Annotated in this window: 53 protein-coding genes, 1 tRNA gene, 1 pseudogene and 2 other annotated features; of the genes and pseudogenes, 50 read left to right on the top strand and 5 right to left on the bottom strand. The window is 39.0% G+C overall.

The annotated features are described in order from the left end of the window. Positions 1-30: 30 nt before the first annotated feature. From V7083_RS02670 to yihA, 11 genes and pseudogenes are all read left to right on the top strand, one after another. A pseudogene (locus tag V7083_RS02670) lies at positions 31-915 on the top strand (GerMN domain-containing protein); the annotation flags it as partial. Between the two features lie 109 nt (positions 916-1,024). Next, positions 1,025-1,780 (top strand): ribonuclease PH, encoded by a 756-nt coding sequence (gene rph, locus V7083_RS02665; protein WP_335475088.1) that lies wholly within the window; start codon positions 1,025-1,027, stop codon positions 1,778-1,780. Between the two features lie 12 nt (positions 1,781-1,792). Next, positions 1,793-2,404 (top strand): XTP/dITP diphosphatase, encoded by a 612-nt coding sequence (locus tag V7083_RS02660; protein WP_335475086.1) that lies wholly within the window; start codon positions 1,793-1,795, stop codon positions 2,402-2,404. Then, complete coding sequence (locus V7083_RS02655) at positions 2,401-2,910, top strand: metallophosphoesterase family protein (protein ID WP_335475084.1); 510 nt, start codon at positions 2,401-2,403, stop codon at positions 2,908-2,910. The genes V7083_RS02660 and V7083_RS02655 overlap by 4 nt, the downstream gene beginning before the upstream one ends. Before the next feature lie 298 nt (positions 2,911-3,208). Beyond that, positions 3,209-3,285 (top strand) — tRNA-Arg (locus V7083_RS02650). 101 nt (positions 3,286-3,386) lie between these two features. Continuing rightward, positions 3,387-4,415 (top strand): tetratricopeptide repeat protein, encoded by a 1,029-nt coding sequence (locus tag V7083_RS02645; protein ID WP_335475082.1) that lies wholly within the window; start codon positions 3,387-3,389, stop codon positions 4,413-4,415. Positions 4,416-4,567: 152 nt separating this feature from the next. Then, positions 4,568-5,854, top strand: coding sequence for a trigger factor (gene tig / locus V7083_RS02640; protein WP_335475080.1), 1,287 nt, complete (start codon positions 4,568-4,570; stop codon positions 5,852-5,854). 409 nt (positions 5,855-6,263) lie between these two features. Further along, positions 6,264-7,523, top strand: coding sequence for an ATP-dependent protease ATP-binding subunit ClpX (gene clpX, locus V7083_RS02635; protein WP_335475078.1), 1,260 nt, complete (start codon positions 6,264-6,266; stop codon positions 7,521-7,523). Positions 7,524-7,677: 154 nt separating this feature from the next. Beyond that, entirely contained in the window at positions 7,678-9,345 is a 1,668-nt protein-coding gene (gene lonB, locus V7083_RS02630) for an ATP-dependent protease LonB (RefSeq protein WP_335475076.1), read from the top strand. A 213-nt stretch (positions 9,346-9,558) separates the two neighbouring features. Next, complete coding sequence (gene lon / locus V7083_RS02625) at positions 9,559-11,886, top strand: endopeptidase La (RefSeq protein WP_335475074.1); 2,328 nt, start codon at positions 9,559-9,561, stop codon at positions 11,884-11,886. Then, positions 11,883-12,464 (top strand): ribosome biogenesis GTP-binding protein YihA/YsxC, encoded by a 582-nt coding sequence (yihA, locus tag V7083_RS02620; RefSeq protein ID WP_335475072.1) that lies wholly within the window; start codon positions 11,883-11,885, stop codon positions 12,462-12,464. Before lon ends, yihA begins: the two co-directional genes overlap by 4 nt. 38 nt (positions 12,465-12,502) lie before the next feature. Here the strand turns inward: yihA and V7083_RS02615 are convergent, their stop codons facing one another. Beyond that, positions 12,503-12,991, bottom strand: coding sequence for a LiaI-LiaF-like domain-containing protein (locus V7083_RS02615; protein WP_335475070.1), 489 nt, complete (start codon positions 12,989-12,991; stop codon positions 12,503-12,505). 252 nt (positions 12,992-13,243) lie between these two features. Between V7083_RS02615 and hemA the strand changes: the two genes are divergently transcribed. From hemA to ysxE, 8 genes are all read left to right on the top strand, one after another. Continuing rightward, positions 13,244-14,587, top strand: coding sequence for a glutamyl-tRNA reductase (gene hemA, locus V7083_RS02610; protein ID WP_335475068.1), 1,344 nt, complete (start codon positions 13,244-13,246; stop codon positions 14,585-14,587). A gap of 11 nt (positions 14,588-14,598) precedes the next feature. Continuing rightward, a complete protein-coding gene (locus V7083_RS02605; RefSeq protein WP_335475066.1) occupies positions 14,599-15,432 on the top strand; it encodes a cytochrome C assembly family protein in 834 nt (277 codons plus the stop codon). Positions 15,433-15,446: 14 nt separating this feature from the next. Then, positions 15,447-16,385 (top strand): hydroxymethylbilane synthase, encoded by a 939-nt coding sequence (gene hemC, locus V7083_RS02600; protein ID WP_335475065.1) that lies wholly within the window; start codon positions 15,447-15,449, stop codon positions 16,383-16,385. After that, on the top strand, positions 16,379-17,158 hold the full coding sequence (locus V7083_RS02595; RefSeq protein WP_335475063.1) for a uroporphyrinogen-III synthase: 780 nt from the start codon (positions 16,379-16,381) through the stop codon (positions 17,156-17,158). Before hemC ends, V7083_RS02595 begins: the two co-directional genes overlap by 7 nt. Before the next feature lie 16 nt (positions 17,159-17,174). After that, positions 17,175-18,155 carry a porphobilinogen synthase gene (gene hemB / locus V7083_RS02590; protein ID WP_335475061.1) on the top strand — a complete coding sequence of 327 codons (981 nt, stop codon included), beginning with the start codon at positions 17,175-17,177 and terminating at the stop codon, positions 18,153-18,155. Positions 18,156-18,180: 25 nt separating this feature from the next. Further along, positions 18,181-19,470, top strand: a complete 1,290-nt coding sequence (gene hemL, locus V7083_RS02585; RefSeq protein ID WP_335475059.1) for a glutamate-1-semialdehyde 2,1-aminomutase — start codon at positions 18,181-18,183, stop codon at positions 19,468-19,470. 143 nt (positions 19,471-19,613) lie between these two features. Then, positions 19,614-20,744: a stage VI sporulation protein D gene (spoVID, locus tag V7083_RS02580; protein ID WP_335475057.1), complete on the top strand. Its 1,131-nt coding sequence runs from the start codon at positions 19,614-19,616 to the stop codon at positions 20,742-20,744. Between the two features lie 68 nt (positions 20,745-20,812). Then, entirely contained in the window at positions 20,813-21,862 is a 1,050-nt protein-coding gene (gene ysxE / locus V7083_RS02575; RefSeq protein WP_335475055.1) for a spore coat protein YsxE, read from the top strand. A gap of 20 nt (positions 21,863-21,882) precedes the next feature. On the opposite strand, the gene V7083_RS02570 is transcribed toward ysxE, so the two are convergent. Continuing rightward, positions 21,883-22,071: a hypothetical protein gene (locus tag V7083_RS02570; protein WP_335475053.1), complete on the bottom strand. Its 189-nt coding sequence runs from the start codon at positions 22,069-22,071 to the stop codon at positions 21,883-21,885. Between the two features lie 164 nt (positions 22,072-22,235). Continuing rightward, positions 22,236-22,469: a binding site (T-box leader), on the top strand. A gap of 56 nt (positions 22,470-22,525) precedes the next feature. On the opposite strand from V7083_RS02570, the gene V7083_RS02565 reads away from it, so the two are divergent. The 3 genes from V7083_RS02565 to V7083_RS02555 all read left to right on the top strand — a co-directional run bounded on the left by V7083_RS02565 (position 22,526) and on the right by V7083_RS02555 (position 28,339). Continuing rightward, complete coding sequence (locus V7083_RS02565; protein WP_335475051.1) at positions 22,526-25,168, top strand: valine--tRNA ligase; 2,643 nt, start codon at positions 22,526-22,528, stop codon at positions 25,166-25,168. A 68-nt stretch (positions 25,169-25,236) separates the two neighbouring features. Next, positions 25,237-26,556, top strand: coding sequence for a bifunctional folylpolyglutamate synthase/dihydrofolate synthase (locus tag V7083_RS02560; protein ID WP_335475049.1), 1,320 nt, complete (start codon positions 25,237-25,239; stop codon positions 26,554-26,556). 70 nt (positions 26,557-26,626) lie between these two features. Continuing rightward, positions 26,627-28,339, top strand: coding sequence for a sensor domain-containing diguanylate cyclase (locus V7083_RS02555; protein ID WP_335475047.1), 1,713 nt, complete (start codon positions 26,627-26,629; stop codon positions 28,337-28,339). Between the two features lie 47 nt (positions 28,340-28,386). Here V7083_RS02555 and V7083_RS02550 read toward each other — a convergent pair whose 3' ends face one another. From V7083_RS02550 to V7083_RS02540, 3 genes are read right to left on the bottom strand one after another with little or no spacing between them, the layout of a single operon-like run. Further along, complete coding sequence (locus V7083_RS02550; protein WP_335475045.1) at positions 28,387-29,268, bottom strand: hypothetical protein; 882 nt, start codon at positions 29,266-29,268, stop codon at positions 28,387-28,389. Between the two features lie 12 nt (positions 29,269-29,280). Continuing rightward, positions 29,281-29,733 (bottom strand): prepilin-type N-terminal cleavage/methylation domain-containing protein, encoded by a 453-nt coding sequence (locus tag V7083_RS02545; protein ID WP_335475043.1) that lies wholly within the window; start codon positions 29,731-29,733, stop codon positions 29,281-29,283. Between the two features lie 3 nt (positions 29,734-29,736). Next, entirely contained in the window at positions 29,737-30,174 is a 438-nt protein-coding gene (locus V7083_RS02540) for a prepilin-type N-terminal cleavage/methylation domain-containing protein (protein ID WP_335475041.1), read from the bottom strand. Positions 30,175-30,341: 167 nt separating this feature from the next. Between V7083_RS02540 and V7083_RS02535 the strand changes: the two genes are divergently transcribed. The 28 genes from V7083_RS02535 to pheA all read left to right on the top strand — a co-directional run bounded on the left by V7083_RS02535 (position 30,342) and on the right by pheA (position 55,264). Further along, a complete protein-coding gene (locus V7083_RS02535; RefSeq protein ID WP_335475039.1) occupies positions 30,342-31,064 on the top strand; it encodes a hypothetical protein in 723 nt (240 codons plus the stop codon). Positions 31,065-31,096: 32 nt separating this feature from the next. Continuing rightward, positions 31,097-32,404: a G5 domain-containing protein gene (locus V7083_RS02530; RefSeq protein WP_335475037.1), complete on the top strand. Its 1,308-nt coding sequence runs from the start codon at positions 31,097-31,099 to the stop codon at positions 32,402-32,404. A gap of 15 nt (positions 32,405-32,419) precedes the next feature. After that, positions 32,420-34,087, top strand: a complete 1,668-nt coding sequence (locus V7083_RS02525) for a GspE/PulE family protein (RefSeq protein WP_335475036.1) — start codon at positions 32,420-32,422, stop codon at positions 34,085-34,087. Between the two features lie 12 nt (positions 34,088-34,099). After that, entirely contained in the window at positions 34,100-35,149 is a 1,050-nt protein-coding gene (locus V7083_RS02520) for a type IV pilus twitching motility protein PilT (protein ID WP_335475034.1), read from the top strand. Beyond that, positions 35,142-36,356 (top strand): type II secretion system F family protein, encoded by a 1,215-nt coding sequence (locus V7083_RS02515; protein ID WP_335475032.1) that lies wholly within the window; start codon positions 35,142-35,144, stop codon positions 36,354-36,356. Before V7083_RS02520 ends, V7083_RS02515 begins: the two co-directional genes overlap by 8 nt. 134 nt (positions 36,357-36,490) lie before the next feature. After that, the gene (locus V7083_RS02510) at positions 36,491-36,958 is read left to right on the top strand and encodes a type II secretion system protein (protein WP_335475030.1); all 468 of its coding nucleotides are present in this window, start codon (positions 36,491-36,493) and stop codon (positions 36,956-36,958) included. Then, the gene (locus tag V7083_RS02505; protein ID WP_335475028.1) at positions 36,958-37,716 is read left to right on the top strand and encodes a prepilin peptidase; all 759 of its coding nucleotides are present in this window, start codon (positions 36,958-36,960) and stop codon (positions 37,714-37,716) included. The genes V7083_RS02510 and V7083_RS02505 overlap by 1 nt, the downstream gene beginning before the upstream one ends. Positions 37,717-37,731: 15 nt before the next feature. After that, positions 37,732-38,727, top strand: a complete 996-nt coding sequence (gene pilM / locus V7083_RS02500) for a type IV pilus biogenesis protein PilM (protein ID WP_335475026.1) — start codon at positions 37,732-37,734, stop codon at positions 38,725-38,727. After that, positions 38,728-39,624 (top strand): PilN domain-containing protein, encoded by an 897-nt coding sequence (locus V7083_RS02495; protein WP_335475023.1) that lies wholly within the window; start codon positions 38,728-38,730, stop codon positions 39,622-39,624. After that, positions 39,621-40,412, top strand: a complete 792-nt coding sequence (locus V7083_RS02490) for a hypothetical protein (RefSeq protein ID WP_335475021.1) — start codon at positions 39,621-39,623, stop codon at positions 40,410-40,412. The genes V7083_RS02495 and V7083_RS02490 overlap by 4 nt, the downstream gene beginning before the upstream one ends. Before the next feature lie 134 nt (positions 40,413-40,546). Further along, on the top strand, positions 40,547-41,653 hold the full coding sequence (locus tag V7083_RS02485; RefSeq protein ID WP_335475019.1) for an SPOR domain-containing protein: 1,107 nt from the start codon (positions 40,547-40,549) through the stop codon (positions 41,651-41,653). Positions 41,654-41,891: 238 nt separating this feature from the next. Then, a complete protein-coding gene (locus V7083_RS02480) occupies positions 41,892-42,464 on the top strand; it encodes a Maf family protein (RefSeq protein ID WP_335475017.1) in 573 nt (190 codons plus the stop codon). Between the two features lie 62 nt (positions 42,465-42,526). Next, positions 42,527-43,198, top strand: a complete 672-nt coding sequence (gene radC / locus V7083_RS02475) for a RadC family protein (RefSeq protein ID WP_438823686.1) — start codon at positions 42,527-42,529, stop codon at positions 43,196-43,198. Positions 43,199-43,336: 138 nt separating this feature from the next. After that, entirely contained in the window at positions 43,337-44,353 is a 1,017-nt protein-coding gene (locus V7083_RS02470) for a rod shape-determining protein (RefSeq protein WP_335475013.1), read from the top strand. A 66-nt stretch (positions 44,354-44,419) separates the two neighbouring features. After that, complete coding sequence (mreC, locus tag V7083_RS02465; RefSeq protein ID WP_335475011.1) at positions 44,420-45,301, top strand: rod shape-determining protein MreC; 882 nt, start codon at positions 44,420-44,422, stop codon at positions 45,299-45,301. Then, positions 45,298-45,816, top strand: a complete 519-nt coding sequence (gene mreD, locus V7083_RS02460; RefSeq protein ID WP_335475009.1) for a rod shape-determining protein MreD — start codon at positions 45,298-45,300, stop codon at positions 45,814-45,816. The genes mreC and mreD overlap by 4 nt, the downstream gene beginning before the upstream one ends. Positions 45,817-45,931: 115 nt before the next feature. Continuing rightward, positions 45,932-46,612: a septum site-determining protein MinC gene (gene minC / locus V7083_RS02455; protein WP_335475007.1), complete on the top strand. Its 681-nt coding sequence runs from the start codon at positions 45,932-45,934 to the stop codon at positions 46,610-46,612. Position 46,613: 1 nt separating this feature from the next. Continuing rightward, complete coding sequence (minD, locus tag V7083_RS02450; protein ID WP_335475005.1) at positions 46,614-47,417, top strand: septum site-determining protein MinD; 804 nt, start codon at positions 46,614-46,616, stop codon at positions 47,415-47,417. A 100-nt stretch (positions 47,418-47,517) separates the two neighbouring features. Beyond that, positions 47,518-48,306, top strand: coding sequence for a M23 family metallopeptidase (locus tag V7083_RS02445; protein ID WP_335475003.1), 789 nt, complete (start codon positions 47,518-47,520; stop codon positions 48,304-48,306). Further along, positions 48,299-49,165 (top strand): M50 family metallopeptidase, encoded by an 867-nt coding sequence (locus tag V7083_RS02440; RefSeq protein WP_335475001.1) that lies wholly within the window; start codon positions 48,299-48,301, stop codon positions 49,163-49,165. The genes V7083_RS02445 and V7083_RS02440 overlap by 8 nt, the downstream gene beginning before the upstream one ends. 50 nt (positions 49,166-49,215) lie before the next feature. Next, a complete protein-coding gene (locus V7083_RS02435; protein ID WP_335475090.1) occupies positions 49,216-50,673 on the top strand; it encodes an Rne/Rng family ribonuclease in 1,458 nt (485 codons plus the stop codon). A 47-nt stretch (positions 50,674-50,720) separates the two neighbouring features. Next, positions 50,721-50,801 (top strand) — a sequence feature (ribosomal protein L21 leader region). A 12-nt stretch (positions 50,802-50,813) separates the two neighbouring features. Then, a complete protein-coding gene (rplU, locus tag V7083_RS02430) occupies positions 50,814-51,122 on the top strand; it encodes a 50S ribosomal protein L21 (RefSeq protein WP_335474999.1) in 309 nt (102 codons plus the stop codon). 14 nt (positions 51,123-51,136) lie between these two features. Further along, entirely contained in the window at positions 51,137-51,478 is a 342-nt protein-coding gene (locus V7083_RS02425; RefSeq protein ID WP_335474997.1) for a ribosomal-processing cysteine protease Prp, read from the top strand. After that, positions 51,479-51,772 (top strand): 50S ribosomal protein L27, encoded by a 294-nt coding sequence (gene rpmA / locus V7083_RS02420; RefSeq protein WP_335474995.1) that lies wholly within the window; start codon positions 51,479-51,481, stop codon positions 51,770-51,772. It begins immediately after the preceding gene. Positions 51,773-51,981: 209 nt separating this feature from the next. Continuing rightward, positions 51,982-52,521, top strand: a complete 540-nt coding sequence (locus V7083_RS02415; protein ID WP_335474993.1) for a Spo0B C-terminal domain-containing protein — start codon at positions 51,982-51,984, stop codon at positions 52,519-52,521. 61 nt (positions 52,522-52,582) lie between these two features. Next, entirely contained in the window at positions 52,583-53,872 is a 1,290-nt protein-coding gene (obgE, locus tag V7083_RS02410; RefSeq protein ID WP_335474991.1) for a GTPase ObgE, read from the top strand. A 30-nt stretch (positions 53,873-53,902) separates the two neighbouring features. After that, the gene (locus tag V7083_RS02405; protein ID WP_335474989.1) at positions 53,903-54,352 is read left to right on the top strand and encodes an ACT domain-containing protein; all 450 of its coding nucleotides are present in this window, start codon (positions 53,903-53,905) and stop codon (positions 54,350-54,352) included. A gap of 57 nt (positions 54,353-54,409) precedes the next feature. Further along, on the top strand, positions 54,410-55,264 hold the full coding sequence (pheA, locus tag V7083_RS02400) for a prephenate dehydratase (protein WP_335474986.1): 855 nt from the start codon (positions 54,410-54,412) through the stop codon (positions 55,262-55,264). Positions 55,265-55,444: the final 180 nt, after the last annotated feature.

The raw sequence follows: 55,444 nt of genomic DNA, 5'->3' as shown, positions 1-55,444 counted from the left end.
AAAGGAATCAGCAAATAATCGAAGAAAAATAAAGAAACTGCAGAAAATGCTGTTAAAACAGAGCTTTACCTTATTGATAAAAATGGATATGTCGTTCCGCAAACCATGAACCTACCAAAAACAACTTCTGTTGCAAAACAAGCACTGGAATACCTAGTCGTAAATGGCCCAGTGACGGATATGCTCCCAAATGATTTTAGAGCAGTATTACCTGAAGATACCGAGGCCTCCGTTGATATAAAAGACAGCGTAGCTACTGTTAATTTTTCAAAAGAATTTAAAAACTATCAACCTGCTGATGAAATGAAGATTTTGCAATCCGTGACTTGGACCATGACTCAATTTGATGGTGTTAAAACAGTAAAGCTTAAAATGAATGGGCATGAATTAACGGAGATGCCGGTAAATGGCACACCGATTAGCCAAAATCTTTCAAGGGCGTCCGGAATAAACATAGATACCGACGATGTTGTTGATATTTCGAATACAAAACCTATCACTGTTTATTACATTGGCGGAGAAGAAGGATCTTATTACTATGTTCCAGTAACAAAGCGGATTAGCGCGAGTGAAAAGGATCCAGTTGTGGCCGCAGTTAATGAATTAATTAAAGGGCCAAGTGAAAAATCAAATCTAGTATCTGAATTCATGTCAGATGTAAAACTGAAAAGTGCCCCAAAGTATCAAAATGGTACTGTGACGTTAAACTTTAATAAAAATATATATGGCAGCTTCGGAGAAAATGTAATTTCTCAACATCTATTAGATACTCTCGTTCTATCTTTAACTGAGCAAAAGGGTGTAGATAAAGTAGCTGTAGAGGTCAACGGCAAAGCAAATTTAAAGAACGACCAGGGTAAAAAACTAACTGAGCCAGTAACTCGTCCAGAAAAAGTCAATACAGGTAGTTTTTAAAAAAGGATTTTTGTTATACTATATAGTGACACTTAAAAGGGGTTGGCTTAAAGGCCGCCTCTTTCTTATTTGAGAAAAGCCATCGTTGCATTTAGAAGGAGGATTCATCGTGCGTATTGATAAAAGAGAGCCATTGCAATTAAGACCTATACATATTGAAACCAATTACTTAATGCATCCGGAAGGTTCTGTATTAATTTCAGTAGGGAATACAAAAGTAATTTGTACAGCAAGTATCGAGGATAAGGTCCCGCCATTTATGAGAGGGGAAGGAAAAGGGTGGATCACCGCTGAATATTCGATGCTCCCAAGAGCAACAACAACAAGAAATATTCGAGAATCATCAAAAGGAAAAGTTACCGGTCGGACAATGGAAATTCAACGATTGATTGGTCGTGCCTTACGTGCGATCGTTGACCTAAGCGCCATTGGTGAGCGGACGGTTTGGATTGATTGTGATGTCATCCAGGCAGACGGAGGCACACGAACCGCTTCAATCACTGGGGCGTTTGTAGCATTGGCTATCGCTATTAATCGACTGGTTGAGAAAAAATCAATAGCGAAATTTCCAATTACAGACTATCTCGCTGCAACCAGCGTAGGGATTCTTCAGGATGGGCAAACCGTACTTGATTTGAATTACGATGAAGATTCCAAAGCCAATGTCGATATGAATGTTGTTATGACTGGTAGCGGTGAATTTGTCGAACTGCAAGGAACCGGGGAAGAAGCAACCTTTTCATATGACCAGCTCCATGGATTATTGAACGCAGCACAAGGTGGATTAATGGAACTATTTGAGCATCAAAAGGCTGCACTAGGCGAAGAAATTTCGAAAAAAATTGACGCTAGAAGAAATAAATAAGAGGAGATCGGTATGAAGGAAGTCATTATTGCTACAAAAAACCGTGGGAAGGCAAAGGAGTTTGAAGAAATTTTTGCATCAAGAGGAATGCGAGTGCTAACATTATTGGACTTTCCGGAAATTCCGGAAGTAGAAGAAACGGGCACTACATTTGAAGAAAATGCAACGTTAAAGGCCGAGGCAGTTTCAACAGTTTTAAACAAAATGGTCATTGGTGATGACTCCGGACTAATGGTCGACGCATTGGAAGGAAGACCAGGCATCTACTCCGCCCGCTATGCCGGAGAAATGAAAAATGACCAAAGTAATCTTCTAAAGGTGCTGGCCGAACTAAACGGGGTGCCAGAAGAGAAAAGAACAGCACGATTCTATTGTGCTTTGGCGGTGGCTATTCCGGGGCAAGATACCTTTACGGTGTCAGGTACCTGCGAAGGCAGAATTTTGGACGAGCCAAGAGGAACAAATGGTTTCGGTTATGACCCAATCTTCTTTGTTCCCGATAAAGGGGTGGCCATGGCTGAGCTGACATCTGACGAAAAGAACAAAATCAGCCACCGTGCCAATGCCTTAAAAAAATTGAATTCCTCATTGGATTCTATTTTGGAAAGAGCTGGGCAGTCATGAGCAAAATATTAGTTGTAAGTGACAGTCACGGTTTGACCAAGGAACTGGAGGAAATAAGAGAAAGACATCTTGGTGAAGTAGATGTGATGATCCATTGCGGCGACTCCCAATTGATGCCCAAGAATAAAGCAATTTCAGGTTATTTTACTGTAGCTGGAAATTGTGACTTTGGGGGGTTTCCAGATGAATTAATGACCAGTGTTGCTGGCAGAAAGATTTTTATCACCCACGGCCACCACTATTCCGTAAAGTCCTCATTAATGAATCTCAAATACAAAGCAGAAGAAGTAGGTGCACAAATTGTCTGCTTCGGACATTCTCATGAATTAGGAACTGAGGTTTTGAATGGAACACTTTTCCTGAATCCTGGTAGCATCAGACTGCCACGAGGAAGAATGGAAAAGACCTATGTCGTGTTGGATTTACAGGAAGATACTATTAAGATGAGTATTTTTGAACTGAATGGCAGGGAAATTGCTGGTCTGGCTAGGGAATTTGCAGTTTGAATATAATTTTGGGGGAGCAAATTCCCCCTTTTGTTTTTTTAAATAGGAGTTATTTGGGGTTCTATGATCCTGGAAATATGAGGGTATGGAAAAAGGTCACATAGAGAGGTTCTATGTTCCCAAAATCATGTAGGAATAAAAAATTCAGTGATATAGAAGGTATCTATCTAAAATAATCAATATTACATTCACCATCACTTAAAATGCTCTAAATAACCAAAATAAAAAAATATAAAATAATCTGTTGACTTTCTGATATTAGGATAATATAATAAACATTGTCCTTGAAACTTAATATGTCCCAGTAGCTCAGCAGGATAGAGCAACGGCCTTCTAAGCCGTGTGTCGGGGGTTCGAATCCCTCCTGGGACGCCATACTACATACCAAATATTACTCACCTTTTCAGGGTGAGTTTTTTTTATCCCCAAATTATGCTACACTATGTTTCAACTACAATCCGAAGGCGGTATTTTTTATGAAAAAGCGGGAGCGGATTAAGCGAAAAGACAATGTGATTTTCTTTCCCGGTGTTGAAGAAAGATTGAAAGATAAGGGTTTGGAAAGTCTTCAAAATAAAAAATATAACGAGGCCATTTCCTTCTTGGAGGAGGCAAGAGAACTTGACCCAGATCATGACGATATCTTAATTGGACTGGTACTGGCTTACTTTGAAGCGAGTGCTTTTGAACAAGCCAAGATTCTAGCAAAGGAACTGCTTCATAAAGGTATCGGTGATTATTTTCAGATGGTCGATCTCTATCTAACCGTTTTGATTCAACTCCATGAATATCAGGAGATAGTCTCGACCATTGAGGCACTTTTTGATGAAAAGGAAATACCATCAGATCAATACGACCATTTTTTAACTATCCTGCAATTTAGTAAAAAGATGGCTGATCAACGTAACCCTATGATGGAGGAAGATGTTGAACAGGTGGAGGAAGCGCCTCTAAGATTAAATTTATTTTCTATTACGGATTTAAATGAACAAATGTTGCTTATTTCCAGTTTAAGCGACAAGAATATTCGGACCTACATAGAAGAAATAGAGGAATATCTTGAGTCAGAATCAGGAAACCCCTTTCTTAAGACCATCCTGTTAACCATTTTAAAAGAACAAGAAATCAATAAAGAAATCACTCTCAAGAAAATGTCAATTCAAAAAATAGTGAATCCGGCACAACTTCCTGAAGTTAGGGAACAGCCAAAAGAAAAGAAAATACTTGAGGAGTTGGCAAAGAATTTAGAAAGCCATGATCCAATGCTGTTGGAGAATATTACAGCTCTAGTAAAAAGAATATTTTTTATCAGCTATCCGTTCGAATTAGACCCTGAAAACGAAACGGCTTGGGCAGCAGCCTTTCACCAATTGGGACAACAATACCTTGGAATGGAAACGGAAGTCCGCCAACTGGCTGAACTTTACCATGCATTACCACTTGAAATTGAAGCCGCAACTGAACAAATTGAACAAATTGAGAAAATTTCTTATCCTAATATATAGGGATAACTGTTGAAACGCAGGAATCCTGTGGTATAATGTAGGGGTTGCATTGTGTAAAAAAACTATTTTACATTAAAACGGATATTGTTGGACAAGATCCTAAGCTAATTCGTAACAAATGAAATGAGAATAGATGTTGGAGGGAAATAAGAATGACAGCTAAATGGGAAAAGTTAGAAGGAAACCGCGGTGTCCTTACCATTGATGTACCGGCAGAAAAGGTAAACGAAGGTTTAGACGCAGCATTCAAAAAAGTAGTTAAACAAATTAATGTGCCTGGCTTCCGTAAAGGTAAAATGCCTCGTTCATTATTTGAAAAGCGCTTTGGTGTAGAAGCTCTTTATCAAGATGCTTTAGATTTCATTTTTCCAAATGCATACATGAGTGCAATTGATGAAATTGGAATCGAGCCAATTGCTCAGCCTGAAGATGTTGACTTTGATCTTGAGCAAATGGGCAAGGACAAAGACTTCACTTTCAAAGCTACAGTACAAGTTAAGCCTGAAGTAAAATTAGGTGAATACAAAGGTATTGAAGTTGAAGCATTAGATACAAATGTAACTGATGAAGATGTTCAAAAAGAACTTGAAGCACTTCAAAGCCGCCATGCAGAACTTGTTGTAAAAGAAGAAGGAACTGCTGAAAACGGTGATACTGTTGTGATTGATTTCGAAGGCTTTGTAGATGGCGAAGCATTTGAAGGCGGCAAAGCTGAAAATTACTCTCTTGAATTAGGAACAGGCTCTTTCATTCCTGGTTTTGAAGAGCAATTAGTAGGTGTGGCAACTGGTGAATCAAAGGATGTTGAAGTGACATTCCCTGAAGAATATCATGCTGCAGAGCTTGCAGGCAAACCAGCTGTTTTCAAAGTAACTGTTCACGAAATCAAAGGTAAAGAACTTCCTGCATTAGATGATGAGTTTGCAAAAGATGCTGATGATGAAGTTGAAACATTAGAAGCTTTAAAAGAAAAAATCAAAACCCGCTTAGAAGACAGCAAAAAGCATGAGGCTGAGCATCATGTCCGTGATTCTGTAGTTGAAAAAGCGGCTGAAAATGCAGAAGTAGAAATTCCAGAAGTTATGGTTGAAAGCGAAGTAAACCGCATGCTTCAAGAATTTGAACAACGCCTGCAAATGCAAGGTATGAATCTTGAATTATACTTCCAATTCTCTGGCCAAGACGAAGCAGCACTTCGTGAGCAAATGAAAGAAGAAGCAGAGAAGCGAGTGAAAGTTAACTTAACATTAGAAGCAATTGCTAAAGCAGAAAATCTTGAAGCAACAGAAGAAGATGTTAATGCAGAGCTTGCTAAAATGGCTGAAATGTATAACATGTCAGTTGAAAACATCAAAAAAGCTCTTGGCGGCGTAGAAGGTATTAAAGATGATCTTCAGCTTAAAAAAGCTGTAGACTTCCTTGTAGAAAACAAAAAATAATAGTCATTTTACAAGGCACGATTTGGATCGTGCCTTGCTTTTAACTAAAAGGGAAGTATAAATTTCTTCTGAATTTATACTTCCCTTTGTAGTAATGCTCCTTATTTTTATACAATTTTTCAATTACATATTATAATAAGTAGAGGGTAACCTTTTTATAAACGGACGAACTCCAAGATTTATTTTCATTAAATTTGGAAATGATGTAGGAGTACATAAGTTTTGCTTGAATAATCCAAACAAAATAAAAAACATATATGGAATAAAGCGTTTTATTTCCAGTCCGTTTAGCAAATGTGTTACAATGCAAAATACATACATTAAATAAGGAATGAAAATTCAGATTTTTGTTTGGATGATTCTTGAGATTCCGAATACAGTTTTATAGATGTTTTAAGGGGTGATAAGGTTGTTTAAATTTAATGATGAAAAAGGACAGTTAAAGTGTTCATTCTGTGGTAAGACTCAGGATCAAGTGCGCAAGCTGGTAGCCGGACCGGGAGTTTATATTTGTGACGAATGTATCGAGCTTTGCACAGAAATTGTTGAGGAAGAATTAGGAACCGAAGAAGAAGTAGAATTTAAAGATGTTCCGAAACCAAAGGAAATTTGTGAAATTTTAGACGAATATGTAATCGGTCAAGACAAAGCGAAGAAGGCGTTATCCGTTGCCGTGTATAACCACTATAAGCGGATTAATTCCAATAGCAAAATTGATGATGTTGAGCTTTCTAAAAGTAATATTTGTATGATTGGACCTACAGGAAGTGGTAAAACACTCCTAGCGCAAACATTGGCGCGAATCTTAAATGTACCTTTTGCGATTGCGGATGCTACATCACTTACAGAAGCTGGTTATGTTGGTGAAGATGTTGAAAACATTTTATTAAAATTAATCCAAGCAGCAGATTATGATGTAGAAAAGGCAGAAAAAGGCATTATCTATATCGATGAAATTGATAAAATTGCCCGTAAATCAGAGAATCCTTCCATTACAAGAGATGTCTCTGGGGAAGGTGTTCAGCAAGCATTATTAAAAATTCTTGAAGGTACCGTGGCCAGCGTTCCTCCACAGGGTGGAAGAAAGCATCCACATCAAGAATTTATTCAAATTGATACGACTAATATCTTATTTATTTGTGGTGGTGCTTTTGACGGAATCGAGCCAATCATTAAGCGTCGCTTAGGTCAAAAGGTCATTGGTTTCGGTGCAGACCAAAAACAACAGGACATCAGCCAAAAAGAGCTTCTTTCGAAGGTACTTCCAGAGGACCTGTTAAGATTTGGACTCATTCCGGAATTTATCGGTCGTTTACCAGTTATTGCTAGCCTTGAGCAATTAGATGAAGATGCATTGATTGAAATTTTAACGAAGCCAAAAAATGCTCTCGTAAAGCAGTATCAAAAAATGCTTGAAATTGATAATGTTGAATTAGAATTTGAACCAGATGCCTTATCTGAAATTGCCAAAAAAGCAATTGAACGGAAAACAGGTGCCCGTGGTTTGCGTTCCATTATCGAAGGAATTATGTTAGATGTTATGTTTGATCTTCCATCACGTGATGATATTTCGAAATGTATCATTACCAAGGAAACGGTGATTAGTAATAGTGTTCCTAAACTTGTCCTTGAGGATGGAACCATTGTAAAAGAAGAAAAATCTGCATAAAACATGTTAGACCCGGAATCAACCGGGTCTTTTGTTTTTTAGAAAAGAAGTAACCTCTGGTATAGCAGTTTCAAACATTTTGTGTTTATTCTCCCTTCACGCAGGAAATACTTATTAATATCTTAATAGTTATTTTGGTGCAGGAGGGAAAAAAATGAGTTGGACGGGGATTGCTTTATTTATACAGTTATTCTTTGGGATTATCATTGGTCTATATTTTTGGAATTTGCTTAAAAATCAACGGACACAAAAGGTATCGATTGATCGGGAATCTCGTAAAGAAATGGAACAGCTTCGCAAAATGAGGTCGATCTCATTAACAGAACCATTATCTGAAAAAGTTCGTCCTACAAGTTTTAACGATATTGTAGGTCAGGAGGATGGAATCAAATCGTTAAAGGCAGCCTTATGTGGACCCAATCCACAGCATGTGATTATTTACGGACCACCAGGAGTTGGTAAAACGGCAGCTGCGAGATTAGTTCTGGAAGAGGCGAAAAAGAATTCGAAATCTCCCTTTAAAAAAGAATCTGTTTTTATTGAATTAGATGCAACGACAGCCCGTTTTGATGAAAGAGGTATCGCGGATCCCTTAATTGGTTCGGTTCATGATCCTATCTATCAGGGGGCGGGTGCTATGGGACAAGCAGGAATTCCCCAGCCGAAGCAGGGGGCGGTAACCAATGCCCATGGCGGTGTTCTATTTATTGATGAAATCGGTGAATTGCATCCGATTCAAATGAATAAGCTTTTAAAGGTTTTGGAGGATCGCAAGGTGTTTTTAGAAAGTGCCTATTATCATGAAGAGAATAACCAAATCCCATCTCATATTCATGATATTTTTAAAAACGGCCTGCCAGCAGATTTTCGACTGATTGGAGCAACGACAAGAACGCCGAGTGAAATTCCACCTGCTATACGGTCACGCTGTATGGAGGTTTTCTTTCGTGATTTAACCCAGGAGGAAATCGTGGAAGTTGCCAAAAAAGCGGCGGACAAAGTCAATATGAGATTAAACGATTCAGGAGTAAGTACCTTATCTACATATGCAAGAAACGGCCGTGAAACGGTTAATATGATTCAAATTGCTGCTGGATTGGCTATTACAGAGGATCGAAATTATATCAAGGATGAAGATATTGAATGGGTCATTCATTCAAGTCAGTTGTCACCTAGAATGGAACGAATGATTAATGAAGCAGCTAAAATCGGTCTTGTAAATGGATTAGCTGTTTACGGTCCGAATTCAGGTGCCTTACTGGAAATCGAAGTTACGGTCATCCCTGCAAAAGATAAAGGGACGATAAATATTACTGGAATTGTTGAAGAAGAAAGTATTGGCGGACAAGGTAAATCGATTCGCCGGAAAAGCATGGCCAAAGGATCTATTGAAAATGTCATAACTGTTCTGCGATCAATGGGTGTACCAGCAAATGATTATGATATTCACGTCAATTTCCCTGGTGGGGTGCCAATTGACGGACCATCTGCCGGAATCGCCATGGCAACAGGAATTTACTCAGCTATCTATAAGATTCCCATTGATAATACCGTCGCGATGACTGGGGAAATAAGTATTCACGGAAACGTTAAACCAATTGGCGGGGTCTATCCAAAAGTGAAAGCAGCCAAAAAGGCTGGTGCCAAAACCGTGATTATTCCTGAGGAAAACATGCAATCTATTTTAAATGAGATTGATGGGATCAGGATTGTTCCGGTTTCACATTTACATGAGGTTTTTGATCTCGCTCTTGTTAATAACTTGAACATCAATCATGTTATACCGGCTTCCATTGAATTATCGAAAAAAGAATCGATTTAATCTGCGAAACCCACTTCGGTTTGTAAACCTGGCAAACCGGAGTTTTTCATTTTTGCAATTAAAAAGATTTCCAATATATCGAATACGAAGTAATTTTTATTGTTTGGGAATGATAAAATAGACACTTAAAAATAAATAAGATAGAATTTGTACAAAGGACCTTTTTACTGAAATTGATTGAAATTATTGTTTTTATGATGGAGGTGCAGTATTTTGGCGAAGAAGAACGAACTGATCGTCCCCCTCCTGCCGCTTCGGGGATTACTGGTATATCCGACAATGGTCCTACATTTAGATGTAGGCCGGGAAATGTCAGTGCAGGCACTCGAAAAAGCAATGGTAGATGACCATCTGATTTTTTTAACCACACAAAAAGATGTATCCATTGACGAACCTTCCGAGGATGATTTATACAAATATGGGACCCTAACGAAGGTGAAGCAAATGCTGAAGCTTCCTAACGGGACTATCAGGGTGTTAGTTGAGGGATTAAACAGGGCGGAAATTGAGACTTTTCATGAGGAAGAGGACTATTATTCCGTCAACATCATCACATATGAGGATGAAGAATCGAAGGATGTAGAAGATCAAGCATTAATGAGAACTATGCTTGACTATTTTGAACAATACATAAAGCTATCGAAAAAGATTTCAGCAGAAACTTTTGCGACTGTGTCAGACATCGAGGAACCGGGAAGAATGGCTGATTTGATAGCCTCCCACTTACCAATCAGGCTAAAGGATAAGCAGGAGATCCTTGAAACGATTGATATTAAACAGCGGATGAACCGTGTTATCGATATCATTTATAATGAAAAAGAAGTGTTAAATCTTGAAAAGAAGATTGGGCAGCGTGTAAAACGTTCAATGGAAAGAACCCAAAAGGAATACTATCTACGCGAGCAAATGAAAGCCATTCAAAAGGAATTAGGGGACAAAGAAGGGAAAACAGGAGAAATTGCTGAGTTGACCAAGAAAGTGGAAGAAGCTGGCATGCCTGAGCATGTTCATCAAGCAGCCATGAAAGAGCTTGACCGTTATGAAAAGGTTCCATCAAGCTCTGCAGAAAGTGCTGTCATTCGCAACTATATTGAATGGTTAATTTCGTTGCCTTGGTCCAAGAAAACAGAGGATGATATTGACATTCTTCGTGCTGAAAAGATCTTAAATCAGGATCATTACGGTCTTGAAAAAGTAAAGGAACGAGTTCTGGAATATTTAGCTGTACAAAAGCTTACCAATTCACTTAAAGGTCCGATCCTTTGCCTTGCCGGTCCTCCAGGGGTTGGGAAAACTAGTCTTGCCCGTTCGATTGCGACTTCGCTAAATCGTCATTTTGTCCGTGTTTCACTAGGCGGCGTTCGCGATGAATCTGAAATTCGAGGCCATCGTAGAACCTATGTCGGAGCGATGCCTGGTCGTATTATTCAAGGAATGAAAAAGGCTGGAACGATTAATCCGGTATTCTTATTGGATGAAATTGATAAAATGTCCAGTGATTTTCGCGGTGACCCATCTTCCGCTCTTTTAGAGGTTTTGGATCCTGAACAAAATCATAATTTTAGTGATCATTACATTGAAGAAACGTATGACTTATCGAAGGTCATGTTTATTGCTACTGCTAACAGTCTGGCTACCATCCCAGGACCGTTGTTAGACCGAATGGAAGTTATTTCTATAGCCGGTTATACGGAAATGGAAAAGGTTCATATCACAAGGGATCATTTGCTGCCGAAACAAATTAAGGAAAACGGTCTATCCAAGAGTACTCTTCAAGTCCGGGATGATGCGATTTTAAAAACAGTTCGTTATTATACACGTGAAGCAGGGGTCCGCAGTCTTGAAATACAAATGGCTACGCTTTGCCGAAAAACAGCGAAAATTATTGTTTCGGGTGAAAAGAAGCGGGTAGTGGTGACAGATAAAAACGTGGAAGAATTTTTAGGTAAGCCACGGTTCCGATATGGTCAGGCTGAAACGGAAGATCAGGTTGGTGTAGCTACAGGACTCGCGTATACAACAGTTGGTGGCGATACTCTGCAAATCGAAGTTTCCCTGGCTCCTGGGAAAGGTAAGTTGGTTTTAACAGGAAAATTGGGCGATGTCATGAAGGAATCAGCACAGGCGGCCTTTAGTTATGTTCGCTCCAAAGCAGAAGAGCTTGGTATAGAAACAGATTTCCATGAAAAATATGATATTCATATTCATGTACCAGAAGGAGCTGTTCCAAAAGATGGACCTTCTGCTGGGATTACAATTGCAACCGCACTTGTTTCAGCGTTAACAGGAAAAGCGATTCGCAGAGAGGTAGGAATGACGGGTGAAATCACGTTACGCGGCCGTGTCCTTCCGATTGGTGGATTGAAGGAAAAATCCCTGAGCGCTCATCGTGCAGGATTAACAAAAGTTATTTTACCAAAAGATAATGAAAAAGATATTGATGATATACCTGAAAGTGTACGAAATGAACTTGAGTTTGTTCCCGTTTCGCATGTGGATGAGGTATTGAAGCATGCTCTTTTAGAAGGGGGATCACGATGAAGGTTATCAGTTCCGAGATTATTATTAGTGCTGTAAAGCCGGAACAATATCCCGATTCAAATCTGCCGGAGTTTGCACTTGCCGGCCGTTCAAATGTAGGAAAATCCTCATTTATCAATAAGATGTTGAATCGAAAAGGCTTAGCACGGATTTCCTCTAAGCCTGGCAAGACACAAACCTTGAACTTTTTTCTGATTAATGAGGAATTATTTTTCGTTGATGTTCCTGGTTATGGGTATGCCAAAGTTTCCAAGACGGAGCGGGCAGCATGGGGAAAAATGATTGAAACCTATTTTACGACCCGTGAACAATTGAAATCATGTGTGTTAATCGTTGATTTACGCCATCCGCCTACCGAAGATGATGTGATGATGTATGACTTTTTAAAGCATTATGAAATTCCCTGCATTGTTATTGCAACAAAAGCGGATAAGATTCCTAAAGGGAAATGGCAAAAGCATTTAAAAGTGACGAAAGAAACACTGGATCTTGATCCAAATGACCAAATCATTGTTTTTTCATCGGAGACTGGTGAGGGAAAAGATAAGGCTTGGTCCGTAATAGAGAGTTATATATAATAAGGATAAACGCTTGGCAAAATAAAGATGCCAAGCGTTTATTTTTTTCTTTTTAAGAGAAAATATAGACCAACTACTATTAACAGAGCGGGCCAAAATTTCCATACGATGTTCATACCATTTTGTAATTGTCCAAGGTATCTTGCAATTGTGTCATAAAAGAGTAGGAACACTGCTATAGTCAGGAAGAGGAACGCTTGAGATAAACCGTTACTAGTTTTTTGATAGCGCAAAAAGAATCCGATGGAAAGGAGCAGCATTAGCATTCCTATCGTATTTTGCGGCCAAAATGAAACATGATTGACTAATTGATCATGCAGTCCAAACCCAGTCATAATTACTCCAGGAAGGATAGCTTCATGATCATTAGCCACAAATCCCTGACATAAAAATGCGAAACCGATAATGATTAATAAGGTTGACCAGGTAAAAAAGGATTGAAATAATGTGATGCCTGCTTGTTGAAGTAAATAATAGACACCAAATCCGATTAGGATGACTCCAGGGAACATTCGTTGATTTTTCATGACTTACACCACTTCCAGTAAGGTTTACTTGAATCTTGTCGTTTTTTTTGATACTGTACATTAGGAAGAACTATTATTATAAATTATACAGCAATAGGCGTTTTGTCCTTTATTTAATAGGCATTTACGCTAAATATATTAACACATAGTTTCGTTTTATGTTCACATTTTCCAGTATTTGTCGAAATTGTTCATGATATAATCAAACTAGTTAATACTGCTGTTATGTTAATTTGGGGGTGTCCGGATAACATGCATATTTTAGTGATCGGTCTTAACTATAGAACTGCCCCTGTGGAAATCCGTGAGCGGTTGACATTTAATGAAACCGACTTAGAGGATGCCATTAAAACTTTAAGCAACAAGAAAAGCATTCTTGAAAATATCATCCTGTCTACTTGCAATCGTACGGAAATTTATGTTGTTGTGGATCAACTGCATACAGGGCGGTACTATATTAAAGAATTTCTTTCAGAATGGTTTGGTTTGGAGCAATCCGAATTTTCACCGTTTTTATTTATATACGAAGAGGATGGAGCGGTTGAACATCTATTTAATGTTACTTGCGGCCTCAATTCAATGGTCCTTGGAGAAACGCAAATTCTTGGACAGGTTCGAACTAGCTTTATGTTGGCTCAAGAACATGAAACGACCGGGTCTGTGTTTAACCATCTATTTAAACAAGCCATCACCTTGGCAAAGCGTGCACATTCTGAAACGGAAATTGGTGCAAATGCCGTCTCAGTCAGCTATGCTGCTGTTGAATTGGCAAAGAAGATTTTTGGTTCTTTAGCCAATAAACACGTGTTAATTTTCGGTGCAGGGAAAATGGGTGAATTAGCTGTACAAAACCTGCATGGCAATGGTGTAAAACAAGTAACGGTCATTAACCGTACTTATGATAAAGCGAAAGTTCTTGCTGGCCGGTTTAATGGAGATGCCAGAACAATCGATGAACTACAACAAGCTCTTGTAGAAGCGGATATTCTCATTAGTTCTACAGGTGCTAAGGATTTCGTGATTTCCAAAGAAATGATTGCAAAAGTGGAAAAAATGCGCAGAGGGAAACCGTTATTCATGGTTGATATTGCAGTTCCACGTGACTTGGATCCGAAAATTGCGGAGCTTGAAAATGTATTTTTGTATGACATAGATGATTTAGAAGGAATAGTAGAAGCAAATCTGCAGGAACGTAAAAAAGCTGCTGAAAAAATCATGCTCATGATTGAGAAAGAAATCGTCGACTTTAAACAATGGCTTGGCATGCTCGGTGTCATTCCTGTTATTTCTGCTTTAAGAGAAAAAGCACTGGCTATTCAAGCTGAAACAATGGTTAGCTTGGAACGGAAGCTGCCTAATCTGACAGAGCGGGATGTTAAAGTACTAAATAAACACACAAAGAGTATTATCAACCAACTTCTAAAGGATCCGATTTTACAGGCTAAAGAAATGGCTGCAAGACCTGATGCAGAACAAGCGATGGATCTCTTTGTGAAGATATTTAATATTGAAGAGCTAGTCCAAGAACAACAATTGAAAGCAGCCGAAACCAATAAAATACCGGTTCATAAACCACAGGCTTCTTTCCAGTCATAAGGAGAAGTGCTATGTTCAATGTCTTTATGACAAGGCTTCATGAGCTGACAGTTGTTCTTTATGCCTTCAGTGTGTTGTTATATTTTTTCGACTTCATTCACCATAACCGGAAGGCAAACCGAATTGCCTTCTGGTTACTTGCATTTGTATGGATTTTGCAGACTGCTTTTTTGATTATCTTCATGAGCAAAACAGGCAGGTTCCCTGTTCTTACTATTTTTGAGGGACTCTATTTTTATGCTTGGGTTTTAGTAACATTATCAATTGGAATAAATCATTTTTTACGAGTAGATTTCATCGTTTTTTTCACAAATATCCTTGGCTTTACAGTCATGGCGATTCATACCTTTGCTCCTATGCAGTATCATTCCTATATCATGGCTAATCGACTTGTGTCTGAATTGCTGTTGATCCATATAACAATGGCCATTCTTTCATATGGGGCTTTTTCTCTTTCGTTTGGCTTCTCTGTTCTGTATTTGCTTCAATATGATTTATTGAAAAGAAAGAAATGGGGAACTAGATTAATAAGGCTGGCGGATTTGGAACAGCTTGAAAGACTATCTTACATAATGGCCGTAATCGGTATCCCGATGCTGCTTTTGAGTTTGATATTAGGACTGCAATGGGCCTTCCTTAAACTCCCGGGAATGCCGTGGTATGACATGAAAATTATTGGTTCCTTTTTATTGTTAGCAGCGTATAGTACGCTTTTATATTTAAGAATTGTAAGAAATGTATCAGGTAAGAAATTGGCTATCTGGAACGCTGCATCATTTTTAATTGTATTAATCAATTTCTTTTTATTTGGACGTTTGTCATCTTTTCATTTGTGGTATTCATAACATAGGAGGCAATCATGCGAAAAATTATCGTAGGTTCAAGACGTAGCAAACTGGCATTGACACAGACAAACTGGGTGATTGATCAACTTAAGAAATTAGACCCTTCCTTCGAGTTTGAAGTGAAGGAAATCGTGACAAAAGGTGATAAAATCCTGGATGTCACACTTTCTAAAGTTGGCGGAAAAGGATTATTTGTAAAAGAAATTGAACAGGCGATGCTGAATAAAGAGATTGATATGGCTGTTCATAGCATGAAGGATATGCCAGCTGTTTTACCTGAGGGGCTGACAATAGGTTGTATTCCTTTCCGCGAAGATCACCGTGATGCCCTAATTTCACGTGACCATGTTAAGTTAAATGAGTTAAAGCCGGGTGCCATTATCGGGACAAGCAGTCTGCGCCGCAGTGCCCAGTTATTAGCGAAACGCCCTGATCTTGAAATTAAATGGATACGCGGCAACGTGGATACTCGTTTAGCCAAGCTTGAAACGGAAGAATATGATGCGATTATTTTAGCAGCTGCAGGACTTTCCCGTCTTGGTTGGGCATCAGAGGTAGTCACTGAATTCTTGGATACGGATACATGTATCCCTGCAGTTGGCCAAGGGGCATTATCAATTGAGTGTCGTGCAGATGATAAAGAGCTACTAGACTTGTTTGAAAAATTCACCTGCAAGAAAACGGAAAGAGCTGTACGAGCAGAGCGAGCCTTCCTGCAAAAAATGGAGGGTGGCTGCCAAGTTCCGATCGCTGGTTTTGCCTATGTGGAAGAAAATGATGAAATCGTCCTAAATGTACTAGTAGCATCACCTGAAGGAAAAGAAATTTTTAAAGAGGAATTAAGAGGGCATCATCCCGAAGAGCTTGGCAATCAAGCCGCCGACCTTTTAATCGAAAAAGGAGCAAAAGCCCTGATTGAAAAAGTTGTGCGAGAGCTTGAGGGGAAATGCTAAAATCATTGCCTTTGCTTGAAAAAAAAGTGCTAGTTCCCAGAGGGGAAAATCAAGCTAAATCTTTTTCTGAGCTGATTGAAAGGTACGGAGGGACTCCCGTTGAAATCCCGTTAATCGCTTTTAGACCGATTCAATCCAACAAACGCCTTCAAGAGATCTTGGAGGCTATTGATACATATGACTGGATCATTTTCACTAGCAACACAACCGTTGAGACATTTTTCTCGTTTTTTAAAGCTGATAAACGCCTGTTACCGAAGATCGCTGTGATTGGTAAGAAGACGAAGCAGGTTCTGGTTGACAAAGGGCTTCAAGTAGATTTTGTCCCATCTGCCTATGTAGCAGAGGTGTTTGTTGACGACTTCCTGCCAACCATTCATAAAGGTGCGAGAGTGTTGATTCCTAAAGGGAATCTTGCCCGTGAATACATTTCAAACGCGCTGCTTCAAGCCGGTGCGGAAGTAGAAGAGGTTGTGATTTACGAAACCTATATGCCCGATGAAAATCGTGCTAGGTTGGCAAAGATGCTGGCGGCTGATCAATTAAATATCTTAATGTTTACTAGTCCGTCTACTGTCGATCACTTAATGAATGTAGTGAAGGAATTTCATTTATCAGAGCACCTTAAAAAGTGTATCATCAGTTGTATCGGGCCAGTTTCCGAGAAGAAATTACTTGAGTACAATCTCCCTGTACATGCCTCACCTAAGGAATACACCGTCGAGGGAATGATAAAAAGCACGATTGCTTATTTGGAACATACACAAAAATAATTTGGGGGTAAAGAGAATGGATTTGCAATTTTCACGTCACCGTCGTTTACGTTCAAGTGCCAATATGCGTGCACTAGTAAGAGAGAACCATTTAAGAGTTGAAGACTTCATCTATCCATTGTTTATCATTGAAGGTGAGAATATCAGAAAAGAAGTATCATCCATGCCAGGAGTATTCCAAGTGTCCATGGACAATCTTCAAGCTGAAATGGAAGATGTGGTTGCTCACGGAATTAAATCAGTATTATTATTTGGAATTCCAGCTGAAAAGGATGAATGCGGTACTCAGGCTTTCCATGATCATGGAATTGTTCAGGTTGCAACTCGTTTTATAAAGGAAAAATTCCCTGAAATCCTCGTTGTGGCCGATACTTGTCTATGCGAATACACAAGCCATGGTCATTGTGGCATGGTGGAAGGTGACAAAATTCTAAACGACGAATCTCTTGATCTGCTGGTGAAATCAGCAATTAGCCAAGCAAAAGCTGGTGCAGATATTATTGCTCCTTCCAATATGATGGACGGATTCGTAGCAGCCATTCGAGCAGGTCTAGACGAAGCAGGATTTACGGAAATCCCGATTATGTCCTATGCTGTCAAATATGCTTCCTCGTTCTATGGCCCATTCCGTGAAGCGGCTGAGGGGGCACCGCAATTCGGGGATCGCAAAACCTATCAAATGGATCCAGCCAACCGCATTGAAGCCTTTAGAGAAGCAGAATCAGATGTTATAGAAGGCGCAGACTTCTTAATCGTTAAGCCGGGTTTACCGTATTTGGATATCATTCGTGATGTGAAAAATAACTTTAATTTGCCAGTCGTTGCGTATAACGTGAGCGGTGAATATTCGATGATTAAAGCAGCAGCATTAAATGGCTGGGTGGATGAGAAAAAGACGGTACTTGAAGCGTTAGTAGGCTTTAAACGTGCAGGAGCTGACCTCATTATCACCTACCATGCCAAAGATGCTGCCCGCTGGTTAAAAGAAGACGAATAATCATTATTGGAAATGAGGGAAGTAGATGCGTTCCTATACTAAATCAGTTGAAGCTTTTAAAGAAGCAAAAAAGTTAATGCCTGGCGGTGTAAACAGCCCGGTCCGTGCGTTTAAATCAGTGAACATGGATCCGATTTTTATGGAAAAAGGAAAAGGCTCTAAAATCTATGATATTGATGGCAATGAATATATTGATTACGTTTTATCATGGGGACCTCTAATCCTTGGCCACTCTAATGACCGTGTTGTTGAAGGGATCAAGAAGGTAGCGGAGCTTGGTACAAGTTTTGGTGCACCAACATTAATGGAAAATGAATTAGCCAAGCTTGTAATCGAACGCGTACCGTCCATTGAAGTGATTCGCATGGTGTCTTCTGGTACGGAAGCCACGATGAGTGCATTACGTCTTGCTAGGGGTTATACAGGCCGCAATAAGATTTTAAAGTTTGAAGGCTGTTACCACGGCCATGGTGATTCGTTGCTAATTAAAGCCGGCTCTGGGGTCGCTACGCTAGGATTGCCTGACAGCCCAGGTGTACCTGAAGGCATTGCGAAAAACACTATTACAGTGCCTTACAATGATCTTGAAGGCGTTAAAGTGGCGTTTGAAAAATATGGGTACGATATCGCCTGTATCATCGTGGAGCCTGTTGCTGGAAATATGGGGTTAGTTCCACCAATACCTGGTTTCTTGGAAGGACTGCGTGAAATTACGACTCAATACGGGGCACTGCTCATTTTTGATGAAGTCATGACGGGGTTCCGTGTCGGTTATCATTGCGCACAAGGCTATTTTAATATTACACCTGACCTAACTACTCTTGGAAAAGTAATTGGAGGAGGTTTACCGGTAGGTGCATATGGCGGTAAAGCGGAAATTATGGAACGGATTGCACCAAGTGGCCCAATCTATCAGGCAGGTACATTGTCTGGTAACCCATTGGCCATGACCGCAGGATTTGAAACCTTAAGTCAACTGACTCCAGAGCATTATCAAGAATTTATCCGTAAAGGCGACTTGCTTGAAAAAGGCATTAAAGCTGCTGCAGAAAAATATGATGTTCCAATCAGCTTTAACCGTGCCGGATCTATGATTGGCTTCTTCTTTACAAGTGAAGTTGTTACCAATTATGAAAAAGCAAAATCATCTAATTTAGAATTCTTTGCTGAATACTATCGTGTAATGGCGGAACAAGGCATTTTCTTGCCTCCTTCCCAGTTTGAAGGATTATTCCTGTCAACTGAACACTCTGATGAAGATATTGAAAAAACAATTAAAGCTGCTGAGGTTGCTTTTTCAAAACTTAAAAAATAATGTTAAGGACGTTCTCTTATGAATAAGGGGGCGTCTTTTTATTTGTGCCTAAACCTGCATTTTTATCATATTTAAAAAAACTTTTTCATAAAGTTTAAATGACATAGTGATTTTGCGCAAAGGAAACGAAAGGAGGAGTCGCTTTGTCCCAGGAGAATCAATCGTACCTTAGGTTTTCCGTGGAGGAATCATTGTGGTTTAGAAAAGGACAGGAAGTCGAAGAGCTTGTTTCCATTTCTTTAGACCCCGATATTACCATCCAGGAAAATGAACAGTACGTGACCATACGTGGTTCGCTGGAGCTTACCGGCGAATATAAAAATTGCCAGGAAACGGATGAAACCGAATCTGAGGTTGTGGCCTCACAGAAATTTGTTGAGAGGGTAGCAGAGAGGGAAGAGGGAGTTTGCGAATTTTCTCATCGCTTCCCGGTGGATATCACCATTCCTAATAATCGGATCCAAAGCGTTTATGATATCGATGTTCTGGTGGATTCCTTTGATTATTCCATCCCGGAACGGAGCTGTCTGAAACTTTCGGCAGAGTTAACCATTAGCGGCTTATATGAGGCCGAGAAACAAGAGGTGCCAGAGCAGGAATACGAGGTTCTTCACCGGGTAGGCAACGAAGCAGAGGAAGTTTCTAATGAACAGCCATCTGTTCAACCTGTCGCTAATGATCTGTTGTTTGAGGCCGAAGCAAGAAAACAGCAGGAAGAAGAAAGCCAAGAGGTATTTCCGAAATTCCCGAACTTCAATTATCAACCTCAGCAGCAAGAACCTATTCAACCGTATCGAAACCCATGGCAATTTCAGCCATATTCTCCGGAGGCTATGCAATCCCAATGGAATCAGGAACAGGGAAGGAATGAAGGGAATAAACCTGTCGAGGTGGAGCTTAAAGTAGAAGAAGGAATGGTAGTGGAGAAAGAGCCTGCGGAAATGGTTAAGGTCGAGGTAGAGGTAGAGGTTGGTGAGACTGAAGAGAGCTCTTCATCGTCTTCTTCTTCCGAAGAAATTCTGGATAAAGTTAAGAAAAAGTTTATCAAAAAGAAAAGTATGACACTGACAGAGTTTTTTGCCCGTAAAGATGAAGGAGCTGCACAAGCAAAACTAAAGGTTTGCATCGTCCAAAAAGGAGATACGGTTGAAACGATTGCTGATCGATTTGATGTATCCGTACAAAATTTACTCAGAGCTAATCAACTTGACTATAATCAAGACGTCTTTGAGGGCCAGGTCCTATACATTCCGGCGGCACTAGCCAAAAAATAACTTTTTGAAAAAGATGAGCGGGTTATCATAACCTGCTCAGCTTCTTTTTTGGAAGGAAGTTGAAAAATATGAGCGACTCCAACCGGTTTGAAGCGGTTAAGCCTATTTTGGAGCAATACCAAATTGAACCCCATTTTATCGAGGATTTTGGCACCATCCAGAAGATTTATTCCACCAAAGGAACGTTTGCCTTGAAAAAAATTGATCCGATGATCGGGACTGATTTTATTCGGCACGTTCATTATTTATACCAAAAGGGCTACAATCGCATCGTTCCTATTTATCCAACTATGGATGGTCGATATGCTGTATTGCATGATCAAAGCTTGTATTACTTGATGCCGTGGATGACTGATGATCAACGGGAAAATCATGATTACAAAAAACAACAGCTTTTTCGTGAGCTAGCAAGGCTTCATACCTTGTCTGCCAAAGAAATTACAGTAAATAAAGAAGAGAGATTGGAGCATTATGAAAAGACCATTCAGCAATTAGATAAAAATCAAGAATTCCTAGACGGGTTTATAGATGTTTGTGAACGTAAAACGTATATGTCGCCTTTCGAATTGTTATATTGCCTTTATTACAACGAGATCAGCCAGGCACTGCGGTTTTCAAAAGCCAAGTTCGAAGAATGGTATGAAAGTACAAAAGAAAATGAAAAAGCCCGAATGGTTGTGGTTCACGGAAAGTTGTCCTCGGATCACTTCCTCTATGATGACAGGGGCTATGGCTTTTTCATTAATTTTGAAAACGCCCGTTATGGTTCACCCATTCACGATTTGCTCCCCTATGTTTCACGGTCACTCAACACTAATCCAAAAAGGAATAATGATGTGGTGGATTGGGTCTATCACTACTATAAATACTTCCCGTTTAAATCAGATGAAAAGCAGTTATTCTTCAGTTATCTATCTTATCCCATCCCGATAATCCAGGTGGCGGAAAAATACTTTCGAAAGAAGAATCCAAAAAATGAGCTAAAATTTATTCGTCAACTTCAAAGCCGCTATTGGCACTTAAAGAATACCGAGTTTGTTGTGATGCGGATGACAGAAATTGAGGCTGCACAGCAACAGGCAGCCCAACAAACAAAAGAAGGAGCCCAGCAGTCTTAATACAGCTGCTTAATGGGCTCCTAAATAATTTCGAAATAAACAGTGATGGCAATAACAAAAAAGAATAATAATAACAAAACATCAAAAACGGTCGGTAGAAACAGCGTCCGTATTAATTGAAAAATCATAAACGGAATAATCAGCTGTCCGCAAAACCTCCGAAATGTTCTAAACCAGGGACGGTGTTTAAACTTTTGGAAATTCCTCACCCTATAACCTCCCCTTTCCCATTTTACGTCTATCTTATGTATATTCAAAAAAATGTGTGAACTCCACTCTAAAAAATTTCATATCGTATAAATAACAAAAAAATTGGTTATCATGATTGACGTCAAGCACCTTTTTTGGGTAGTATAACAATATAATTTAATTAATTCATGCTAAGACAGGGAAGAGTACGACGGTCAGCCTGCTTCAAGAGAGGGAAATCATTAGCTGGAAGATTTCCTAAGTGGAACCTCGGAAGGTCGCCCAAGAGCATCTTCTGCGAAAAGATGAAAATCTTAGTAGTTGAAGACGGATCAAATCCGTTATTCGTTTAAGTGCCAATCAGACCTTCTGATTGGAAAAAAGGTGGTACCGCGAAGCAACTCCATTCGTCCTTTTATGACGAATGGGGTTTTTTATTTTTACTGCCGTAATGAAGTAAAGGAGGAATATAAAGTGGAAACAAAAGAATTAACAATGCCGACAAAATATGACCCACAAAGTATTGAAAAAGGCCGATATGATTGGTGGTTACAAGGAAAGTTTTTTGAAGCAAAGGATGATGAAAGCAAAAAGCCGTACACAATTGTCATCCCGCCGCCAAACGTAACCGGAAAACTGCATTTAGGTCATGCATGGGATACTACACTACAAGATATTATTACACGAATGAAGCGTATGCAGGGTTATGATGTCCTTTGGCTGCCAGGCATGGACCACGCCGGGATTGCCACTCAGGCAAAGGTGGAGGAAAAGCTCCGCAATGAAGGTAAAAGCCGTTACGACCTCGGCCGGGAAAAATTCGTGGAAGAAACATGGAAGTGGAAGGAAGAATATGCGGCTCATATTCGCCAGCAATGGTCAAAATTGGGCTTAGGTCTGGATTATTCCCGTGAGCGGTTCACACTGGATGAAGGCTTATCGAAAGCAGTCCGTGAAGTATTTGTCACTCTATATAATAAAGGCTTGATTTACCGCGGAGAATACATTATTAACTGGGATCCATCCACAAAGACAGCCTTATCTGATATTGAGGTTATTTATAAAGATGTTCAGGGTGCATTCTACCACATGAAATATCCGTTAGCTGACGGATCCGGTTCCATCGAAGTAGCTACCACACGTCCAGAAACGATGCTTGGTGATACTGCGGTTGCGGTTCATCCTGAAGACGAACGCTATAAGCACTTAATTGGTAAGACAGTGATCTTACCTATCGTCGGCCGGGAAATTCCGATTGTCGGAGATGATTATGTCGACATGGAATTCGGCTCTGGTGCCGTTAAAATTACACCGGCACATGACCCGAACGACTTTGAATTAGGTAATCGCCATAATCTTGAACGTGTACTAGTGATGAACGAAGACGGTACAATGAATGAAAAAGCTGGCATATACAAAGGTCTTGATCGATTCGAGTGCCGGAAGCAAATTGTAAAAGATCTACAAGAACAAGGAGTTCTCTTTAAAATTGAAGACCACCTTCATTCTGTAGGACATTCTGAACGAAGCGGTGCTGTAGTTGAACCATACCTTTCAACTCAGTGGTTTGTTAAAATGCAGCCGCTAGCTGAAGAAGCGATTGCCCTTCAAAATAAAGAAAACAAAGTAAACTTCGTTCCAGAACGATTTGAAAAAACCTATTTACATTGGATGGAAAATATCCGTGACTGGTGTATTTCCAGACAGCTATGGTGGGGACATAGAATTCCAGCATGGTATCACAAAGAAACCGGTGAGGTATTCGTTGGCCATGAGGCACCAGAGGATGCAGAGAATTGGGAGCAGGATAAGGACGTATTAGATACATGGTTTAGTTCTGCATTATGGCCATTCTCTACAATGGGCTGGCCGGATAGAGAAGCAGCTGATTTCAAGCGATACTTCCCTACCGGTGTGCTAGTAACAGGTTATGATATTATCTTCTTCTGGGTTTCCAGAATGATTTTCCAAAGCATCGAATTTACCGGAGATCGTCCATTTAAAGATGTTTTGATACACGGACTAGTTCGTGATGAGCAAGGACGGAAAATGAGTAAATCGCTTGGTAATGGGGTAGACCCAATGGAAGTGATCGATCAATATGGCGCTGATGCACTGCGTTACTTCTTATCAACGGGAACTTCACCAGGTCAGGACTTGCGCTATAGCACTGAAAAAGTGGAAGCAACTTGGAATTTTGCCAATAAGATTTGGAACGCCTCCCGTTTTGCGTTAATGAATATGAATGGTTTGACTTTCGAGGAAATTGATTTCAGCGGAGAAAAATCCGTTGCTGACAAATGGATATTAACACGATTAAATGAAACGATTGACCATGTTACTAAGTTGTCTGAGCGCTATGAATTTGGTGAAGTAGGGCGTGCTCTCTACAATTTCATTTGGGATGACTTCTGTGATTGGTATATTGAAATGGCGAAACTGCCATTGTATGGCGAGGACGAAGCGGCAAAGCAAACGACTCGTTCCATTTTAGCCTATGTCTTAGATCAAACCATGCGCCTATTACATCCGTTTATGCCATTTATCACGGAAGAAATTTGGCAAAACCTGCCTCATTCTGGGGAGTCGATTACATCAGTTAACTGGCCAGAAGTGAATCCAGAGTTTACGGATGAAGCCGCGGCACAAGAAATGAAGCTATTAGTGGAAATGATTCGCTCTGTACGTAATATACGGGCAGAGGTAAATACGCCACTAAGCAAGAAAATTAAAATGCTTGTAAAAGCTAAAGATACTAATACACTTCATACTATTGAAAAGAACCGTGCCTATATCGAGCGATTCTGTAATCCGGAAGAGCTGCAAATGGGTATTGATTTAGAAATTCCTGAAAAAGCAATGACGGCTGTTATAACAGGCGTTGAAATCATCCTTCCGCTTGAAGGATTAATCAATGTTGATGAAGAAATTGCTCGGCTTGAAAAAGAATATGATAAACTAAATAAAGAGGTTGAACGCGTTCAAAAGAAATTAAGCAATGAAGGCTTTATGAAAAAAGCTCCTGAAAATGTAATTGCAGAAGAACGCGGTAAACAAAAAGACTACATGGAAAAACGAGATATTGTTTGGTCACGTCTAAAGGAATTAAAAGGTTAATGATGAGGTGGGATGAATCCTGTATTGGATTCATCTCGCCTTTTATTACTTAAAAAGAGGTGTCAGAGATGTTTACTACCTATAAGGAAGCCCTCGACTGGATTCATGGAAGACTGAGACTGGGAATTAAACCAGGGTTAAAACGAATGGAGTGGATGATGGAGCGGCTTGGCTCCCCGGAAACACAACTCAAGGCAGTTCACATTGGTGGGACGAATGGAAAAGGGTCAACGGTTACTTTCCTCCGTAATATTTTACAAGCGGGAAACTATACTGTTGGAACGTTTACTTCTCCTTATATTGAGCAATTTAATGAACGAATCAGCGTAAATGGACAACCAATAAGTGATCAAGAAATATTGAAATTAACCAATATCATTCTGCCATTAGCAGATGAATTAGAAACGACTGAACTTGGAGGTCCAACTGAATTTGAGGTCATCACAGCGATGGCGTTTTATTATTTTGCCAGAATGCGTTCAGTAGATATTGTGATCTTTGAGGTAGGTCTTGGTGGACGTTTTGACTCGACTAATATTGTAAAGCCGCTAGCTTCCATCATTACTAATATTGGTCTCGATCACACGAATATTCTTGGCAATACCTATGAGGAAATTGCTTTTGAAAAAGCAGGGATTATTAAGGCTAGTACACCGATTTTTACGGCCGTTCAACATCCCGGTGCATTAAAAGTTATAACTGAACAGGCAGAAAAAGTGGGTGCCCCTATTTATCGGATTGGTTCAGAATTTTTTATAACAGACCACACCTCTCTTGCAAAAGGTGAGAAGTTTACTGTTCAAACAGTGAATAATAGTATTGAGAACGCTGAAATTTCCATGTTAGGGAAACACCAGACGGAAAATGCAGTACTTGCCGTTAATGCAGCGCAATTTTTAGGAGAAAAAGGGTTCAACCTTACTGAGCAAAATATAAGAGATGGGTTAAAAAATGCCTACTGGCCCGGACGATTTGAAATTATTTCGGACAAGCCTCTTATTATCATGGATGGAGCCCATAACGATGAAGGGATTGCCACATTGGTTCAAGAGATTTCAAGCCGTTACACAGGTAGGAACATCCATATTGTATTTGCTGCCTTAAAAGATAAAAAGCTGGATCAAATGATCTCACAACTGGACATGATTTCCAATCAAATTACTTTTGTCAGCTTTGATTTTCCTCGGGCGGCTAATGCAGAACAATTGTTGGAGTATAGTAAATCATCTCTAAAATTAGCGGTTGATGACTGGCAGGAGTACTTAACAGATGAAATACCAAATATAAAACCAAATGATGTGCTTGTCATTACTGGATCGTTGTATTTTATTTCCGAAGTGAAACCGTTTTTGTCGAAATGTTTAAAAAATAGAAAGATTTCTTTATGACAATTTTTTTATTTTTTGATAAAATATTTTTATCGCTATTTATTCAAAAATAATAGGGGAGGGGAGAAGTATGGGGGTTACTGCAGAAAAAAAGCGAATTCTTTTTTTAGTCTGGATCCTGTTAGTGCCAATCGGACTATGGTACACATATAAACACTACCCTCCTCATATTGCAGGTCACTGGCTGGATATGGCAGCATTCTTGATTCTTTATGCAATCGTGGCCTCAATGCCAATGATCATAAACAATACACCAATATTTTTAATGCAATGGGCTACACTCTCAGCGTTCTTGAGTTATGGACTTTTTGTAGAGATCATTTTTTCACAAGTTGCTGTCATTGTGTTGTTATTAAGGTTAAGGGTTCAGAAGGATCAATTATTTCGATACCCGCTGAATTTTACGATGTTCTTTATCGTGTCTTTTGTCAGTGGATTGGTTTATTATTGGCTGGGTGGGAATCTTGCTCCAAATATGGAGACTGATATCCGTTCATTCTGGCTCGCCATCCTTTATGCCTTTTTAACCTATGTTTTAAATCAGCTGATCATATGGTTCAACCTATATTTTGTTTACAACAGTAAAGAGCCTTATTTTGGCAAGGATTTTATTGTCGAGACGGTTACAACTCTGATTACTTTCCCAATAGGCTTCATTTTATATATTTTATATAACCAAATAGGACTATGGGCATTGCTTTTTGTCGGTATTCCATTTATCTCCCTTTCCATCATTTTCAATCTGTATTATTCCAGTCAACAAATTAATGAGTACTTGCAAAAGGCGGCGGAAATCGGTCATCAGTTAGCAGGAAGGCTGCAAGTTAAAGCAGTTTCAGAATTATTTATGCAAAAGCTGACGGAAATGCTCCCGGTGGATTACGCCTATATTTTTGAAGAAGAAGATCATCAGCTTAAATTGATTAGACGGCTGGAGTCCGGAGAAGTGTTATCGAATAGAATACTTTCTATTAGAAAAAATGAAGGAATTATTGGCAGAACATGGGCCAGCGGGGATGCTACACTATACCATGGAAAAATGGAATGGCGTGGACTTACCAATGAATTGATGCCGGATGACGTCCAAAGTATCCTAAGTGTTCCTATTGTCAAGAATAGAGATGTTACGGGTGTATTATTATTGGCATCGAGACGAAAGCGTGCTTTTGAAAAGTTCCAACTGACCATCCTGGATATTTTGTGCTCTTACTTTGCTGTCGCTATGGAAAATGCCAGGCATTACGAGTTGACCAAAAGTCAAAGCGAACGTTGTGCATTGACAAAGTTATATAATTTCCGTTATTTCCAATCATTGTTGTTACGGGAGTTTGAAAAACTTGGACAAAACGAAAACCAAATACTGTCACTAATTGTCATTGACCTCGATCACTTTAAAAATATTAATGATACATACGGACACCAGAGCGGAAATGAGATCCTTTGTGAGGTAGCCAATCGGATTAGTAAACTGGTTGGCGGCCGGGGAACGGTTGCCCGTTATGGCGGGGAGGAATTCGTTGTCTTGTTGCCGGACTGTTCAAGAGAAGATTCATATCAAATGGCCGAACATATCAGACAAGCCATTGCTAACTGGCCTTTTACTCTCACCCAATCAATTGACCATCAACAACAGCAAATCAAAATTACCGCGTCAATTGGCGTCGCAACTGCTCCAGATGATGCAGAAGACGCTCAAGCACTGATTCGTCATGCAGACCGTGCTCTTTATGTTGGCGCTAAGCGGGCCGGGAGAAATCGGGTGGCGGAGTATTCGACGTGTTAATAAATAAATAAAAAAAGGATGTCGTTTCCCGGGAAACGGCATCTTTTTTAGTAGCTCACTTTAGTACCAGAATTTGTATCAAATTGCCACTCCGTTGCAGAGGGGGCAGCACAAGTATTTTTAGTTATTGGATAATCTACCAATTTATTGTTTGCATCTAATTTATACGTTTTTCCTGTTATACAAATTTTAACTGCGGAATCTTGAATGACAATATCTTTTGCAAAAATAGCATCACCTTTTATATTCAGTTTTGCAGAACCTGCCAATATTAAAGACGTGAAAAATGCCTGTCCATTAACAGTAAGCGTATGATTGCCTTGAATTTGAATGAGACTGCTGAAATAGGTGGACGAATTGTAAGATGATAACTTTGATGGAGGACTTAGATACCTTGAGTTTTTTTCATTATATGAATAAGTTGAAATAGCAGGATTCAACTGCCCTGCTTTAGATGCACCTGATATTTTTTCAATGGTAAAAAAACCTTTAACGGTTGCAGTTTCTGTACCTGCAGTGCCTGTGCTTTCAAAATTAACAATCATTTTATTCGCAACTGATTTGTCTAATGATTTAAAGGTAACTTGATATTTATTATTGCTTGTATCTACCTCAACAGGAGCATTTGCTGTGTTAAGCTTGGAATAAAGGCTGTTATAAAAATAGCCATCATAGGTATTATAATAAGTTCCATAATAATTTACATAATTTTGTGCTGTGATTTTTGCCGAACTAACATAACTACTTACTATCGGCTGATAATAGGTTACGCCCATTTCTGCTAAATCTGTTGCTTTATTTCGTGAGTCAGTTTTGTTCAATTGCGCCCTATTCGTTAAGCCGATACCGCCTAATGAAAGTCCAACTATCATTACGATTGAAATAATAATTAAAACAAGAACAAGTGCATATCCTTTTTCTCTTTTCAATAGACACACCCCCTAATATTGTTTAATGACGGTTTCTATTTCATATGATTGTCCTTGTTGATTATATAGTTTTATATAAATATACAACGGGTCATCAGGATAGATGGTTTGTTCTCCAGAAATTTCAATATCATCAATTTTAATAATTATAAACACATTATCTTTTTGTAAAGGAATAGTGGCTGATGAAGTTCCTATATATGCTTTTTTCGTTGTAGGATCGTATTTAAGTTTATAAATTTCATTATTATTACTATCAAATGAATGCAAACTTTGTTTTTGATGATAATTTCTTATGGTAGTTAATAATAAGTTTGCCTCTTGATTCAAATTTATTTTTTCAGTAAGACTCTTATAGTTTTTATTGGAATTAATCAAAACTCCATAAATGACGGATGAAATTAGAAGAAGAATGGTAATTGCCGCTAGTAATTCAACCAATGTTAATCCTTTTTGATTTTTCATGGCTCACCTGCGAATATAAGTGTAGGTTTCGGATTTATTATTTAAGTTACTTGGGTCTTGAACAATAATTTTAAACATGATTAGATTTTGTGAACTATTATTGCTAACCACGGCACTGTATTTATAATTGGGATCGATTGTATCATCTAATAAAAGATTCAGTGTAGAAGCATCGATGGTTTTAGGACTATTTAACACATTACCATTGGAATCAATAATCCCATTAGCTAGTAAATCTTGTTTGGTAATGTCGACCTCAACCAGGTTGACTATTTTTTGGGCAATTTGTAGCGTATCCAATTTTTGCTCATTTTTCTTGGTAAATAATGCGGACTGGGTAAAAAATCCCATAAAGGATAATAGAATAATCGCTAAAATTAGTATTGAAATCAGGACTTCTATTAAAGTTAGTCCTTTTTGGCAATGGAAATTTTTCTTCATTAAAATTCTCCGCCTTAATCTTTTAAAATACTTAAGAGTATTATACAATATTTAGTAAGCAAATTTTGTCTAATAATCGTAAAAAAGAGATAAAAATTATGGAATTTGAAGAAATTTGTCGTAGATGTGATTATAGTACTATTTAATGAAGGCGGGGGTGATTGCGAGTGGTTTTTTGGGTCTTAGGTACTACCTGTATTTTTTTGTTTGCTATCTTACTTATTCCACTTGGTTTTACGCTTAAAGGTAAATTAATAATTGTTTTTACTAGTTTAGTTTTAGCACTAAGTGGGATGGTTGCCGCTGCCAGATTTTCATTATGGTTGACAACATTAATGTTATTTGCCCTTGTCTTTTTTGCATCGTACTTTATCCATCAACGTTTTGGATCATTGTTGTTTCCTGAAATTTCGTTTGAATCAGACTTGCATGAAGTGAATGCTTTAGATGAACTTAATTATCAAAATGTTAATGGAAAAGAAGATAATTCAGAACTTCAGCAATTATTTTCCTCCTCCAATACAAGAAAAACAATCGATAACTCTTTCCAGATGACTGTTTCTGATCAGAATATTGAACCAGAATTAGTAATGAACGAAGAAGACATTGTATTCTTACAGGATAGAGATTTACCAGTAGAAATCCCAATTGAAATAAACCATGTTGAGTTAAATTATCTTTCCGATATTGAAAGTTTACTAGAAAAAAGCGGTAGTGAAACCCACGATCTTATCGATGAAAAATTAGTAGATCAAACTACCAGACATTTATCCAGGATTGATAAAAATAAAGATATGGCTTTAGATCCATTGAATGAGGAATCATTATTTGATTTTCTGCGTGCTCATGAGGAGGCAGAAGAAGAAAAAAAGGAAAAAGTCAGTAATTAATTAGCCGTTCATTGGAGAGGAGGCAGGGGGATTTGGGAAAACAACAACAAATGATAAAATTATTTGTCGTTTTGCTGTTTGGGACTGCATTTATATTTAGTTCTACCCATTTTGGCGTTAAAGCTTTTCAAAGCCTGAATCGTTTAGATGGAAAATTCTCTGATGGCACAACTATTGGTTTATTGGATCTTTCCGGAAAATCGGACTCGGAAGCAACCTCCCTTTTGGAGGAAAAATATGTTGAATGGCTAAAAGGAACAAAATTGAATTTGCAATACGGGGAGAAGACAGCCTCGTTTGATATGAACCAATTTCATTTAGATACCCATCAAACTTTAAACACTGTTAAAGAAGGCAAAAGCAACTTGGCAACTATAGCAGTGAATAAATCCCAAGTTTCCGAACAGTTGGAAATTCTTTTTCCACAACTGAATCTGGAGGATATAGATGTAGATAAATTAATAAATCGTTTAAATGAAACAGCTTCTCAATTTGAGGAAGGGGAGCAGTCCTTTAATTTAACAACAGACTTCGTATTGGCAGGGCATCAAATTCAAGAAGAAACTGTTAATTTTACAGTGATGAACCTTAAGGAAGTACCATTTGATTTGCAATCTATCATTGAACACAATCCGACTATTGAAATTCCAAAAGGTTCAACTTTTTCATTGCTAGACTTTGCTAGGAAACAAAAAATTAGTGGAGAGGACTCATTAAATGTCCTAGCAACTGGAATATATCAAGAAATTCTGCCAACTAACTTTAAAATTGTTGAAAGAAATATAAGCAGCTCCCTACCGAATTATGCTGGCCTCGGTTTTGAAGCAAAGGTAAATCAAAGTGCAAATACAGATTTGGTGATTACTAATCCTAACAAAACGAATTATCGTTTGGAGTTCAAATTAGTCGGAGATCAATTTACTATTTCTTTAATAGGACAACAATTTGTTTACCGCTATCAAATTGTTCAAAAGGATAACCAGGAATTACAGCCTAAGACGATTATTCAATATAGCCCACTGTTGAAATCGGGCCAAACAAAGATTGTGACAAAAGGGATGAATGGACAAATTGTAAAGATTTATCGGGAAATTTATCAAGGAAATCAACTAGTTAAAAATGAATTAATATCTGAAGATTATTATCCGCCTATCTATCGAGTTGAGGTACATGGTCTCGACGGTAATACCCAAACCACAACACAAACAACGCTAGATCCAGCAACAACTCAAAGTGCCAATAGCACAAGCGAAGATCAGTCTACTTTAGTTTCTGAAAATGACCAAACCAATACAACTGAGAGTGACATTTGGGGAAAGCCAAATGAACAACCAAAGTAAAGGCAGGGATGCCAGATGATTCAAACAAGAAAAAGAATTGGCGATTTGTTACTTGATGAAGGATTGATTACTGCTGAACAACTTCAATCGGCTTTACAAGATAAAAGTCCTAATCAAAAATTAGGTGAAGTACTACTACAGAGGGGATATATTACTGAACAACAGCTAATTGAGGTACTCGAATACCAATTGGGTATACCGCATATTAGCCTATTTCATTATCCCTTTGATACAAGTTTATTTACATTGATACCAAAGGAATCAGCTCGTCGGAATCTGATTATTCCGTTGAAACGGGACGGAAATAAATTATTTATTGCGATGGCTGATCCTATGGACTTCTTCGTCATCGATGATTTACGTTTATCTACAGGATTCCAGATAGAACCGGCGATTGCTACAAAGGATGATATTCTTCGTTCCATTAATAAATATTATGATACAAATGATGGTCTAGACGAGCTACTAGATGAGCTGCCAAAAAATGAACGTAGACCGCAGGCACAGGAGAACCTAACGGATACAGATTCACCCATTGTCCGAGTTGTCAATCAGATCCTGACAAATGCCGTAATACAAAAGGCAAGTGATATCCATATAGATCCTCAAGAGACAAAAGTGATTGTGCGTTACCGTGTTGATGGGATACTAAAAATTGAAAAAACACTGCCTAAAAGTATGCAAAGTGTATTAACGGCCAGAATCAAAATCATGTCTAATCTGGATATTACTGAGCATCGAATTCCACAGGACGGGCGTATTAAGCTTAATCTGGATTTCCATCCAGTAGATCTTCGTGTTTCAACACTCCCAACTGTATTCGGCGAGAAGATCGTCATGCGTCTTTTGGATATGGGCTCTACTCTAAATGACATAAATAAATTAGGATTTAACTCCTTGAACCTTAAACGCTTTAATGAAATGATTGAAAAACCAACAGGGATTGTCTTAATTACCGGACCTACTGGGTCAGGTAAATCATCAACGCTTTATGCAGCACTTAATAAGGTAAATAATGATGAAGTTAACATTATTACTGTTGAAGATCCGGTGGAATATCAATTAGAAGGGATCAATCAGGTACAGGTGAATTCCAATGTCGGGATGACCTTTGCGGCTGGCTTACGTTCTATTCTCCGACAAGATCCTAATATCATCATGGTAGGGGAGATACGTGATACGGAAACGGTGGAAGTGGCTATTCGTGCCTCATTAACAGGGCACTTAGTATTGAGTACGCTTCATACAAACGATTCGATTGGGACTGTAACCAGATTACTTGATATGGGAGTAGAACCATTTTTACTTGCTGCCTCCTTAAGTGGGATTGTCTCCCAACGTCTGGTTCGAAAAGTTTGCCGTGACTGTGCTGAAGAACAAGAACCATCAAAACGTGAGATTGAAATCTTCGCAAAAAGAGGCTTGAAAATAGAGAAAATCATGCGAGGCAAGGGTTGTTCTTCTTGTAATATGACTGGTTATAAAGGAAGAATAGCGTTGCACGAGGTTCTTGTTATTAATGATGAAATTCGTAGGGTAATTATGAATGGTGAATCATTCCAAAAACTGAAAGAAATTGCTATTAAAAACAAAACCTTTTTTTTAATTGATGATGGATTATTAAAAGTAAAACAAGGGATAACCACAACAGAAGAGGTTTTACGTATTGCAATTTTGGAGTAGGAGAATGCTTATATGAAAGAGAAAATCGATCAAATACTTCAGGCTGCTGTTGAATACAAGGCTTCGGATGTCCATATAACCGTTGGGGTTCCGCCGGTAATGCGCATAAACGGCGACTTAAAAAGATATGGTGCCGATAAGCTTTTGCCTGCGGATACCGAGGCGATTGCCAAAGCAATCATTCCGGAAAACCAATGGAGTTTATTCAAAGAAAAAGGCGAACTTGATTTTTCATACGGGGTCCCTGGAGTTTCACGATTTAGGGTTAATGCCTTTCATCAACGAAGAAGCATTTCTTTGGCATTGAGGGTCGTATCCACCCGTACCCCAACGATTGAAGAATTGGAATTACCTGAAATTCTTCCAAGGTTAGTGGAAAAACCCCACGGCCTTATCTTAGTGACAGGTCCAACCGGAAGTGGTAAGTCAACAACACTTGCTGCCATGATTGACTACATGAATCGAACAATGCGAAAACATATCATTACTTTAGAGGACCCCATTGAATATTTACATCGTCATGGGAATTCCATTATTGATCAGCGGGAAGTGGGATTTGATACGCAAACATATGCCGATGGACTAAGAGCAGCACTTCGTCAAGATCCTGATGTCATTTTGGTTGGGGAGATGCGCGACCTAGAAACTATTTCAATTGCGATTACTGCAGCTGAAACAGGTCACCTTGTTTTCGGTACATTGCATACCTCGAGTGCACCAACAACCATCAACAGGGTTATTGACGTTTTTCCGCCTTCCCAGCAGCCTCAGATTAGAATTCAGTTGGCCTCAGTACTAGTTGGAGTTATTTCGCAACGGTTATTTCCTACTGCTGATAAAAAAGGAAGAAAAGCAGCGACTGAAATCTTAGTAAATAACCCTGCCATTGCCAATCTGATTCGCAATGAGAAGATTCACCAAATTCCAAGTGTGATGCAAACTTCACGTGCCCAAGGAATGCACACTTTGGAAATGAGTATCAAAGATTTGTTGGAGCGTAATTTAATTCTGAAAGATGCTGCAAACCAATATTTACACGAAAAGATGATGCAAAATGCCTAGGTTTAAGTATTCAGGGCGCGATAAAAAAGGGAAAAAGCAGGGAACCATCAATGCTAGTTCAAAACGTGAGGCCATGGTTAAGTTAAAAGATGACGGGATTAGAGTTATAGATATAACAGAGGTTCCGGAAACTTTTTTGACAAAGGAGCTAACCATTGGAAATCCGGTAAAATTACAGCATTTTGTAATTTTTTTAAGGCAATTTGCCACTCTTCTAAAGGCAGGAGTAACGGTGGTTGATGCAACTGGAATTCTGGCTAAACAAACGGAAAGTAAAGGGCTAAAAAGAGCATTATTAGATGTAGAGGTGGAATTGCGAGAAGGGAATCCACTTTCAGAAGCTGTATCAAAGCATAAAAAGATATTTACACCAATGTTTATTAATATGGTCCATGCTGGAGAAGTTAGCGGTACATTAGATAATACCTTAGAACGGTTAGCTGATTATTATGAGAAGCAGCATTATACGAGACAAAAAATTGTTTCAGCTCTTGCGTATCCAATGGTTATAGGGGTTATCGCGATAGGAGTCGTAATTTTCCTATTGGCAGTTGTCGTTCCTACCTTTGTTCAGATGTTTGCTGACATGGGAGGAGAATTACCTGCTATTACAAAGTTTGTTCTTTCAGCAAGTGATTTTACACAATCATTCTGGTGGCTTATTGTTTTAGTTTTTGTATTAATAGCTTTATTAATTATGTATTTTAAAAGTAATAGGAAAACAAAATACTATTTTGATTTATTTATCTTAAAAATACCTATTTTTGGAAAGTTAATACAAAAAGCAGCTTTAGCCCGTATGATGCGTACTTTAAGTTCATTATTTTCAAGTTCAGTTCCCATCCTACAAGCTATGACAATCGTAGAAAGAGTAGTAGAAAATGAAGTGTTGGCAAAGGTTATCCGTGAATCACGTCAAACCCTGGAAAAAGGGCGATCAATGACCGAACCAATGGAAAAGCACTGGGCTTTCCCCCCCCTAATTACACAAATGATCATTATTGGGGAGGAAACTGGGGCTTTGGATGCGATGCTTGCCAAAATTGCTGATTTTTATGAGAAGGAAGTTGAAACAGGCACTGATCGATTGAAATCACTAATTGAGCCCATTATGATTGTCATTTTGGCGAGTTTAGTAGGTACTATTGTCACGTCGATCATTGTACCTATGTTTAGTATGTTTGATCAATTCCAACAAATGAACTAATAATTGATAAAATTATTGGTTTATTGAGGAAAATCGACAAAAAATCTTTAATATTATACCAAACTATTGTCATCTAATGTTATAATACAAGAGACTAAAATAGTAGGTTCATAGAACCAAAAGGAGATGAAATCATGATCCAAAAACTAAAAAATAAAGCAAAAGAACAAAAAGGTTTTACTTTAATTGAATTACTTGCGGTAATTGTTATTTTAGGTATTATTGCTGCAATCGCTGTGCCTTCTGTAATGACTATTATGAACAATTCGAAAAAGGATGCTCATATTGCAAATGCTCAACAGATGGTAAATTCCGCTAAACTATATATAGCACAAAAAAATATACAAGTTACTACAACAGCACAAGATATTAAAATGTCCGATATGACAACTGCAGGAGTATTAGATTCTATTAAAGACCCATCTGGAATTGGCTATGATCCAGATACTTCAGTAGTTAATGTTAAAACAACAAATGCTACAGACAATACAGTAATATATACGGTAACACTTAAATCTACTGGTGATGCTACTACAGCTAAAACATATTTTAGCGGGAAAAATATAAACAGCCTTTCAAGAACTGATGTAACTCTTCCATAATGTTAATAATTATCTTGTTAATTTTATACGGGGCAGTATTGGGATCTTTCTTTAACGTTGTTGGACTTCGGGTTCCATTAAAGCAATCAATTGTTAAACCAAGGTCAGCTTGTCCAACCTGTGGGCACCAATTAAAACCGTATGAACTTATACCGGTAATATCATATTTGCTCCAAAATGGGAAATGCCGCGGCTGTCAGTCGCGGATTTCTCCTATATATCCAATTATGGAGTTACTAACGGGAATTTTATTTGCCGTAGCCCCATTCTTGGTTGGATGGTCTGGAGAATTATTAGTCGCCTTAACGTTAATTTCTTTATTTATGATTATTATTGTTTCGGACATTCACTATATGATTATCCCTGATAAAATTTTGCTTTGGTTTGCAGGGTTTTTTTTATTTGAACGGTTCATGTGGCCGCTGACTCCTTGGTGGGACAGTCTCTTGGGAGCCATAACCGGATTTGTACTTCTCTTACTGATTATGCTTGTCAGCAAGGGAGGCATGGGATTTGGAGATGTAAAGCTCTATGCCCTGATAGGTTTTGTATTAGGTTTTAAGCTTGTTTTATTATCATTTTTTCTATCGACTTTATTTGGTGCCCTCCTTGGCGGCTTGGCCCAGTTGTTTAGAATAGTAAAAAAACGGCAACCGATACCGTTTGGCCCATTTATTGCAACTGGAACGTTAACTGCGTATTTTTGGGGACCGGAAATAATAACTATTTATATAAATTTCCTTCATCAAGGATTTTAATAAGGGGTTTTTTCTATGGCTTTTTCCCTATTTTCCTCTAAAAACCGAATTATTAATCTGGTAATCAGTGACCATTCTATTCGCTTACTAGAATTAAAACAATTCAATCCACCCTTAGCACATAGATGGAGTGAACATTTTCTTCCAGCCGGAATCATTAGCGATGGTAAAATACAAAATCAAGATTCCTTAGAAAGTATTTTAGAGGAATGTATTGACGAGTGGAAAATTCATAGGCGACAAGTGCGTTTTATAATTCCAGATTCCTTAGTCATCATTCGAAAGATTTCCGTCCCTTCAGAAATTCAGGATGATGAAATCAAAGGTTATCTGTATTTGGAACTAGGATCTACCATTCACTTGCCATTTGATGAGCCGGTCTTTGATTTTTATCCGTTAGGAAGTAATGGGAAAACTAGAGAGATATTGCTATTTGCGGCACCAGAGCAAAATGTGATGGAATATGCCGATTTGCTGTCAAAGCTAAAGCTTAACCCTATTGCAGCAGATATTTCTCCTCTTGCTATTTATCGACTCTATCGGCAGCTGGATACGGAACTAGTAAACGAGAATTTATTTGCAGTTCAATTTGATTTAACCAGCGTTAATTTAACTATTTTTGAAAGAAGCGTTCCGCTAGTCATGCGTCAATTTCCACTTCCATTTAATATGGATCAATGGAAAATCAAAGAAGATTCTGGAAATAATTTGGTTTATAACTATATAGGAAATACAGATGAACTGGACCTTCAGTTTGATGATATTTTTAGGGAAATCAATAAGTTAATTGATTTTTATCGTTATTCCCTTCATAAAGAACATAATCAGATTTCTAAATTTTTATTATACGGCGATCACCCAATGCTTAACATAATCTACGATGGAATGCTAGAAAGATTTGAAACTCCAACAGAAATGATAGCGATAGATATGGACTCAAAGGGCAATTCCGTGAAACTGCCGTCCAGTCAATTGTTACCATTGGGACTTGCTTTAAAAGGGGGGCAATAAATGTTCATTGAAATTAACCTGCTGCCCCAAAGAGAACCCAAAAAAGTTGGTTTTATCATTGCGATTTCCAGCTTGGTATTTCTATTAATTCTTAGTGGTGTGTATTACCTTTGGCAAGTCCATTCAGTTAAAAATGATATTACTAGAATAACACGACAAATTGACATAACGTCTAAAGTTGTCAATAAGGATAACAACCAATCAGAAATATCAACTAGTTCTAAATCAATTAGTCAATTAAATAGTGCAATAAATTGGGCAAAAGAATATCCCATCCAAACTGTTCCAGTCTTGCGTCACTTGTCTTCACTATTACCAGAGCGTGGATTCATACAAAGCTTTGGATATACAGAAGCAGGAACCATTACTTTAACAGTCCAGTTTGACACCAGTAGGGAAGCTGCATACTTTTTGGAAACGTTACATGATTCGAAGTGGATTGAAGATGCAAGCCTTAATGCATTAACAGCAGCAGATCAATCAAAGACAACCGGTACATCTTCAACTTCGACGAATTCACCTAATACTTCAATTGCAACCTCTGTTCAGGGAAGTACTGTTACTACAAATAGTCAAACGAATACTGCTGGTCAAAATACAACGACTCAAGCCACTGGTGGAATCCAAGTAGCACCTGGGACTACTCTGGTAGATCAAAATGGTAACGTCTATACAATTGTAGATCATTCAAATACAAATAGTGCCAATACAACAGATTCAACAAATACAACAGATTCAACAAATACAACAAATTCAACAACCAACAAAACCAGTACGACTACCAAAAGTAGTATTCTACCCCGTTATACGGGCCAATTCGAAATCAAATTGAATCAAACAGTTGTAAAGGAAGAAATCAAAAAGAGTGAGGATTCTGAGGAAGGGGGGACGGGTTGATGAAGCTACGTTTCTCAAAAAAAGAAAACCTGATCCTTGGAATCGTCGCGCTTCTTGTTGTTGCTCTGATTGTGCTTGCTCAGTTTTTTTACCTTTCTCCTCTTAAAACGGATTTGAAGAAACAACAATCCTCATTGGATATTGCACAAAAAAAGCTTGAGGCAATCAGTCAACAGAAAACGCAGGATTCACAGCAAACGGTCGAAGATACAAAGGAGCTACAAAAGAAGCTTCCTGTTAAACCGTTGCAGGAACAGCTTATTCTGGATTTAGAAAAAGCCGAAAATGTATCGGACAGTGAAATTAAGACCATGAGCTTTTCTAAAGACGCTGATGTGTCATCAGGAACTAATCAAACTGTCATTCAAAATACAGCACAACAACAGAGTTCAACGACGACGACTAGCCAGCCCGCCACATCCAGTCAGTCTACAGCGAACCAGGATACGGCGAATCAACAGTCGAGTGGAACTGTGGTACCAGAAGGAATGAAAAAAATTACAGCTAATTTAACGGTCGAGTCTCCTACCTATGAAGATTTTGAAAAGTTCATAGATGCTTTGGAGTCATTAAATCGGATCATTGTTGTTGAATCGATTTCTTACACTGGTGGACAAGAAATTACTTCATTAAGTCAACAGAACCAGCCATTGGCTTATAGTCTTACGTTCTCTGCATTTTATATGCCAGGCCTGAATGATTTACAGGCACAGCTGCCTAAAATCGATGCTCCGGCACCAGCAGGTAAAGAAAATCCGTTGAGTCAATTTCCTGATGTTACTCACTAGGTTAACAACATTTCGAACTAATAAATAATTTGGCGAAAGACAGTGATAACAAGACGACAAAAGTCTTGTTATTTTTTTTGATCATTATGTTAGGATGAAACCATTACTTTAGATAGAGAAAGGAGTAAGCAATGGTGGACAAGCCTAAGCAAAAAGGCAATACAATCAGAGTTACATTTAATGGAGAGAATTCAGGTCCTCAGGAAGAGCCCCTCCAAAAAGTCTCAAGCGATAAGCCCGACTCCCATTCAAAAGTGATTAAAATAAATAAAAACTCTCAAGACTCGGAGGTTTATTTAGAAACGGCAGCAACTCAAGAATCTGTCGATGAAAACTTTGACTGGATTATTCCGGAATCTGCTGAACAGGATGTTGATGAATCTCACTTTATTAAACAGGTTGACTCAAAAAAAACTACACACCAAGGTAAATTTTCAATCCATCACAAACCAAAAAAGAAAAATGATAAACCCCTTAGTAAAGTGGTCATCTCAGCTATCTTTGCGATAGTGATAGGGACTACCATTGGTTATTTTATGCTGAAGTTGGTGATTACAGAGTCAGATCAAAAGGCATCGACCCAACCAAACCAACCAAACCAACCAAACCAAACGGTCGTCCAAACAACCCCTGGAACAAAAGAGAACCAGAACAAAGAAAAGAGTAAAACCAATTCCACTTCACTTGCACAATTAACAACTTATGTGGTTCAAGGCGGAGCATTTGGCGCCAAGGAAGGGGCAAAAGATGCCACTTCCAATCTATCATCGAAAGGAATATCCTCACAATTGATAGAAATGAATGGAAAATATTATGTTTTCCTGGGAACGGCAGATTCTATTGAAGGGGCAAAAGCTCTAGCCGGAAAGTTTAAGGAAAAAGGAATGGATGATTTATTCGCAAAACAAATCGTCGTGGAGAAGAGAACTTTTTCAAATCTTACCGATAAAGAAAAAAGCTTTCTTGAAACGGTTCCTACCATTTATCAGACTCTTAGTAGTGTAACGGCGAATGCGCAAATTTCAAACAGCATTTCTGAAGAAGCTGCTAAAGCATTAAATACTATAGATAAAACTTTAAATATTAGTGGTATTAAAAATGAAAAAGTGAAAACCTTAAAGTCTGAGCTTTCAAATGCAGCAGGTGAATTAAACGAGTATAAAAAATCAAAGAACAGTAAAAGTCTAAACGAAGCTCAACAACAATTACTTAATTTTTTAGCCGCCTACTATTCACAATAATTTAAACTGACAATTCAACCGATGAATCGATATTTTCCGGGAAATACTTTATTCAAAAAACCTATCCATTACAGGGTAGGTTTTTTGAATTTTCTGAGTTACATATTTAGATAATATGTGCATAATTTGACATATTTCTTCAAAATTTAATGATATAAAAATTGTTTGCTTCCTAAATATTTGATAACATGAAAATGTATCTCCCTTTTTGAAGTAAAAAATAAGGTCAGGTGATAACATGCAAAACCTCATTTTAGCCTCTTCATCTCCACGGCGAAAAGAACTTCTAGAAAATCTTCGTTTTTCTTTTACCATTTCAAGTAGTGAAGTAGATGAAACCTTTGATCCAAAGCTTTCTCCTGATGAAATTGTGATGGAATTAGCTGAACGGAAGGCACAGGCAGTTTTTAAACAAAACAATCATGCGTTTGTTATTGGATCAGACACAATTGTTGTTGCTGACAACGAGGTCCTTGGAAAGCCAAGTGATGAAGCTGAAGCTTTTGAAATGTTAAGAACGTTATCAGGAAAACAGCATGACGTGTTTACTGGTGTCGCTATTTTGTCTCCAACTGGTACCACCCGTTTCTATGAAAAAACTGAAGTCTGGTTTTGGGAGTTAACGGACGAGGAAATACGGTCATATGTCAAGAGTGGTGAACCGCTTGATAAAGCAGGAGCATATGGTATTCAACAGCTAGGGAGCATGCTTGTCAAAAAAATAAATGGAGACTATTTTGCGGTTGTCGGTCTACCGCTCGCAAGAACCGTCCGAGAATTAAAGCGGCTGGGCTATCCGATGCCGTATTAAACTCTTTTGTTCAGTGGCTCCCAGACTAAAGGGAGGAAAAAAGAGTGTCCACAAATGCATTAATGATCCGAGATTTTCCTTTGGATGAACGTCCTCGTGAACGCTTTATACAACATGGCCCACAAAGCCTTTCTAATCACGAGTTGATTGCCATTTTACTGAGAACTGGGTCGAAGGAAGAATCGGTTTTGCAATTATCGAATCGGCTGTTAACCCATTTTGAAGGACTAAAATTGTTGAAATCCGCAACTTTGGAAGAATTGACCGAGATTAAAGGAATTGGTTCAGCAAAAGCTATTCAAATTCTTGCAGCCGTAGAAATCGGCCGAAGGATTGCCAACCTTTCCTTTAATGAGCGATATGTGATTCGTTCTCCTGAAGATGGAGCCAATTATTTAATGAACGATATGCGCTTTTTATCTCAGGAGCATTTTGTTTGTCTTTATTTAAACACGAAGAATCAAGTCATTCATAAGCAAACAGTATTTATTGGGAGCTTGAATGCTTCCATCGTTCATCCGAGGGAGGTTTTCCGCGAAGCACTTAAACGTTCAGCAGCTTCTATTATCGCCGCACATAACCATCCTTCGGGAGATCCAGCACCAAGCCGTGAGGATATCGATGTGACTAAACGGCTAGTTGAATGCGGCAAAATAATTGGAATCGACATCCTTGATCATTTAATCATTGGTGATAACAAGTTTGTCTCATTGAAAGAAAAAGGGTATTTATGACCTATGATTTTATTTGACGTTGAGTTATAATATTGGTTATGATTTTTTAGGATTATTTATGACGAAATAACAAAATGGTTTGTTATGGATTCCTGCCTTGTGAATTTTTTGCATTATTAGAAAGGGAGATACAGCATTATGTTTGGATTTGGAAGTAAAGATATTGGAATTGATTTAGGAACGGCAAATACGCTTGTATATATAAAAGGAAAAGGGATCGTGACGAGAGAGCCATCTGTTGTAGCTTTGCAAACAGATACTAAACATATTGTCGCTGTGGGAAATGACGCGAAGAATATGATTGGTCGGACTCCTGGGAATGTTATTGCAACGAGACCCATGAAGGATGGTGTCATTGCCGATTTTGAAACAACAGCAACCATGATGAAGTACCTTATGAGACAGGCACTAAAAACAAAAAGTGTCGGTAAACCTCATGTCATGGTATGTGTTCCTTCTGGAATTACGGCAGTAGAGGAAAGAGCGGTAATAGATGCAACAAGGCAGGCAGGGGCTAAGGATGCTTATACGATCGAAGAGCCTTTTGCTGCAGCCATTGGGGCAAATCTCCCGGTTTGGGAACCAACTGGAAGCATGGTTGTGGATATCGGTGGAGGTACGACCGAAGTCGCTATTATTTCGCTTGGCGGTATAGTTACATCACAGTCCATTCGAATTGCTGGTGATGAAATGGACGATGCCCTCGTAGCGTATATCCGCAAAACCTATAATCTCCTCATCGGAGATCGGACTGCAGAAGCCATTAAGATGGAGATTGGATCTGCCGGTAAACCTGAGGGTGTCGATAATATGGAAATTCGCGGCCGTGACTTGTTGACAGGTCTTCCAAAGACGATTGAAATTACTCCTGACGAAATTGCCACAGCCTTGAATGATACTGTTTATGCTATTGTAGAAGCGGTTAAGAATACATTGGAAAAAACACCGCCAGAATTAGCAGCAGATATCATGGATCGAGGAATTGTTCTTACCGGTGGTGGTGCACTACTCCGTAATTTGGACAGAGTGATCAGTGAAGAAACAAAAATGCCTGTCATCATTGCCGAAAATCCGCTTGATTGTGTGGCAATCGGAACAGGTAAAGCTTTAGATCATATCAATTTGTTCAAAAACAGAGCAAGAGATTCACGCTAACCAAATAGCGGATAGCTTTTTGAAAACAAGTACCTTTTTTACTAGAATAGATAGAGGTGTATCATCATGCCACAGTTCTTTTTAAATAAACGATTAATCTTATTGCTCGTCAGCATTATCGTTCTCGTGGCATTGATTGGGTTTTCTTTAAGGGAGAGAAGTAAATTATCCTGGCCGGAGCAATTTGTTAAGGATACAACCGGCTGGGTTCAATCCCTGGTTTCAAAGCCTGCCAATTATTTCGCAGGTTTTTTTGAAAATCTCCAGGACTTGCAAAATACATATGAAGAGAATAAAGAACTGAAAACGCGTGTTGAAAAGATTGCCAGCCTTGAAGCTGAGATTCAAGGATTAAAAAAGGACAATACAGAATTACGCGATATTCTCGGTGAAAAGAAGACCTTGAGAGATTATGAACCGCAGCCGGCTACAGTTATCGGCAGAAATCCTGATCGTTGGCATGAAATGATTATTATTGATAAGGGAAGTATCAACGGAATTAAAAAAAATATGGCTGTTGTAACGGCTAATGGTTTGATCGGAAAAATAAAGAACGTCAATCAATTTAGTTCAACCGTTCAGCTGTTGAGTGCGATGGACCCCAAAAATCGTATTTCTGCAGTCATTCAAGGTGATACAGAAGTGTTTGGTTTTGTACAAGGATTTGATGATAAACAAAAATTATTGCAAGTGAAAGCCATTCCATCTGGGGCCAAGGTCGTAAAAGGTCAAACCGTGATTACATCTGGTTTAGGCGGTGTGTTTCCAAAGGGCTTGATTATCGGAAAAGTAGAAGAAGTAAAACCAGATCAATACGGATTAAATCAAACAGCATTAGTGAAGCCGGGTGCCGACTTTTATGATATTCAAAGTGTTATTGTCATTAAAAGGACGATGGCCCAGCCAGAGGTTTCAGACATGGAAGTTGGGAAGGAGAAGGATCTATGAAAAAATTTCTTCTTCCTCTTTTGTTTTTGGTGTTTTTTATAGCAGAAAGCTTGTTTGTCCAATTTTTGCCTGCAAAGTTTTTCGGGTTCCAACGTATTTTTGCACCACATTTTTTGTTTATCGGTTTAGTGTTTTTGACGATTTTCGTTGGAAGAAAACAGGGAATTATCTATGGAGCGGTTTTTGGCCTTTTATATGATATTGTTTATGTAGAAGTACTTGGTATCTATTTTTTTCTTTTTCCATTTATTTGCTACCTCGTATCAAAAGTCATGCATGTTATTCATGCAAATTTGCTCACAGCCTTCCTGGTATCATTAATGGGAATGGCTCTGCTTGAAATTGGAGTTTATGAAATGGATACGTTGATCCATATTACTGGTATGGACTTTATAAATTTTTTGAATTTACGTTTTTATCCAACTTTACTTTTAAACGTTATTTTTCTAGGAATTTTATGCTATCCGTTGAAGCGTCTTTTCGAAAAATACGCTCTGCGCTTGCGGGAAGAGTGATTGGAAAAAAGGAGAATAGGCACATCGTGTCGAATTTTTATTAAGATGTGTATATTTGATTCGGAACCTTTCAATTCCGAAATTGCTTTCTTAATTATGAGGTGAAAAATTCTCCATGAAAAAACGGCAAAATGTTACAATAAAAGGTACGAAGGATGGACTTGTCCTTCGTCTTGATGACAACTGTTCGTTTGAGGAACTCAAACGGGAACTAGATCAAAAGCTAACTGCTAATTCAAGGACACAAGATGAGCGTCACTTAGTTTCTGTAAAAGTGGAAATCGGGAACCGCTATATATCTGATCATCAAAGGGAAGAACTTAAACATCTAATTCGCCAAAAGAAAAATTTTGTAGTCGATGATATTGTCTCCAATGTAGTGACAAGAGAAGAAGCTGAGCAGTTAAAATCTGAAATGGAAGTAGTGACTGTTTCTAAAATCATTCGTTCTGGACAAGTGTTGGAGGTTCCTGGAGATTTGTTGCTCATTGGCGATGTGAACCCGGGCGGGACAGTTGTCGCTGGCGGTAATATCTTTATTATGGGAGTGTTAAAGGGAGTTGCCCACGCAGGTTGTTATGGAAATGATGAATCAATTATTGCTGCCTCTAGCATGAGACCCTCACAGCTTAGAATCAGTGATTGCCTTAATAGTGCCCCAGATTCAGTTCAAAGCGACGAAAAGCGGGAAATGGAATGTGCCTATTTAAATGAGAATCGTAAAATTGTCATCGATAGATTACAAGCTTTAATACAATTAAGGCCTAATTTAACTAGATTAGAAGGGGGATATTAAAGTGGGAGAAGCTATAGTAATTACATCCGGTAAGGGCGGAGTAGGCAAAACAACAACCACTGCTAATATTGGCACCGCATTAGCCCTTCAAGGCAAAAAAGTATGTTTAGTGGATACAGACATCGGACTTCGAAACTTGGATGTCGTAATGGGGTTAGAGAATCGAATCATTTATGATCTCGTGGATGTAGTAGAAAAGAGATGTAAGATTCATCAGGCTTTAGTGAAGGATAAACGTTTTGATGGATTATTATACTTGCTTCCTGCAGCTCAAACGGTAGATAAATCTGCCGTTAAACCAGAGCAAATGAAGGAACTGGTTGAAGAGTTAAAACAGGATTATGACTATATTATTATTGACTGCCCGGCAGGAATTGAACAAGGCTATAAAAATGCCGTCGCAGGGGCAGATAAAGCCATCGTCGTAACGACGCCGGAGGTTTCAGCCGTTCGCGATGCAGACCGAATTATTGGCTTGCTTGAAAAGGAAAAAAATATGGAGCCGCCTAAATTAGTTGTGAACCGCATTCGCAATCATATGATGAAAAGTGGAGATATGCTGGATATTGATGAAATTACCCAGCATTTATCTATTGGATTAATTGGTATTGTCGCTGATGACGAAGAGGTCATTAAAGCTTCCAATCATGGGGAGCCAATCGCATTAAATCCAAATAGCAAGGCATCGATTGCCTACCGTAATATTGCAAGAAGAATTTTGGGAGAATCCATCCCGTTGCAACCGCTTGAGGATTCAGAAAAAGGGATGTTTTCAAAACTGAAAAAGTTCTTTGGTGTCCGTTAATTCTCTGCCTGTCCATTAAAATAGTGGACAGGCATTTTTTAGTTTCTGTCATACTCCAGGAAAACCTCTCATAGACTTGTACAAACTGGGAAAAGGGTTGATGAGTATGGCGCGGTCTACACCGGATGAAATTCGGCGGCGAATCGCCAAGAGGAAAAGAGAAAATGGAACATCTGCAAAAACACCAGAGCGCCAAATATATTGGCCAGGTGACGATGAAAAGTACGAATATAATTATATTTCTCCATCCTATGGCAGTGATGGAGATGATGGACATCCCTTATTTAAAAAGGAAATATTTTTTTTCAAAATATTAGCCTCCGTTTTGTTGTTTTTAGCCGTGGCTATACTTTTTAGGAACCATTCAGCTACGTTTGAACCTGCACGGACTGTAGTGCTAAAAACAATGGATCAAGACTTTAAGTTTGCCGTGGTATCTAAATGGTATGAAGATAAATTTGGAAAGCCATTGGCCCTATTACCATTTTCTGATGATAAAAAGGCAGCTGAAAAGGTTGAAGTTCAAAAAGGTGCTGTGGAGGTTTCTGGGAAAATACTTGAAAACTTTGAAAAAAATGGCCAGGGGATCATGATAGAAACCTCCAAGGGAGCCGCGGTACAAGCCATAAATGATGGATTTGTCCGCTTTGTGGGTGAAAAAGAAGGGCTTGGGAAAACCGTCATTATTCAGCACTCTGACCAAACGGAAACATGGTATGGAAATTTGGGAACCATCAAGGTAAAACTATATGAATATATTGAAAAAAGCGCTGTGGTAGGAACCGTATCTGAAACAAGCGGTGAAGACAAAACGAAGGGAAAGTATTATTTTGCAGTCAAAAAAGGGGATCAATTTATAGACCCTATCAAGGTGATCCGACTTGAATAGAATGATTTCATTACTTCGTCTTGTCTATATTCATCCATTATTGTGGATCGTGGTGGGCCTCTCCATCGCAACAGCCCATTTCCTTGAGGTTTGTTTACTGTTAGGCATTATTTTTGTTCATGAAATGGGGCATGCGGTGGCGGCTTCTTTTTTTTCCTGGAGAATCAAAAAAATCTCGCTTCTCCCCTTTGGTGGAGTGGCAGAAATGGATGAGCACGGGAATCGCCCTTTAAGAGAAGAGGCAATAGTAGTTTTAGCTGGTCCCCTGCAGCATCTATGGATGATGGCGGCAGCCTATGGGTTGTTGCAATTTAACCTTGTTCCCGATGATCTCTATCGTTTGTTCCTTCAATTTAATATCATGATCCTCTTGTTTAATTTATTTCCGATTTGGCCGCTTGATGGTGGGAAATTAGTGTTTCTGTTTTTATCCACGGCACATTCCTTTACGAATGCGCATCGATTCACACTCATTTTGTCATTTTTCAGTTTATGTGTTTTTTCTATGATTACCCTGTTAAAAGCACCTTTACACCTAAATGTTTGGGTGATAACGGCCTTTTTGTTTTTTTCGCTCTATTATGAGTGGAAACAGCGACGATATATATTTATCCGTTTTTTGCTGGAGCGGTATTATGGAAAGACTCCAGACCTGGGGGGATTAAAACCCATCCAGGCAAATGAACAAGAGCTATTGATTGATGTACTGGAGAAATTTCAACGTGGCTGCAAGCATCCTATTATTGTGGAATCCGAGGGCAGGGAGAAGGGAACATTAGACGAAAATGAGGTTCTCCATGCTTATTTTGCAGAAAAACGAATCACTGATAAAATTAGCGACCTACTTTTTTTATATTAAATGGCTATAATAGAGATATTAAGAAAAAAGTGAGGACGCTAAAGTTGGAAATGTTAATTGTGAACCTAGTCTCCAGGGAAAAAAGATTAGCCTATCTACAAAATAGTCGAGTGGAAAAACTCGTCTTTGACCGACCAGAGCATCGTTCCCTGGTCGGTAATATTTATTTTGGGACTGTTTCAAAAGTACTACCTGGAATGAATGCTGTTTTTGTTGATATCGGGGAAGGCAAAAATGGATACCTTCACCGGGATCAGCTCCCTTCTTTAGTAGCATCAGAGGATAAACAGAAAACCGTCACCGCCTATGTTCATCAAGGTGAAAAATTGTTCGTCCAAGTTGAAAAGGATGCCACTGGAACAAAAGGACCTAAACTGACCGGCATCATTGAATTTCAAGGGACCAACCTTATTTATTTGCCAAACGGTCACTACATTGCTGTTTCAAAAAAAATTCAAGACATACAAAAATCCGCTTCTCTCCGAAACTTTGCAAATCAGTACAAAATGGAACAGGAAGGTCTTATTTTTCGAACCTCCAGTATTAGCAGTACAGAAGAAGAGCTCATCACGGAGTTGTCCCAGTTGAGGGAGAGGTATCAAATCATGGTGCGGAATGCCGCATTAATGAAAAAGCCAGGAATCATTTTTCAAAAGGATAGCTTTACTGAAATAATTTTTGAACAGGCAGAGAGAATGACTGCTGGAGAAGTAATTGTTGATGACTTACATCTAAAAAAAATCATGCAAGCGAAATATCCAAAACTGAACGTTATTTATTACAAGGATAAAGAAAATATATTTTCTACCTACAAGGTTGAGCATGCCATAGAAAAAGCGTTAAAAAGAATGGTGTGGCTTGAAAATGGGGCTTATTTAATTTTTGATGAAACAGAGGCACTAACAATAGTGGATGTAAATACCGGGAAATTCTCTGGAAAATCCGATTACCAGGACACCGTGCTGAAAACGAATCAACTCGCTGCAAGAGAGACACTGCATCAGCTGCGCCTTCGTGATATCGGAGGAATCGTCCTCATTGATTTTATTAATATGAAACAGGAGCAAGATCGGAAAGCCATTCTTGAAACAATCGAAAAAGAATTGTTAAAAGATGAGAAGCGGACAAAATTAATTGGATTTACTCCCCTTGGAATTCTCCAGCTAACAAGAAAAAAAACAAAGGTGACGTTGTCTGAGAATTTGCAGGTAAAATGTTCGGTGTGTGAGGGTACTGGCAGGGTCTTAAGCTCAGAAACAGTTGCATTCCAAATGGAAAGAGAACTGCTAGAACATAGGCATTCCGATTATGAGGCTGTGTTAATTGAGACGACGAACGAAGTGAAAGCCGCCTTGTTGGGTGATAATGAGATTCATAGACAGGTGTTGGAAGATTTGTTACATATGAAGTTGTGCTTTACGACCACTGCAACAAGTAAACCCTATTATCTTATTAAACAGTTCGGAACGGAATCAGAGATTGCCCAAAAAGCTGGCGAATGCTATTGACACTTGGGCCGAAATTGTGGTAGGATTTTAATGTTATGTTTGTAGCACCCGTGCTACAACCGCGCATTGCAGGTAGTAAGAGTTTGCTATTGGCAAGCCGCCTGTTTTTGGCGAGTCTGAGTTAATAAGGAGGTGCAGTTATGTACGCAATTATCGAAACTGGCGGTAAGCAACTAAAAGTTGAAGAAGGTCAAGCTATCTACATTGAAAAGCTAAATGCAGAAGCTGGCGAAACTGTTACTTTTGACAAGGTTCTTTTCGTTGGCGGTGAAAATGTAAAAGTAGGAAGTCCTGTTGTTGCAGGTGCTACAGTTACAGCTAAAGTTGAAAAACAAGGCCGTCAAAAGAAAATCATTGTCTTCAAGTACAAAGCTAAGAAGAACAACCGTAAAAAACAAGGTCATCGTCAACCTTACACTAAAGTAGTCATCGAAAAAATCAACGCGTAAGGTGTTGAAAAAAGATGATTCAAGTTACGATTAATCGTACGAAATCCGGATTGATTCAATCTTTCGAAATCAGTGGTCATGCATTTTTCGCCGATCGAGGGAAGGATATAGTTTGTTCAGGTGTATCTGCTGTATCAGTCGGTGCAGTCAATGCTGTGCATGAACTTACGGGTATCACTCCTGAAATCGATCATGGAAGCGGCCTTCTCCGCTGTGTGTTGCCGGATTCTATTCCGGAGGACATCAATGAGAAGGTACAATTGCTCTTAGAAGGCATGGCTGTCTCGCTTAGAACGATTGAAGAAGAATACGGTAAGCACATAAAAATTACCTTCAAAAAGCAGGAGGTGGACTAAATGTTATTAAAATTAGATCTTCAGTTGTTTGCATCTAAAAAGGGAGTAGGTTCTACAAAGAACGGACGTGACTCTATCGCAAAGCGCCTTGGTGCTAAGCGTGCAGACGGACAATTCGTATCTGGTGGTTCTATTCTTTACCGTCAACGCGGTACTAAGATTTACCCAGGTGAAAACGTTGGCCGTGGCGGAGACGACACTCTTTTTGCTAAAATCGACGGCGTTGTTAAATTTGAACGTATGGGCCGTGACCGCAAAAAAGTGAGCGTTTATCCAGTAGCTCAAGAAGCGTAAAGTTCTTAGGAAACTCTAACCTAACCGGTTAGAGTTTTCTTTTTAGTTAAAGAGGTAAAATCTTCCATTGGATCTTCACATTTTCCTCATCGAAGCTAAATTTCACCTCTTCCATAGAATTCATTCACTAAAAATGCTTACTCATGGTTAGTTTTTTGATATACTAATTGAAAACAACGGTTTTCTGACAAATGAATTGGAGCGTTAAAATGGAGAAACAATGGAATCTTATTGAAGTGCTTAGGCACTCGCGCCATGATTGGCTGAATAAGCTTCAAATAATCAAGGGGAATCTTGATTTAAATCGAATTGAACGGACCAAAGAAGTCATCAATGAAATCATTATTGAAGCTCAACATGAGACCAATCTTTCTAATTTGCATATACCGTGTTTTGCGGAAGTCTTGCTCAAAACAAATTGGGAAACTCACTCCTTCCTGCTTGATTACGAGGTATTGCAGGATACTGAGGTCGCTAAGATTAATGATGTCATGATTACGGATTGGACAACCTCATTTTTTTCGTGTTTGGATCAAGCGATTGAAACCTTTCATGAAAATCATTTATCGATTACCATTAAGCTGGAACCGGAAGGATTTCGTTTCTTTTTCGATTTTAGCGGAATAATAAGAAGTAAGGAACTGATTGAAAAATTCCTTAAGGAACCTAATTCAGTAGAACTGGGATTGGTGACAAAGGAATTTACCGAAAGCGAACTCGCATTTGAGGTTTTTATGCCAAAATTGTAAAAAAACCCTGCGATCTCGTCGCAATCATCAGTCATTTTTGTCGTACGACGGGAGGATTTAAATGTTTGTCGATCAAGTTAAGATATATGTAAAAGGCGGAGACGGCGGTAATGGAATGGTCGCGTTCCGCAGAGAAAAATATGTTCCTAAAGGCGGTCCAGCTGGTGGGGATGGCGGAAAAGGCGCAGACGTTGTTTTTGAAGTAAATGAGGGTCTGAGAACATTGATGGATTTCCGCTATCAACGGCATTTTAAAGCGACTCGCGGTGAGCATGGAATGTCAAAAAATCAACATGGCAGAAACTCCAAGGATATGATTGTAAAAGTGCCACCAGGTACAGTTGTAATGGATGCCGAAACGAAAGAAGTATTGGCAGACTTGGTGGAGCATGGACAAAGAGCAGTCATTGCAAAGGGAGGCCGAGGTGGACGAGGCAATACCCGTTTTGCCACTCCGGCTAATCCAGCTCCTGAATTAGCCGAAAATGGTGAACCAGGTCAAGAGCGAGACGTTATTTTAGAGCTTAAATTGTTAGCTGATGTCGGTCTTGTCGGGTTCCCAAGCGTCGGAAAATCAACGCTTTTATCAGTCGTCTCTTCAGCAAAACCGAAAATCGCAGAATACCATTTCACCACGATTGTCCCCAATCTGGGTATGGTAGAAACCGATGACGGCAGAAGCTTTGTCATGGCAGACCTTCCTGGTTTAATTGAAGGGGCACATGCAGGAGTCGGTTTAGGACACCAATTTTTACGTCATATCGAACGGACAAGAGTCATCGTCCATGTAATTGATATGGCAGCAACGGAAGGCCGTGACCCATACGAGGATTATTTGACGATTAATCGGGAATTAAAAGAGTACAATCTTCGACTGACTGAACGTCCACAAATCATCGTAGCCAATAAAATGGATATGCCTGAAGCGGAGGAAAATCTGCAAAAGTTTAAAGAACAACTGCAAGAGGATTATCCGATTTTCCCAATCTCCGCAGTTACGAGAAAAGGTCTTCGTGAGCTGTTATTTGCGGTTGCAGATAAGCTTGAGGATACACCTGAATTCCCGCTTGAACACGAAGAAGAGGAAACAGGGGTTCATCGTGTAGTTTATAAGCACGAAGCAGAGGAAATTGGGTTTGCCATTACCCGCGAGCCGGATGGTTCGTTTGTCGTATCCGGTGATAAAATTGAAAAACTATTTAAGATGACCAATTTTACAAGAGATGAATCCGTTCGCCGCTTTGCCAGACAGCTTCGAGGTATGGGCGTGGACGATGCCTTGAGACAACGAGGAGCAAAAAACGGAGATATCGTAAAGCTATTGGATTTTGAATTTGAATTTATTGAATAAGAAGGGTTCCCTTAAAGGTAGAGATGAAACATGGATAATTTTGAGAAAAAGTTCTATTTAGTTCGTGAGGATGTTTTGCCTGAGGCGATGAAAAAAACCATTGAAGCGAAGGATATGCTGGAAAGAGGTAAGGCAGAATCCATCGGGGATGCTGTACAAAAGGTTGATTTAAGTCGTAGTGCTTTCTATAAATACCGGGACACGGTTTATCCTTTTTCAACAATCTCGAAAGAAAGCATTGTTTCACTATTTTTCCATTTAGAGGACCGCTCTGGAACATTGTCCAAGCTTTTGAGTGTTGTTGCGACCTCTGGCTGCAATGTTCTGACGATACACCAAACGATTCCACTTCAGGGACGAGCGAATGTCACATTGTCATTAAATACTTCCGGCATGATTCATGAGATGGACCAACTGCTGAATGAGTTAAGAAGACTCGAATTTATTGAGAAGGTAGAAGTGCTGGGAACAGGCGCATAGCGGACATTTGTCCGCGAAGCCTCTTCCCGGCTTTTTTTAGAAAGGGAGTAGACAAAGATGAAGGTAGGATATTTAGGACCAAAGGCAACATTCAGTGAGCTGCCTGTAAAAAAAGTTTTTTCAACATTCGAACATCAGCCATTTCGGACGATTTCAGAATGTATGGATGGTGTGGTCGAGAAAGAGGTTGAAATAGCAGTTGTTCCGTTGGAAAATGCCTTAGAGGGCTCAGTGAATGTTACCCTTGATTATTTAACCCAAGTGGCGCAGATTCCGATCGTTGGGGAAATTACGATTCCGGTCAAACAGCACCTAATGGTACACCCAGCAAATGCTTTGCGTTGGAAAGAAGTAACCCACATTTACAGTCATTCGCACGCCATTGCTCAATGCCATAAATTTTTACATAAAAACTTCAAAGGCAGATCGATTGAGAATGTCTCCTCTACAGCAGCTGCCGCTCAGATGGTGATGAACTCACCAGAGGTTAACTCTGCGGCGATTGCAAATGAATATGCAGCGAAAGAATATGGGTTAGAGATTGTTCAACGAAATATTCATGATTTTGATTATAACCACACTAAATTTATTGTCCTGTCAGAACAAGGATTTGATTTCCAAGCCTTAAGTGGTTCTGAGCATTATAAAACCACTTTGATGGTTACATTGCCTTCCGATCAGGCCGGAGCCCTTCATCAAGTACTTTCAGCGTTTGCCTGGCGCAAATTAAACCTTTCTAAAATAGAGTCAAGACCGATGAAGACTGGAATGGGCAATTACTTTTTTATTATTGATATTGAGGAAAAGCTCGACGACGTCCTGATTCCAGGAGCCATTGCCGAATTGGAAGCGCTCGGCTGCGGGGTGAAGGTGCTAGGCAGTTATCCTGCCTTAATGGTAGAGCTTGATTGAAAAACCCGGGGTTGACTTTGGTCAACTTGGGTTTTTTTAGTTTGGCGGAAAAGATGTAAATATTAGAGGAATGATCGGGAGAACCCGCGGAATAAACAGAAAAGCTCGCGGGAATATCAGGAAAATCCGCGGAATAAACAGAAAAGTTCGCGGGAATATCAGGAGAATCCGCGGAATAAA

The sequence above is a fragment of the Bacillus sp. JJ1764 genome, from assembly GCF_036962145.1.
Lineage (GTDB): Bacteria > Bacillota > Bacilli > Bacillales > Cytobacillaceae > Neobacillus.
This window is presented reverse-complemented; position numbering and strand designations above follow the sequence as displayed.

Bases quoted from the DNA above. Each gene is read 5' to 3' on its own strand.
- lonB (WP_335475076.1), top strand. From the start codon at position 7,678: ATGAGTTGGACGGGGATTGCTTTATTTATACAGTTATTCTTTGGGATT.
- V7083_RS02425 (WP_335474997.1), top strand. From the start codon at position 51,137: ATGATTCAAGTTACGATTAATCGTACGAAATCCGGATTGATTCAATCT.
- yihA (WP_335475072.1), top strand. From the start codon at position 11,883: ATGAAGGTTATCAGTTCCGAGATTATTATTAGTGCTGTAAAGCCGGAA.
- minC (WP_335475007.1), top strand. From the start codon at position 45,932: ATGAAAAAACGGCAAAATGTTACAATAAAAGGTACGAAGGATGGACTT.
- ysxE (WP_335475055.1), top strand. From the start codon at position 20,813: ATGAGCGACTCCAACCGGTTTGAAGCGGTTAAGCCTATTTTGGAGCAA.
- V7083_RS02560 (WP_335475049.1), top strand. From the start codon at position 25,237: ATGTTTACTACCTATAAGGAAGCCCTCGACTGGATTCATGGAAGACTG.
- V7083_RS02470 (WP_335475013.1), top strand. From the start codon at position 43,337: ATGTTTGGATTTGGAAGTAAAGATATTGGAATTGATTTAGGAACGGCA.
- hemA (WP_335475068.1), top strand. From the start codon at position 13,244: ATGCATATTTTAGTGATCGGTCTTAACTATAGAACTGCCCCTGTGGAA.
- obgE (WP_335474991.1), top strand. From the start codon at position 52,583: ATGTTTGTCGATCAAGTTAAGATATATGTAAAAGGCGGAGACGGCGGT.
- V7083_RS02510 (WP_335475030.1), top strand. From the start codon at position 36,491: ATGATCCAAAAACTAAAAAATAAAGCAAAAGAACAAAAAGGTTTTACT.
- V7083_RS02545 (WP_335475043.1), bottom strand. From the start codon at position 29,733: ATGAAAAATCAAAAAGGATTAACATTGGTTGAATTACTAGCGGCAATT.
- mreC (WP_335475011.1), top strand. From the start codon at position 44,420: ATGCCACAGTTCTTTTTAAATAAACGATTAATCTTATTGCTCGTCAGC.
- V7083_RS02445 (WP_335475003.1), top strand. From the start codon at position 47,518: ATGAGTATGGCGCGGTCTACACCGGATGAAATTCGGCGGCGAATCGCC.
- tig (WP_335475080.1), top strand. From the start codon at position 4,568: ATGACAGCTAAATGGGAAAAGTTAGAAGGAAACCGCGGTGTCCTTACC.
- V7083_RS02525 (WP_335475036.1), top strand. From the start codon at position 32,420: ATGATTCAAACAAGAAAAAGAATTGGCGATTTGTTACTTGATGAAGGA.
- hemC (WP_335475065.1), top strand. From the start codon at position 15,447: ATGCGAAAAATTATCGTAGGTTCAAGACGTAGCAAACTGGCATTGACA.
- rpmA (WP_335474995.1), top strand. From the start codon at position 51,479: ATGTTATTAAAATTAGATCTTCAGTTGTTTGCATCTAAAAAGGGAGTA.
- rplU (WP_335474999.1), top strand. From the start codon at position 50,814: ATGTACGCAATTATCGAAACTGGCGGTAAGCAACTAAAAGTTGAAGAA.
- pilM (WP_335475026.1), top strand. From the start codon at position 37,732: ATGGCTTTTTCCCTATTTTCCTCTAAAAACCGAATTATTAATCTGGTA.
- V7083_RS02555 (WP_335475047.1), top strand. From the start codon at position 26,627: ATGGGGGTTACTGCAGAAAAAAAGCGAATTCTTTTTTTAGTCTGGATC.
- V7083_RS02595 (WP_335475063.1), top strand. From the start codon at position 16,379: ATGCTAAAATCATTGCCTTTGCTTGAAAAAAAAGTGCTAGTTCCCAGA.
- pheA (WP_335474986.1), top strand. From the start codon at position 54,410: ATGAAGGTAGGATATTTAGGACCAAAGGCAACATTCAGTGAGCTGCCT.
- V7083_RS02645 (WP_335475082.1), top strand. From the start codon at position 3,387: ATGAAAAAGCGGGAGCGGATTAAGCGAAAAGACAATGTGATTTTCTTT.
- V7083_RS02495 (WP_335475023.1), top strand. From the start codon at position 38,728: ATGTTCATTGAAATTAACCTGCTGCCCCAAAGAGAACCCAAAAAAGTT.
- mreD (WP_335475009.1), top strand. From the start codon at position 45,298: ATGAAAAAATTTCTTCTTCCTCTTTTGTTTTTGGTGTTTTTTATAGCA.
- V7083_RS02655 (WP_335475084.1), top strand. From the start codon at position 2,401: ATGAGCAAAATATTAGTTGTAAGTGACAGTCACGGTTTGACCAAGGAA.
- V7083_RS02415 (WP_335474993.1), top strand. From the start codon at position 51,982: ATGGAGAAACAATGGAATCTTATTGAAGTGCTTAGGCACTCGCGCCAT.
- V7083_RS02515 (WP_335475032.1), top strand. From the start codon at position 35,142: ATGCCTAGGTTTAAGTATTCAGGGCGCGATAAAAAAGGGAAAAAGCAG.
- V7083_RS02605 (WP_335475066.1), top strand. From the start codon at position 14,599: ATGTTCAATGTCTTTATGACAAGGCTTCATGAGCTGACAGTTGTTCTT.
- V7083_RS02505 (WP_335475028.1), top strand. From the start codon at position 36,958: ATGTTAATAATTATCTTGTTAATTTTATACGGGGCAGTATTGGGATCT.
- V7083_RS02435 (WP_335475090.1), top strand. From the start codon at position 49,216: ATGTTAATTGTGAACCTAGTCTCCAGGGAAAAAAGATTAGCCTATCTA.
- hemL (WP_335475059.1), top strand. From the start codon at position 18,181: ATGCGTTCCTATACTAAATCAGTTGAAGCTTTTAAAGAAGCAAAAAAG.
- V7083_RS02405 (WP_335474989.1), top strand. From the start codon at position 53,903: ATGGATAATTTTGAGAAAAAGTTCTATTTAGTTCGTGAGGATGTTTTG.
- hemB (WP_335475061.1), top strand. From the start codon at position 17,175: ATGGATTTGCAATTTTCACGTCACCGTCGTTTACGTTCAAGTGCCAAT.
- radC (WP_438823686.1), top strand. From the start codon at position 42,527: ATGATCCGAGATTTTCCTTTGGATGAACGTCCTCGTGAACGCTTTATA.
- V7083_RS02615 (WP_335475070.1), bottom strand. From the start codon at position 12,991: ATGAAAAATCAACGAATGTTCCCTGGAGTCATCCTAATCGGATTTGGT.
- V7083_RS02540 (WP_335475041.1), bottom strand. From the start codon at position 30,174: ATGAAGAAAAATTTCCATTGCCAAAAAGGACTAACTTTAATAGAAGTC.
- V7083_RS02480 (WP_335475017.1), top strand. From the start codon at position 41,892: ATGCAAAACCTCATTTTAGCCTCTTCATCTCCACGGCGAAAAGAACTT.
- V7083_RS02660 (WP_335475086.1), top strand. From the start codon at position 1,793: ATGAAGGAAGTCATTATTGCTACAAAAAACCGTGGGAAGGCAAAGGAG.
- V7083_RS02520 (WP_335475034.1), top strand. From the start codon at position 34,100: ATGAAAGAGAAAATCGATCAAATACTTCAGGCTGCTGTTGAATACAAG.